We start from the raw sequence: 57,671 nt of genomic DNA, 5'->3' as shown, positions 1-57,671 counted from the left end.
GCGGCTCCTTCTTGGCCAGCGAGCCGAGATCGAGGATCGGCGAGTCCACCTGCCACGCAGTGCCCTGGCGATTGCTGCCGCCCGCGTAATAGGGACTGTTCTGGGTAATGACGGACTTCTCCGCGTCCCAGTTCGACATGTTGCAGAAAATCACGATCGTCTCCTTCTCCGGGTCGATGCCCGCGGCGCGCAAGGTCGTAAGGCACTCATTGCGGATCGGACCGCCCGATTGCACGTCGTACTTCGCATACGGCTGGCGGCCCTTCACCACGTGGACCTTCATCTTCCCGTCGTCAGCGTAGTCGAGGCGAACGGTCAGCGGCCCGAAACCGAGGCGCTTCATCTCCTTCGCATAGAAATCGCGGATGTCCTCCATGATCGCCCCGAGCCGCTCCTGATATTGCGGGGCCGGCTCGCGGTCCGAGGGCGTCCAGTAAACGATGTGAACCTTCTTCTCCGCTCTGGCCGGTTCCTTCGCCTGCCACGCGTCGAGGATGGCCTTGGCCGCCGGAACCTTGGCGGAGATTTCGTCTTGGGGGCTCGCGTGAAGCGGGAAAGCCAGAAGCAGGGCAGCGAAGGTCAATTTCACGGCATTAAAACGGCTTCAATAACCGAAGTTGTTCAACCAACTCGCCACGCGTGAATTCTTGGTGAAGGAAAAGCGAGGAGTTGCTCCACCCCTCGGGATCATGCGAGACTCCCTCTTCGTCGTCGAAGATGGGAAAACTCCTCAGCCATCGGCATCCCCTGCTCTACCGCCTCGCGGTGGGCTACCACCGGCTGAGACGGAGTATTGCGTGGCATCAGAACCGGGACCTGATGGCTCGCCAGCATCCCGAGATGCTCTCCTGCCTCGTGAAACGCCACTCGTCGCGGCTCGTCAAAGTGCTCGGCGATTCGGACCTCCAGCTCCAGTTGAACAAGGTGGTGAACATCGGGATCGTCACGCCGCTCATCGATGGCGTGAGGATCGCGCCCGGGGAGGTCTTTTCCTTCTGCCGGTTGGTCGGCAAACCGACCCGTCAGCGCGGATTCCTGGAAGGAATGGAGCTATCGATGGGCCAAGCCCGCTCCGGAGTCGGCGGCGGGATCTGCCAGATGGCTAATTTGCTCCACTGGCTCGTTCTGCACAGCCCGCTGACCGTCACCGAGAGGAGCGCCCACAGCTTCGATCCCTTTCCCGACCAGAACCGCAGCATGCCCTTCGGCACCGGCTGCGCGGTTTTCTACAACTACGTCGACCTCTGTTTCCGGAACGACACCTCGGAGACCTTCCAGTTCCGGATCTGGATGACCGCCACCGACCTGTGGGGAGAACTCCGGTCCGACCGCGAAATCGCCGAGACCTACAAGATCTATGAGGAGAAGCACAGCTTCCTCCGTCGCGGCGGCGAGTTCTTCCGCACCAACGAGATCTGGCGAAGGGTCATGGAACGAAAAACCGGCCGCCATCTCCGGAACGAGAAGCTAAAGGAGAATTTCGTGCGGGTGATGTATGTACCGGCCGGGTGGGACGAAGAGGAGAAGGTGTGAAAGGCGGGAGGTCTGCCAGATGGGGCTTCGTTGCATCTTCCGCCTCCTGTCTTGATCCTCCCGCCAGCCGGCAGTAGCGTCGAAACAACAGGAGTCCTCCAATGGCAGTCTCAACAAAAGGTCGAAGAAAGGTCACAGTCGGAGGCAGGTCCTATGTTTGGTACGTTTCGGATCACGATGCAGCGGGGCCGACTCTCAGTGTCATTTCCTCTGACAAGAAGTTCATCGCCAAATACGCGCTGCATCAGAACGAGGGAGAAGAATACGTCGTCATTATCGGTCAACACTTTGCGGGTGCGGAGACGGGTGGGACTTGGAAGCGGTTTCTTTGTCCACGCTTCGCCTCGGAGGCGGTCACCCCTGCGGATGTGCGGCGCTTGATAGAATGGTGCCTCAATGACCGACTCTCCCGGGACGAGACCGATGGGAGGGGCGGAAAGGCGATGATTTAAACCGGTCCGATACCCTGAGTCCGGGAGCGCGAAGTGACGCGGCCGCTGAGGAGGCGTTTGCCTTTCATTTCCAGCCCTTTTCCCTTGCCAAGCCCCCTGCCCCTCCCTATTTCGTCCGCCCCTTCGCACGCCGCCACGCAACCAACGGAAAACCACAAGGGACCCAAAAGCGGCGGGTTTTCCAAGAATCGCCCGACCTGAATCAAGGCGGGACCTATCACATCCCATGATCAACGAACTCATCAGCGATATGGTGGACGCCGGCGTCCACTACGGTCACCAGACCAAGAAGTGGAACCCGAAAATGAAGCCCTACCTCATGAAGGACAAGGGCGGCATTTACATCATCAATCTCGAGCAGACCGTGAAGTGCCTGGACAAGGCCTCCGACTTCCTCTCGGGCCTTGCCGGCAAGGGCAAGAAGATCCTTTTCGTCGGCTGCAAGCGCCAGGCTCAGGACGCCGTCCGCGAAGCAGCGGAAGCGACCGGTCAATTCTACGTCAATCACCGTTGGCTCGGCGGCATGCTCACCAACATGACCACCGTCAAGAAGTCGATCGAACGCCTCAAGTGGCTCGAGAACATCGAGAAGCAGCCGGAGTTCAAGTCGATGTCCAAGAAGGAACTCTCCGCCCTCGGCCGCGAGCGCGAAAAGCTGCTCCGCAACCTCCGCGGTATCCGCGGTCTGGAAGGCAAGCCGGACGCGATCGTCATCGTCGACTCCGCCCGTGAGTCGATCGCCGTCGCCGAAGCCCGCCGCCTGGAGATCCCGATCGTCGCCCTCGTTGACACCAACGCCGACCCGTCGATCGTTCACTACCCGATCCCTGGCAACGACGACGCCGTCCGCTCGATCCGCATCGTCCTCCAGAACCTGGTGGACGCGATCGTCGCCGCCAAGAAGGGCTGATCCGTCACTCTTTCCCGGCTGCGGACTAGTGCCGCAGCCGGTTCCCTTCCGCGGATCAGGCCTTCAAACGCCGATCCGCTTTTTCATTCGAATCCCAATACATTTCTTTTTCCCATGATCACCGCATCCCTCGTCAACGAACTCCGCCAGAAGACCAATGTCGGCATGATGGAGTGCAAGAAGGCCCTCACCGAAACCAACGGCGACATCGAAGAAGCCGTTACCCTGCTCCGCAAGCGCGGGATGATGAAGGCTGCCGCCAAGGCCGACCGCGAAGCCTCCGAAGGCATCATCGCCGCCCGCCTCTCGGGCGACGGCAAGACCGGTATCCTGATCGAGGTGAACTGCGAGACCGACTTCGTGTCCCGCAACGACAACTACGTGGCCTTCGTCGGCCAGATTGCCGACGCTCTCGCCGCCTCCAGCGCGAAGACCCTTGAGGAAGCCCTCGCCGTGAAGATCGGCGACCTTTCCATGGAAGACTTCGTGAAGACCAAGACCCTGGAGCTCGGTGAGAACATCCGCCTCCGCAAATTCGAACGCTTCGATCTGCAGGACGGTGGTGCCATCGCCCAGTACATCCACATGGGTGGCAAGGTCGGCGTGCTTCTCGAAGTCTCCGCGGGCAATGGCGAAACCGCGTCCAAGGAAGAGTTCCGCGACCTCGTCAAGGACATCACCCTCCACATCGCCTCAATGGCACCGAAGGGCCTCTCCCGCGACGAGATCACCGACGACATCATCGAAGCCGAAAAGAACGTCTACCGCGCCCAGCTCGCCGCCGAAGGCAAGCCGGAAGCGATGATCGAGAAGATCGTGGAAGGCAAGATCGGCAAGTTCTTCTCCGAAGCTGTGCTCCTCGAGCAGGCCTTCGTGAAGGACGCGGACACCACCATCAAGAAGCTGGTGGAAACCAAGGGCAAGGAAGTCGGCGACACCCTCGTGGTGAAGCGCTTCGTCCGCTTCGGCCTGGGCGAGTAATTTCAGGTTTCCCGCTGACAACCGCGGCACCCGCCCCCCTCTCACCCCGCCCGTCTCCGGTTCCTCCGGAGGCGGGCGTTTTCTTTGCGTGCGCTTTCCTTGGTGGCGCTCTCTTCACGTAGCTGGAGCGTCTCGCTCCAGTCCGTTGCCGGGGCGTCTCGCCCCGTGCATTCTTGAGGAGGCGAGAGGCCGCCTCAACGGACTGGGCCAAGATGGCCCTGCTACTGTTAGATCAGTGACTCACTCGACCTTCCAGCTCACTTCGAGCTTCAACTCATCCGCCCTCGGCGCACTAAAACCAATCAGATAAAAACCCTTGTTCTGCTGTTCCCGCTCAGTCTTCGGCTTGAGCGAATACTCCTCCCACACGCCACCCGCTTTATCGTGGCGTTCCAGCACCAGCCGCTTGCCCGAAACCTCAAGCGTCACGCGAGAACCCTCGATCTTCGGCTTTGCCTTTGTCACCACCGCCCAGCGCACCGGGCCGACCGGCTTGGTCACGATGTCGTACGTGCGCACGGAACCGTCCTTGAGGTCGAAGGTGAACGAGCGGTCCACCACCTGAGCCTGCCCTTGATAGGCAGGCGCGAGCTTCACCACCACTCCGAGCTTGGAGTTACCGGAGAATATCTCGGAAACGGTGCACCCCTCTCGCGGCGTGGCTTGAAGCTTTCCATCGATAACCAGCGTGTTGTGCGAAAGGTTGTTCAGTCGCAGGTAATCCCAGCGTTGGTTCCCAAAGTAACCCGGCATGTTGTAGTCGTCCTTGCCGATGTCGTGGAACCAGCGGACGCCCTTCGCTTCGTAAACAAAAGCTCCCGCGTCGAGATGCCCATGGCTGGCCGCACCGGTGCCGCCCTTGACGGCCAGCCACGCCGCGTCTGGCGTCCATGCCGTGCGAAGGAAGGCAAAGGACTGCTCGCCATTGAAGCGCGCACCCAAGTAGCCGGGCCCGGTTTTGCCAGCACCGGGAGCCTCTGGCAACCACAGCAGATGCAGTGGGAAGAAGCGCAGGTCGCCGGTTGTCCCGTTACCCGTGCCTTCCTTCAGCGACCGCTCTAACAACGACCTTACATGCGCCGCCTGCTCCACGTCCTTGAAATGCGTGGCGATCCAACTCTGTGCCGGCGACGGCACCTCGGCCCCCGGATTGCCGTCGGCGTAGTTGAAGGTCACCCGCGTCGGCCCGGTGACGTGCCGCATGAAATCACCGCTCCTACGCAAAACCTCCGGCACCTTGATTCCTTTCCCGAGCTGAGCGAGCAGCAGCACCTCGTAGTTCGTGCCGTAGTGCCAGTAGGACGGCCCCTCAGGGTAAGCACCGTCGGGCAGATAGAAACTCTCGCAGCTTTCGATCTGCTTCTTCCCATGTTCCACCAGCGGCTCACACAGCGCCGGATCCCGCTCCTTCACCACCTCCGCCGCCAGCGCCATGCCGGTGCCGCAGACCTGCGTCCAATTGTTCGTCGCACCTTTCCACCAGCCGGTCTTCGCATGCTTCTCGCCCACGACACGCAGCGCCTTCTCTAACAACGCGTCCTCATAGCGCCGCTTCTGCTCATCACTCAGCGCGGGAAACAGCCAGTCGTAGCCAACCGCCACCGCGGTCGCCATCTCGGCGGTATCGAGGAAATGCGACGGGTTCCAGTCCTTCAACGCACAAGCCGCATCAAGCTCGCGAATCGTGCGCTCCTTGAAACGCACATCACCCGTGGTCCGCCACACCCAGCCGCAATGCAGTACGTTGTGCAGCGCCAGCCGGGACTCGGAAAGCAGCCGCTTCCCATCAGGGATGCGGTATTCGCAGGTGCGCTCGTCGAGCACCTTCTCCGCTCGCTTCACGATGTGAGCCTGGACGTCCCGCGCCAACGGATCATTGGCGATCCGCTGCTTCACCGCTCCCTCCGCATCCTCGCGAAACCACAGCCGCGGATGCACCTCCGCCATCACCGCGCCGGCACAAGCCAGCCACAAACACATCGATCTCATTATCGACCGATACGCGTCACATCCGCCCCGCCTTGCCCAAAGAAGCGAATCTTCCCCTCAACGAGGCTTTGCCTGACGCAGCGACGGAATCCCGCCGATCCAGGTAGTGATGAACAATCCGATACTGGCCACAGCGACATACAGAACGTCCTGGTCGCCAATCAATTCTTCGCCCGGCAGTCGCCCAAAGGTTCGCCAGCAAAGGATCGCCCCGCAGATGAGCATCATGGTGGTGATGACCCCGAAGACCACACGACCCTTGGTCGACGGATTGTCACAAACCATACTTCCAGGAACCGCGGCTGCCATCATCGCACCGCCGAGCAGAGCCACCCCAATCGGCAAGAAGGTCACGCCGCAAATCAACAGCGCGAGTCCGATGAAGAACAAGCCACCGACCAGCGCGCCATCGAGCTTCTCGCTGCGCGTGAGTGAAAGCCGGGCCAGCGGGTCCTTCAGCAGCAGGAAATGGCCGAGCCCGCTGGCCAGCCAACTCCCAAACACAAACATCATGTAGACGATGATCAGCGGCACCGCCGCCAAGGGATGGATCGCTGTCAGCAGCATCCGGCCAAACCGGAACGCAATGAAGATCCCGATGATGATCAGCCACTGGTTCTTCTCCGAGTGGCGCTGGAGGAAAAAGACCCAGCGCAAGAACAGCCGGTAAAAGAACGAGCGCGCCTTGTAAGCCTCGCGCAGCCCGAGCCGGGCGTGCTCCAGCTCGGTATCCAGCCGCAGCGATTCGCGAAAGAGATTCTCGGCCTTGTCCCGCTGGCCGCGATTCAATGCGGTCCATCCAGCCGTCGCGAAGGTCCAAGCATTCTCCGGGTCGCGGGCGAGATGCCGGTCGATCTCCACCTCCGCCTCACCGAAGCGCTTCTGGAGTCGCAGCACGGTGGAGAGCAGATTGGAAGCGTCGGAGAAATCCGGATCCAGCTCCAGCGCCTTGCGCGCCGCCGCTTCCGCGTCGCCTAACACATGCTTCGCCAGCAAAGCCTTCCCGCGGCACACCCACGCAAAGGCGAACTCGGGATCGATCCCGAGCGCCACATCAGCCGCTGCCAGCGCCTCATTGTCACGATCCAGTGCCAGCAGGATCGCCGAGCGAATCGCGTATGCAGACGGATTCTCCGGAGAAAGGGAGATGGCCCTGTCGATATCCTCAAGCGCCTTGCGATAACTCTCTCCCTCGAGGAAACGCGTCACCGCCAGCTCATAGTGCGCGATGAAGCTGTCGGGATCCGCCGCCAGATGCTGGTGCAGCGCCGCGACGGCTTCAGGGAAGCGCCGGTTGTCCCGCAACAGCCGGGCGCGCATCAGGAGCTCGCTCATTTCTTCAGGCCGAGGTAAATGAGCACGTCATCGTAGAAGCCACTTTGATTTGCATAGAGGGCATAGTTCTTCGCGCTCTCGAACCACTTGCGGGTGGAGGGCTTCACCTCCTTGCTGGCATTCATCAGCATCTTCCCCGAGACCGGCACCACCGCGCCCTTGCGCATGGCTTCGGTAAGCGCCGCCTCGGTGGCCAGATCGAAAACCGCCCTTAGATCGGCACCGGAGAAGCCCTCCGTCTTCTTCGCGATGGCCGAGGGATCGAAGTCCACCAGCGGCTTGCCGCGGCCATGGATGCCCGCAATCTCCCGCCGCGCAACCTCGTCCGGCGGCGGCACGAAGACCAGCCGGTCAAAGCGCCCGGGACGCATGAAGGCGCCATCGACATGCCACGGGGCGTTGGTCGCACCGAGGATGAGCACGCCATCATTCGAGGAGCGCGAGCCATCGAGTTCTTCCAGGAATTGGTTGATGATCCCCCGCCCCGCCGACTGGCGCATGTCACGACGATCGGCCGCGAGCGCGTCGATCTCATCGAAGAACAGCACCGCCGGCGCAGCCTTGCGGGCGAGTTCGAAGATCTTGTGCAGCTTCTGCTCGCTCTCGCCGATATACATGTCGAGCACGTGGTGGAGGCCGATCGAGAAGAAGGAGGCATTGATCTCCCCCGCCGTGGCGCGGGCCAGCAGCGTCTTCCCGCAGCCGGGCGGGCCGTAGAGCAGAACCCCGCCACCGGGCTTCTTGCCATAGGCGGCGAAGAGCTCGGGATTCTTCAGCGGGTGGATGATCTTCATCCGGATGTCCTCCTTCACCTTCTCCATCCCGCCGACATCGCCGAACTTGATGTCCGCCCTCACGCGAAACTCAAGGTCGAGCTCGCGGGCGGTCACCGCATCCATGCCGGTGAAGGGCGAGTCATCGTCATCGTCGATCTCCACCGGTCCGGCGGAGGTCATCGCGGTGCGCTTTTGTCCACCGCCCGCCTTGAGGATGGCGGCGAGCAACTCGTCATCCGCCACCGAGCGATCGAGATCGACGGCGACGTCGTAGAAACCACGGGCCGCCACCGCGTCCTTTTCATCCAGCGCGATGCGGGCACGCAGCAGCCACGCCGGGGCGAATTTCGGCTTCAGCGCACAGAGCGATTCGAGACGCACCATCGCCTGCGAACTCTCGCCCGAGAGATCGAGCAAACGCGCGATCCCGAGCAAAGCGTCTGCATGATCGGACTGCAGCTTCACCACCCGCTCGAAAAGCGCGAGCGCATCGGCCAGCTCGAAATGATCCTCGTGGGCCTTCGCCACCAGCATCAGCAGCGGGATATTGTCGGGTGACGCAGCGAGCGCGGCTTTCAGGGCATCCAAATCCATGCAGGGAGGAAAGCGGAGCGGGCGGATCAATCAAGCCCCACTGCTCGCTGCGTGATTTACCAACGATTTACCAAAGAATCCGCGGTCAGCGGGGTCTTATCTCATGGACACGGGGCTTTCCGCCCCGGTCGTCAACCTTGAGACGCCATGAAACTCCGAATCTTACCCCTGGCGGCCAGCCTGATGTGGGCCGCCCAATTCCTCTGCGCGGAGCCTGCGCCCGTCGCTGAAGTCACCAAGGAAGCCCCTCCCGCACAACCTGCAACGCCCGCAGAAAAACCGGCCGAAGCCGCAAAACGCGCCGAGGAGACGACCAAGCCCGCCGACCTGCCGCCGCCCAAGCCGCTCGGCGATCCGGTGAAAAACGGCCTCGCCTGGCTGGCCAAGGTCCAGAATTCCGACGGCGGCTGGGGCCAGGGCGGCGGTTGGCGCACCAATCTCCAGACCGATGGCGGTGGTGGCGGCCGCGTCGAGGGCGCGAACGTCCCCGACCCGTCCGACCTCGGCAATACCGCCATTGCCTTGCAGGCCTTCCTGCGCGCCGGCATCAAGCTCGACACCGGCGAGCACTCACAAGCTGCCGCCAAGGCCGCCGCTTTCGTCCTGACCCAGCTTGAGGCGGACAATGACGACAGCCTGTTCGTCACCAAGGTCCGCGACACCCAGCTCCAGTCGAAGATCGGCCGCTACGTCGATACCTTCCTCGCCGCGCAGATCCTGTCCGATCTCAAGGGCCGCTTCCCGAATACCACCGACGAAGAACGGCGGAGCAAACTCCTCGATAAGGTCGTGGCGAAGATCCAGAAGCATCAGGCCGAGGACGGCGCCTTCGCCGGCAACAGCGGCTGGGCAGCCACATTATCGCAGGGCATCTGCAGCCGCGCGCTGAATACGGCCTTCGCCGCGGGCGCAAAGGTCGATCTCGCGGCGTTGGAAAAGGACCACCTTCAAAATGCCACCGGCCTGGACCGCGCAACCGGAGCCGTTGCGGCGAGTGGCGTTGGTGTAGGAGCAGGATCCGGAGTCGGCGACGCGGGCGTGGAGATCTACCGCTACGCCTCGAAGCTCGGCGGCATGACCTCGTTCTACCAAAACAACACCGGACGCCGCGTGGAGCTGGAAAAAACCGCGCAAGCGCCCGCCTCCACACCGGAACAAAAGGAACAGGCCAAGGATGAAATCTCCAAGATCGACAAGGCCGATGCCGACCAAAAGGTGCTCTTGAAGCAGGTCGCCGAGCGGGCCGGTGAGAAAGGTTTCGTCGCCGGTTTCGGCAACAACGGCGGCGAGGAATTCATCAGCTACATGAATATCGGCGAAGCGCTCCGCAGCAAGGGCGGCGACGAATGGACGAAGTGGGACAAGTCGATGACCACGACCCTCCAAGGTGCCCAGAACGCCGACGGCTCGTGGGCCGGCCTCCACTGCATCACCGGGAGAACTTTCTGCACTGCCAGCGCGTTGATGGTGCTCATGACCGACCGCGCTCCAGCGCCGGTGGTGGTGAAGAATGAGGCGGAGAACACTCCGGCCGCGAAATGAAGCGGTCGGACTTCCTGCGTCTCGTCGTGGTCGCCCCATGGGCACTGCGGCACGCCGTCGCGGGCGGCGGGACGGGCACGCTGCCCGACCCGCGGTCCGCGGCGATCGCGTGGCTGCTGAAGCAGCAGTCTCACGATGGAGCATGGCGGTCCGACACCTACGGAGCCTTCCGCGACGGCCGCGCGCTGACGCCGGTCGTGCTACGATCACTGGCCCGCGAAAAATCTGCGGAAGCCGCTTGTCGGAAAGCCTGTGGCTGGCTGTTAGAGAATCGGAATGCCCTCCTTGAAGAGTATCCGGTGCACCTCGCTTCGGCCATCTTGGAAAGCACAGTGCGGCTCCCCGATCTGAAACCCTTGGCCAGCGTGGCAAAGGATCGCCTTCTGGAACTCCAGTGCCCCGGCAGCGGCGGCTGGTCCTACTCCACCGTCCCGCCGCCAGCCTCCGGGGAGCTTTCCCCGATGCAACAGCCAAACCTGGCCGCCACGGTGATGGCCCTCGACGGACTGCGCGCTGCCGAATTGCCAGCCGATGATCCGGTATTCCGCAAGGCCCTCGCTTTCGTGCTCACCTGCCAGAACCATGGCCGCGGCGAATTCGACGACGGCGGCTTCTTACAAATGGCCGATGACCCCGCACGCAACAAGGCCGGCATCGCCGGTACCGATCCCTCGGGAAAGACCCGCTACAAGTCCTACGCCAGCGCCACCGCCGACGGTCTGCGAGCCCTACTGCTCTGTGGCGAAAACCCGGCATCGCCCCGGGCAAAGGCTGCCAAAGAATGGCTCAACCAGTTTCCGGGCAAAGGCCCCGCCGATTTGAAATACTACACTGCCCGTAGTTTGGCCAAATCGGGCTGCATTTCCCCTACCCTGCTAAAGGAACTCATCGCCGATCAGGCCGCCGACGGCTCGTTCCAGAATCCAGCCGGCGAAATGCGCGAAAATTGCCCGCTCGTCGCCACCGCCCTGATGCTCGAAGCGCTTGCGACATGACACCCGGCCTGAAGCCCGCTGGGAATGCGGGATTCATCCCGCCTGGATAGTAGTGCGCCGAACGGTGAATGTCTCCATTTCTGCGCTGCAGGTCGGTCCAGCACCCATCTCAAAAACCCCATCCATCTAGCTCCCCATCGCAGCCAATCTTCTTAATCTGCGTCCATCTGCGTAATCTGCGGTTGATGATTTTTTGGGAACGGGCTCACCTCAAATCGACTGGTGAGCTTCAACCACAGATGGACACTGATGAACGCAGATAAGAGGGATAGCGACGGCAATTGCGATCGAGTCAGCCTCCATGGACCTGATGCCCATCCATCCTATCATCGGTCCAAAACTCCCCGCGCTTTTTCCGCGTTTCGGCAGCCCCCGGCTGTGTTAGACCGGTGGCACCATGAACGACCGCATCGCCCTGCTCGCCGACGGCCGCCTCATCGTGGCCGCCACCGACGGCACGTCGAAGCGCCATGACTGCGAATTCGCCGCCGAAATCGAGCGCCGCGAACAACGCTCCGCCGAAAAGAACTCATGGCTGCGCGGCGATCAGGAGGCTGCCGGCGGCATGTTCAACCGTTCCTCGCTATGGGGCGGTCGCGGCGTCCCGCGCGGCACCTCGATCCGCCCGCGGGTGGTCGCAGTGACCGGCGGCGACCGTCCGGAGTCAATGGTCTATGCCCTGTGGACCGGCGTTGTCGGCGCGGTGCTGGATTTCGATTTCACCGAGAATCACGAGCGACGGGTCTTCCACCGCGAGCGCTTCCAGGTTTCCGAGTTCGACCGCCACCCCGGCGACGGCCGCATCGCCTGCCGCTTCGGAGATGAAGAGGTCTCGCACCTCGCAGTGCTGGAACCGGACGGCCGGCATGCCAAGCCGGTGACCGAGGGCGATTCCATCGATGCCGCCCCATCGTGGGTGCCGGACCGGGAAGCAATCCTCTATCATTCCGCCGGCCTCTCCCGCGACCCGCAAGGCCACGTCCGCGGCTTCGGTCCCTTCGGCATCCACCGGATCGACCTCGCCAATGGAGAGCTGGAAACAGTGCTGGAAGATCCTGCCCGTGACTACCTCGCACCGCAGGCCGATACGGCGGGCAATCTCTACTACATCCGTCGTAGTTACGAAGGCCCCGGCGGCCCGAAGCCCTCGTTGTGGGTCACGTTGAAGGATACGCTGCTATTCCCCTTCCGCGTGTTCCGCGCGCTCATCGATTTCTTCCAGATCTTCTCCCACCTCGTCAGCAAGAAGCCCCTGACCACCTCCGGCGGGCCGAAGCAACAAGGCCCGGAACCCGTGCGGATGTGGATCCACGGCCGCATGATCGATGTCCAGAAAGCCAGCCGGACGAACTCGCCCGATGGCGCGCTCGCTCCCGCCGATTGGGAACTCGTGAAGCGCGCGGCGGATGGCTCGGAAACCGTACTCGCCCGCCACGTCCTCGCCTATGATCTAGCCGCCGATGGCCGTATCGCGTGGAGCGATGGAAAGAACCTGCACTTGATCGGCACCGACGGCAGCAAGCGCAAGCTGCTCAGCGAACCGCTGATCGACTCGGTGAAGTGGCTGGAGCCCTTCGAAGGTGCCGTGGAATAGGATGATCGTCGCCAAATCGGGCGGTGATCCTGAAGGTCGCGGCACTCGCGATTTTCCAATGACCAAGTTTCCGATGACGCCTCCCCGGATCGTGCCTATCCTTGCGGCTTTCATCATGAAAAAGCAGATTCCGAAAAACACGATCTGCCTGTGGTTCGACAAGGACGCGCTCGACGCGGCACGCTTCTATGCCGCCACGTTTCCAGACAGCGAAGTGATCACCGTCCACCACGCGCCCGGCGACTATCCGTCAGGGCAGGAAGGCGACGTGCTGACCGTCGATTTCACCGTGCTCGGCATTCCCTGCATGGGCCTGAATGGCGGCCCGGATTTCAAACACAGCGAGGCGTTTTCCTTTCAGGTCTCAACCGACACGCAGGAGGAAACAGACCGCTATTGGAATGCGATCGTGGGGAACGGTGGCGAGGAAAGCGCCTGTGGCTGGTGCAGGGACCGCTGGGGGCTTTCCTGGCAGATCACGCCGCGCGTCCTCATCGAGGCGCTGGCCACTGGCGGAGCGGAGGCCAAGCGCGCCTTCGCGGCGATGATGGAGATGGGCAAGATTGATATCGCCAAAATCGAGGCCGCCCGCCGGGGCTGAGGCTGCCGAAAAGGCCCGTTACCGGGAAGCGACCAAGAAGGAATCGATATTCTCACTTCCATCTTGGCATCCGCCTCCGAGCCGCCACCCTGCGCCCGCCGCGGGATAGCCGCGGCTCCATTCAGGACGCCCGTGGCACGGGCAGGAAATTGATGGGGAATCCGGTGCAATTCCGGAGCGGTACCGCCACTGTAATCCCTCGCCGTCCAACGAACGACGCGGGAAAGCCAGATCGCCAGCCTGAAGGATTCATCTGACCGAACCCGCGGATCTCGGGTTCACGGATTTCCAAAGACATGCACTACCCAAAGACGGCGTCCCTCATGCGGACGCTCACGACGGTCCCCCGCTCATTGTTTGCGGCGGGAATCACACTGGCAGCGGCCCTTCCCACTCAAGCTGCCGTCATCACCTTCGACGAGCTGGATCCCGGCTCGCAAGGCTACTGGAGCGGAGACTACCCCGCTGAGGAGGGCACCGTGAACTCCACGTTCAGTTCCGGCACCGCCACGTTCCAGAATAGCGCCACGACCGGCCCCGGATACACCTATTGGTCCGGTTTCGGCTACTCGAACCACGGCGACACCACGACTTCCGGCTTCGGAAACCAATACAGCTCCTTTGCCGGCGGCGGCGCGGGTGGCTCCGGAAACTTCGTGATGGCGTCCGGCAGTTCCGCTGTTGGAGAGGAAGGCCCGACGATCACCTTCCCTTCCCCGACCGACCTCACCGGTCTCGGCGCGTGGTTCACGAACGCAACCTACGCCGCGCTTTCCATCCGCGATGGAGACGGCTTCTCCGATCCCTTTGGCGGAGACGATGGCACCGATCCGGACTACCTGCGCCTGACCATCCACGGCTACAACGGAGCCACCGCGATGGGCACCGTGGACTTCTACCTGGCGGACTACCGGGGCGATTCGTCTTCCGACTACATCGTCGATCAGTGGAGGTGGGTGAACCTCTCCTCCCTCGGAACGGTGGACAAGCTGACCTTCTCCTTCGATTCGTCCGACCAGAGCTTCGGCTTCATCAACAAGCCCGCCTACTTCGCCATGGACAATCTCCTGTCCGTGCCGGAGCCATCCACGGCGCTTGCCGCTCTCGCCGGGCTGGCCTTGCTGGCCCGCCGTCGTCGCCGCTGACCCTTCCGCGCCATGCGCCGTGCCTTCCTCTCCGCCATCCCGGCGGTGATGCTTCCGCTTTTCCCGGCCACCGCGCCGGGAGAAGAGGAGGAGGAATTGCCGGCGCTTGTCGTGGAGGCCGATCGTGACTCGGTGCTGCCGGAGCACTTCGCCGGCAGCGCCACGGTCATTGAGAAGGAAACGATCGCGAAATCCGGCGTCCGCTCGGTGGCCGACCTGCTGGCGACACAGGGCGGCATTCGCCTCAGCAGCACCTCGGGCAATTCCTCGGGCAGTTCGGTGCACCTTCGCGGCTTCGGCGAGAACTCTTCTTCCCGCGTGCTGGTGCTGGTGGATGGCCGCCCGGTGAATCGCCCTGACATGGCCAGCGTCTCGTGGCTGGAAGTCCCCATCGCTCGGCTGGAGCGCGTGGAAATCCTGCGCGGCAGCCAGAGCGCACGCTTCGGCGACAACGCGGTCGGCGGCGTGATCAATCTGATCACACGCGGCGGAAGTACGGAATCCACCGTAGTTGAGGCCGCAGCCGGTAGCGACGGCTACACGCTGGCGCGGCTGAGCCATCGAGGGCTGATCGATGGGAACGGGATCACCTTCGATGCCGAGCGGAATTTCACCGACGGCTGGCGGGACAATGCCTTCAGCGAACTGGAAACGGCAGCCTTACGCTGGGACAAGCAACTTGCCCCGTGGATCGGCGCGGAGTTCGGCGTCTCGTGGGCAGAGGAAAGCGGTGGCTTTCCCGGTCCGCTGACGAAGCAGCGCTACCTGCTCGACCCGCGCCAGTCGATCTACGCGCAGTCCGGCCAAGCGGACCAATACTTCAGCGACCAGACCCGCTGGACCGCCGACGGGTCTCTGATCTTCGGAAAGAGCGACGGCCCGTCGTTCGAAATCCCGCTCTCCATCTATCAGCGCGATCTCGAATGGAACTTCGGGCCTGGCTACCACTCGGACAATCTCCTCAACACCTACACGCTTGCCCCGCGGTTTGAAATCTCGGGCGAGTCGTGGTCCGCGGAAGCCGGTCTGTCTTTCCGTCGGGACACCCTGGAGCTTTCGCAGTTCGCCGAGATCCAGCGGGTGAACCGCACCACCGACGCCTCGTTGGAGCGCGATATCGCGGGCGTTTTCGCCGGTGCGGAGTGGGAGCCATGGAAATCCTGGCACTTCAGCGCTTCCGCACGTTGGGAACATTCGCAGGTCGATGCCCGTTCTAACAGCTTCGTCTTCCCCACCGACCCCGCCTTGAATTTCGCCCGCGGCAGCGACGAATCGAACACCGCCTTCCAAGCCGGCATCCGCTGGGAGCCCTCGGACAACATCTCCGCCTGGCTTCGCTACGACCGGCTCTATCGCCTGCCCTCGACCGACGAGATCGCCTCCTATCAAGGCTTTCCCCTCTCCGTCCCCTTCAACGATCAACTGCACGCCGAGACCGGTCACAACGTTGAGCTCGGCGCGGAATGGACACCCGACGCATGGACCCTTCGCGTGAACGGCTTCGCCCAATGGCTGGAGGGCGAGATCGCCTACGACTACCTTCAGAACATCAATGTGAATCTGGCCGACACACGGCGGATGGGACTTGAGACCACGGTCGGCTACCAGTCGGGCATGTGGGATGCCGCGCTTCATTTCACGGCGCTACAGGCCGAGTTTCGCAACGGCCCGTATCAAGGGAAGGAAGTCTATCTGGTCCCGAATCAAGAGTTCACCGCCACCCTCGCCTGCCGCCCGACCGACTGCCTGACGGTGCAGGCTGAATACCAGCACGTCGGCGATGCCTTCGAAGGAAACGACTTCCAAAACACCCGCGAGAAGCTGCCATCGTATGGCGTCGCGAACCTGCTCCTCCGCTACGAGCCCAAGCCCGGCCTCTCCCTTTACTGCCGCATCAACAATCTCTTCGACGAGCGCTACGCCACGGTGAAATACAGCGGGCTCTGGTATCCCGCCGCCGGACGACAGCTCCTCCTCGGCATCCGCCGCGAATTATGAAACTCCGCCTGCTCGCCTTCCTCATCCCCACCGTCCTCCATGCCGGTCCCTACTCAGGGGCGGCAAATACGTCCGGCACCGAGGCGATTTCGAAGGATGACGCGCGCTTCGTCGCATGGGCGAGCGGTCACTCGGAGCTCGTTTATGGGACCGATGTCGATGCCACTTGGAAGACGCCTGCCAAGGCCACGGGGGCCGCTACCGATGACGTTTATGATATCGTCACCCTCGGCAACGGCGGGAGGATCACCATGTATTTTCCCCATCCGCTGCGCGATGGGACAGGTGCGGATTTCGCGATCTTCGAGAACTCTATCAGTCACGGCTTCCTGGAACTTGCCTTCGTGGAGGTCTCAAGCGATGGCGTGAACTTTTTCCGCTTCCCGAATGCCTCATTGACCCCCGGCGTTGTAGGCCCCCTTGCCAGCAACATGGAGGCAACAAACATCAATGGCCTCGCCAGCAAATACAAGGCAGGCTTCGGGACCCCCTTCGATCTCGCCGCACTCCCCGACTCGCCCCAGTTCGACAAGCAGCGCGTGGCCTTCGTGAAGATCATCGACATCATCGGAAGCGGCACGACGAAGGATAGCAACAACCGCCCGATCTACGATCCTTACCCGGTGGTCGGCAGCGGCGGCTTCGACCTCGACGCGATCGGCGCGATCCACGTGAACAATGGCGATTTCGAGTTGGTGGGCTTTTCCCTTGCCGCGACGACCGCCGAGCTTGAGTGGCAAAGCAATCCCGGCAGCACCTACCGCGTCGAATCCGGCACCAAACTCGACGATTGGCTACCGGTGGGTACAAACCTGACAGGACGGGTGAATCGCGGCACCACGGTCCGCACAATTTCCTTTTCCGCCGGGCCAAAACGGTTCTGGCGCGTAGTCCGCGTCGGAGGTTGATCCACGGCAGGGACGATTCGGCATTGCCGCACGGCGCTCGCCTTTTCATCGTCACGCCATGGCCGCCACCGAACGCTGGCACGAACGGACTCTGCAGGACGGCGAGTGGTTGTGCGCGAATTTCGGCAACCTCACGCTGGTGGTGCTGAGCATCTTGGAAGAATGGCGGGTCGCCCCTCTCTACGGCTCGCAATGCGACTGCCTGATCGACGCCAAAATGCCGCCGGACGACCTGCCCTGGCAGCGCTGGGATCGCGGCGAGAAAGACGTGAAGCTGCGCTTCCGTCCGGTTTTCCCGGATCGCCCGGTGATCATCCGCCCGCGTTCGCCGCTGAACCTTTCGCCGCGCGCCCGGGCCACGTTCTACGTGGGCATTCCCGCCTTCATCGAACTGAACGCCCACAGCGAGGGCCAGTATGAACGGCTCAACGCGTGGCCCAGCGATCCGCCTTCCAACACGTGGCACGGCACGCCGATCTCCGGCACCCTCTGCTACTCGGTCAAGACGCGGGCCCGCCGCCAATTCGTGCCGGAAGACTGGCAGGAGATGTCGATCATCTCGACCATCGAGATCGCCAATTCCGGCTCGCACTCACGGCCCTTCGAGAGGCTGTTTTACGAAACCGGTCACCTGTCGGTCTTCGAGCACTACGGCCGGCTGTGGTCAAATCACGCCCGCATCCGCACCGGCGAGAAGGACGATTCGCTGAGCGGCGTCACCTTTGCCAGCAAGCCGTTCGGCGAAGCGACCGGTGGCGTGGAGCTCACCGCACCGCGGCTCGGCCGGGTGCGGCGCAGCATGCTGAAGGAGGCGTTTTCCACCTTCCTCGGAGTCACTCACCCGCACGACTGATGTTGGCCGACCTGATTGGGGAGTTCTGGGACAATCCGTCTTACCAGCGGATGGCCAAGGCGCTGATCATTGCGGTGACCGGCATCCCGCTGGTCCTGCTGGTCTCGGGGGTCCTGTCGCGGTTGCTGCGCCACCGGCTGGGCCAGCAAGGCGGCGACTTGCTGGCGCGGATCGTCCGCTACGGCGGCTACCTGATGGTGCTGGTAGCAGTGCTACAGGAGTTCGGCTTCAATCTGGCCGCCGTGCTCGGCGCCGCGGGCATCGCCGGCGTGGCGATTGGTTTCGCCTCTCAGACCTCGCTGTCGAACCTCATCTCCGGCCTGTTCATCGTCGGCGAGCGCCCCTTTGAAAAGGGCGACATCATCGAGGTCGGAAACATCACCGGCACCGTCGAGGAGATCGGCCTGATGGCGCTCACGCTGCGAACCTTCGACAACCGCTCGGTGCGGGTCCCGAACGAGATGCTGGTAAAGAACACGGTGGTGACGGTGACCCGCTACCCGATCCGGCGCATCGACCTGACCATCGGCGTGGCCTACACCGAGTCGATCGACCGGGTGATGCGGGTGCTGCGCGGGGTGGCCGACGACCATCCCGCGGTGCTCGATGAACCGGAGACGATCATCGTGTTCAACGGCTTCGGCGAGTCGTCGCTCAACTTCATGATCGGCGCGTGGACGATCAAGGAGGACGTGTTGAAGGTGAAAAACGAGCTGCCGCTGCGGCTCAAGGAAGCCTTCGACCGTGAAGGAATTGAAATCCCCTTCCCGCACCGCGTGCTCGCCGGCGGCAAGTCGATGGACCCGATCCCGGTCGTCCTCCGGGAGCCCAAGCCGGACTAACAAACTCGGCTTGGCATTTGTGCCCGGTTAAGGTTGATAGGCCGCATCATGGACAATCCCTATCAGACCGGCGCCTACGGCAGCACCTACCCCACCGCCACCGGCCAAGTCTCGCCTGGCGTCATCCAGGCTCTCAATGGCACCAAGCCATGGGTCCGGCTGTGTTCCGTGATGGGATTCGTCTTCGCGGGCTTCATGATCCTCGCCGGCCTGATGATGATTGCCGGCGGTGCCATCGGCGGCATGAGCCGCTCCGCCGCTGCCGGACTCGGCTGGATCCAGACCGTCGTCGGGCTGTTCTACATCGCGATGTCCCTGATGTATCTTTTCCCTGCGGTGAAGCTCTGGAAATACGGCACCTCGATCCTGCGCCTCATGTCCACCCGGTCTGCCGCGGATCTCGAACAGGCGCTCGAAGAACAGCGCGGCTTCTGGAAATTCGTCGGCATCGTGCTCCTGATTTCCTTGGGACTGATGTTGGTCGGTTTTGTCCTCGTGATCATCGCGGGCGTCGCCTCCGCAGCAGCATTGAGCAAGTAACCGGCACTTGCGGCGGCCGGTTCCCCGTGCTGATTCCCAGGGCACCGCATCCCGGATGGATGGGTGCCCTTTTTGACGCCCACCAATGCCCACCGATCCCCTCCAGCCCTTCTTCAAGCAGCGCGGCTGGAGGTCGTTTCCTTTTCAGAAGGAAACGTGGAAAGCCTACGCCGCCGGCAAATCCGGCCTGCTCCACGCCCCCACCGGCCAAGGGAAAACCCTCGCAGTGTGGCTCGGGCCGGTCGCCGAGGCCCTCAAGGAGAAGCCGGACGGTTGCTCGGTCGTCTGGCTGACCCCCCTCCGGGCCCTCGCCCAAGACACCCTCCGCTCCCTCCGCGAACCTCTGGAAATCCTCGCGCCGCAGCTTCCGGTGGAAGCCCGCACCGGCGACACCTCGTCCGCCATCCGCGCCCGGCTCAGAAAGCGCTTGCCCTTCGGCCTCGTCACCACGCCGGAAAGCCTGTCGCTGATGCTCACGCACGACGACACTCGCCAAAAGCTCGCCGGGCTCCGCGCCGTGATCGTGGACGAATGGCACGAGCTGCTCGGCACCAAGCGCGGCGTCCAGACCGAGCTGTGCCTCGCCCGCCTGCGAGCTTGGTTTCCCGAACTCCGGATCTGGGGCCTCTCCGCCACCCTCGGAAACCTCGATGAGGCCCGCGAGGTCCTGCTTGGCACCGCCGCCGAAGGCGCAGTCACCGTCTCCGCGGACCTGAAAAAGGAGATCCGCATCGACACCCTCATTCCGAAGGAAATCGACCGCTTCCCGTGGTCCGGCCACCTCGGCACCCGCCTCGCAAAGCAAGTGGTGCGGGAGTTGGAAAAGGCCAGGTCCACCCTGCTCTTCACCAACACCCGCTCCCAGACCGAGCTGTGGTTCCAAGAGCTGCTGTCGCTCAAGCCGGATTGGGCCGAGGTGATGGCCATGCACCACGGCTCGCTGGATCGCGCCGAGCGGGAAAAGGTCGAGCAAGGCCTCCGCGAGGGCCGGCTGCGCTGCGTCGTCTGCACCTCGTCGCTTGATCTGGGGGTGGACTTCTCGCCGGTCGATCAAGTCATCCAGGTCGGCTCGCCGAAGGGGATCGCCCGCCTGCTCCAGCGCGCCGGTCGCTCGGGCCACCAGCCGGGAAAGGTCTCCCGGGTGCTCGGAGTGCCCACCCACGCAATGGAGCTGGTGGAATTCGCAGCCGCTCGCGACGCCGCCCGCGCCCGCCACATCGAGGCCCGCCGCCCCCTGCTCAAGCCGCTCGACGTGCTCGTCCAGCACCTCGTCACCTGCGCCATTGGCGAGCCCTTCGAGCCGGACGCGATGCGGAGCGAAATCCAGTCCACTCACGCCTATCGCGACCTGACTGACACCGAATGGGACTGGTGCCTCGGCTTCATCTCTAGCGGAGGTCGCGCCCTCGCCGCCTACCCGCGGTACCGCAAGGCACGGGTCGAAAACGGTCGTTTCACCGTTGACGACAAGCGCCTGATCCAGCAGCACCGCATGTCCATCGGCACGATCTCGGCCGATGCCCATGTCAGCGTCCGCTTCGCCAGCGGCCAGACCCTCGGCACCGTGGAAGAGGGATTCATCAGCCGTTTGAAACCCGGCAACCTGCTCATCTTCGCCGGCCGCAAGCTGGAGCTGGTTCGCTTCCACCAGCGCATCGCCACCGTCCGGGCCGCCAAGCGCGACGCCAAGGGAAACGTCGCCATCTGGGGCGGAAACAAGATGCCGCTCTCCACCGAACTCGCCCATGCCATGGCTGCCCGCCTCCGCGGCGAGGGCCCGGCATCGCCCGAAATGAAAGCGGTCGCTCCCATCCTGGAAATCCAGCGCCGCTGGTCGGCGCTCCCCGACGACCGGACCCTGCTGGTTGAACACACCCGGTCAAAAGGAAGTGAACACCTGTTTGTTTACCCCTTGGCCGGGCGCTTGGTTCACGAAGGACTTGGTGCCCTGATGGCCTATCGCCTCCGTTTGAATCAGAGCGTCGCCGTTACCCAGAACGACTACGGCTTCTGCCTCACCGCCACCCGCGGCCTCCACCTCAGCGAGGAAATCATTCGTTTGAATCTATCGATTGAGAACCTTTTGGAGGACGTGATCGCCTGCCTCAACACGGCGGAGCTGGCTCGTCGGCAATTTCATCAGGTCGCGCGCGTCGCTGGCCTCATCCTCCAGCAACTCCCCGGCCGTCAACAGCAAGGCCAACGAGAGCTTCAATCGAGTTCGCGCCTGCTTTTCGAAGTGCTGGAGCGCTACGATCCGAACAACCTCCTCCTTCTCCAGTCCCAGCGGGAAATCTTGGAGAAGCAGCTCGAATTCAGCAGGCTCCGTGAGTCGCTCCTCGATCTCCAGCAACGCCCCATACGATTGATCGAAACGCCGCATCTAACTCCGATGGCATTCCCTCTCTGGGCTGAGCAATTCTTCGCCACCATGCCGGCCGGTGATCCCGCCCATCAATTTGAACAAATGCTCCAAGAGCTAGAACAAGCCGCCAACAAGTGACCCTGGACCACTTCAATCAAACGCTCCAACTCCTCCCCGGCAAGGCCCTCCTACTCCAGGATCGAACCCTGGTGGTAGCCGACCTCCACCTCGGCAAAGCGACCGCGTTTCAAGCAAAAGGACTCGCCGTTCCAGAGGGCGACAGCAATGCAGATCTGAATCGATTGGGAACACTTTGTGAACAAGTCCAGGCCACGCGTATCGTGATCAATGGCGACCTTTTCCATTCTCCCGCCGGGCTTTCAATCGAGATCGAACGTTTGCTGGAAACGTGGTTATTCACAGTCGGCCTGCCCGTGGAGCTGGTGCTGGGCAATCACGATCGCAAGATCGCCCGCCTCCCCCACTGGCTGACCGCCGTCGACTCGGTGGAGCACGCCGGGGTCCATCTCGTTCACGATCCGGCCGACGCCCCGGACGACCGGCCGGTAGTCGCCGCCCACTGGCACCCGGTCGCCAAGATTGCCGATGGCAAGCGCACCTCGCTCCGCCTGCCCTGCTTCCTGCAGCGCCGGAACGTCCTCGTCCTCCCCTCCTTTGGCACCTTCACCGGCGGAGCCATCGTGGACCGCGAACAGGACGACCGGTTCTTCGTCGCCCCCGGCGACCGCGTGATCGAGGTGCCGGAGAAATTGCTCCGCGGGTAAGATGACCATGTGACTACCAAGGATTTGCACGACTACGTAAACCCTCTAACGGCCCCGATTTCCCCCTTGCTGAAAGGAACCGGCTTTTCTAGCGTGCGCGCCCTATGACTCGGAGCCGCTTCCGTTTTCCCAACCGCGCCGGACTGTTGGCCTGTGCCTTGGGCATGGCCGGACTCTCCGCCACGTCCCAGGAACTGCCCGGTCCGCTGACCCCGAGCAAGGACGCCCCGGCGAATTTCGATCCGTCCGACGTCTACTTCCAAGGCTGGTTGCTGTCCCGCGATGCCGAGAAGCTGCAGGCCGAGAAGAAACACGCGGAGGCCCTCGAAAAATTGATGCGGGCCCGCGAGCTCTTTGGAAGCGTTTCCTCCTACTACCCCCTCTGGAAGCCGGACATGGTGAAGGGTCGCAAGGCCAAGACCCAGGAGATCATCGACCTGGTCGGGCCGCTGGCGCTGGAAGAAAACAAGCGCAAGAACGACAAGATCGCCGAGCTGGAAGGGGGTGCCAAAACCGGCTTCATCGAAGGTGCCGCGCCGATGCCGCTCAACAACGGCATCCCGGCAGCCCCCGTGCAGCCCGCTCGCGAAGTCGAGACCTTGGAGACCCGCCGGATCGCCGAGCTGGAGAACCGGGTGAAGGAGCTGCAGTCGGACTTGGCCGCCGCGAACAAGCCTCAGAACCAAAGTCAGAACCCGAACCCGAATCCAAGCTCCGCCGACCGTGAGGCGTCTCGTTCCCGCGACATGGCGAAGCAGCGCGACTTGGCCCAAGCGGAACTCAAGCGCGCCCACGATGAGCTCGCGAAGCTGCGCGCCCGCTTCGCCGAGCAGCCGATGCAGGAGGAGATGCGCAACCTTGCCAATCGCCTGCAAGACACCGAGCGCCAGAGGGCCGCTCTCGGCCAGGCCCTTTCCCAAAGCCAGCAGGAGACCCGCCAGGCCCGCGAGCAGGCCGAAGCCCTCAATGTCGAACGCGGCCGACTCGCCCAGAAGGCCTCCGACCTTGAGCGCAATCTGGACCAGGAACGCAAGGTCCAGAACGACGTCATCGCCGGCCAGCAGAAGCAGCTCCGCGCCATGCAGGATGAACTGCGCGGCAAGAACGACGAACTCGATCGCGCCAACCAGCGGATCCTCGGCCTCGAGAGCGACCTCGCGTCCTTGAAGAAGGACCATGAGGTGCTGCGCGACGAGCGCGACAACCTGCTGCGCGAACGCGACCACATGAAGGCCCTGCTCGCCAGCGAGGACGGCGACCGGATTCAGAAGGTCATCGACCAGAATATGGATCTCGCCCGCCAGTTGCGGGAGGCCAATGAAACGGTGACCCGCCTGAACAAGGATCACAACGCCACCCAGGACGAGTTGATCGAGGCCATGCGCGACCTCGCCTTGGCCAAGGACAACATCAATGCCTTCAAGCGCGAGAAGACGGCACAGGACCAGCGCATCGCCGATCTGGAACGCCGCCTCCGCTCCGAAACGGCCGCCCTTGCCGCGAAGGACGCCGATCCCGCCGAGGCGGAGATGCTGCGTGCCATCATCCAGAAGCAGATCCGCATCCAGGAGCGCCGCCGCCAATCGGCCGAGCTGTTGGTCGATGCCGTCGGTGCCAAGGCCGAGAAGGACGACAAGATCAAGGAAGCGTTCGAACTCTTCAAAGGCACCGAGATGGTGCTCAGCCCGCAAGAGGCGGAGCTAGTCAAGGACCGCAGCGTTGATGACGAGTTCACCTACCCGGGGGCGCGCTCACAGCCCGAGGTGGATGCCAGCATCGCCGAACTTGAAGGCGGCAATCGCCCCTTCATCGACGCCTCGACCCGCGCCTTCGTGGCCGGTCGTTACCAATCGAGCCGCGAGCTGTTCGAGATGGTGCTCGACCAGAATCCCGGCGACACCGGCACCATGTGCAAGCTGGGCGTGGTCCACCTGCACCTGAAAGAGCCGCAGGACGCCGCCAAGGTCTTCCGCAACGCCACCGTCATCGACAGCAACAATCCGTATGCACACCGCATGCTCGGCCTCTCGCTGATGCGGACCGGTGACTACGGCGAGGCTCAGGAAGCTCTCAAGCGCAGCGTGACCCTCGCCCCGACCCACGCCGAAGGTCGCGTGGTCCTCGGCAAGCTGTGCTTCGACCTCGGTCAGGAAGAAGAGGCCGAGAAGGAATTCAAGGCGGCGATCAACTTCGACGACGCGATGTCGGATTCCTACTTCAATCTCGCCTACCTCTACGCGAAGCAGGGCAAGAAGAAGCAGGGACGCGAGTACTACCAGATGGCCATGGAGCGCGGTGCCCAGCCGGATCCCGAGCTCGACAAGCGCTTGGCCAACAAGCCGTAAAACCCACACGGCGGCAGCCGTGCGTTAGGCGAAGGTAAAAGTCGCCGCCCGGGTGTGAAGGAAAGGTAAAGTTCCTCGCCGTGTCGGTGGATCCGGGGCTTCGCTGACACCGTGAAGAAGCTCCTCCTTTTCGCAGTCACCGCCCTCCCTGCCGCCGCCCAGGTGCCCTTGCAAGTCGCCGCCGAGTCGGCCGCGGTGGAAGCACGCCACGAGGGCAACCAATTCGTCCTCGAAGTCCAGGATCCCGGCAACCACGCCTGGCGCGTCCAGACCTCCGATCACCTTGGCGGCTGGACCAATGGAGCCACCCACCGGGTCTTCAATGGCTTCCTGCGCATCCCCATGCCGATTGAAGGATCGCAGCGCTTTTTCCGCCTGAACTCCGACGAAGCCGAGGCAGTGACGTCCGACGCGGATTCCGCCCTGCTACTGCCCGCGACGTTAGCCAACTACGCCAATCCGGCGCTGCCGCCGCACCTGCTCACCCAGCTCATCCGCGGCCAGGACAACACCCCGGCCGCCAACCCGACCACCAATGCCGGAGCGACGCTCGGCCGGGCGCTCTTCTACGACAAGCGGCTGTCGGCAAACCAGACCGTCTCCTGCTCCTCGTGCCACCAGGCCGCACACGGCTACTCGGACCCACGGCAATTCAGCGTCGGCTTCGAGGGGGGATTGACCGGCCGCAACTCGATGGGACTGACCAACGCGAAGTACTACCTGCGGGAGAACTTCTTCTGGGATGAGCGCGCCGCCACCTTGGAAGACCAGGTCCTCCAGCCGATCCAGAACAGCGTGGAGATGGGCATGACGCTCGACCTGTTAGTCACCCGGCTTTCCGCCGAGCCCTTCTACGCCGAGCTGTTCACGGACGCCTTCGGCACTGCCACGGTGACCAGCAACCGGATCTCAAGGGCACTCGCACAATTCGTAAGATCGATCGCTTCGGGCCAGTCGAAGTATGACCAGGGAGTACCTCTCAACTTCACGAACTTCACCGCACAGGAGCAGCAAGGCCGGCAAATCTTCAATGGCCAGGGCAACTGCGTCGCATGCCACGGCAGCGACAACTTCGTACCCGGCAATGCCATCAACAACAACGGCCTGGAGAACCCCTACATCGACAAGGGAGTCGGAGCGCTCACCGGCCTGCCGCAGGATGAAGGACTCTTCAAGGTGCCATCCCTGCGCAATATCGAGCTGACCGCGCCCTACATGCATGACGGCCGTTTCGCCACGCTCGAGCAAGTCGTCGACTTCTACAGCACCGGCGTGGTGAACCACCCGAACCTCTCCCCACCGCTCCGCAATCCCCCCGGTGCCCCCGGCGCGGGCCAGCCCCGCCGGCTGAACCTGACCAATGCCCAAAAGGCAGCACTGGTTGCGTTCCTGAAAACCCTCACCGACACCTCGGTAACGACGGACGAGAAGTTCCAGGATCCTTTCCGCTACGAAGTGGAGTGACGTGGAACATCTGAGAATCACCAATCATCAATCTTCCAATCACCAATCGAAGTGCTTGGAAGAATGAGGATGCTCGCTCCTCAATTCACGCGCATCGAAGACAGGCAGGTCTTCCCTGGGGACTCCGCACCTGGCGTCAGCTGTCCTCTCTCTTCAGGCAGTTCGATTGGTAATTGGAAGATGATGATTGGCGATTCCTCCCCTCTCAAAAAAAGGCGCGGAGGCTTTCACCTCCGCGCCTTTGCTTTGATTGTTAGAAACGATCAGCCGCCGTAGGACGACTCGACGCGTTGGGCCACGTCGCGGTAGCCGTAGTCGACTTCGTAGATCTGCTTGAAGGAATCGAGCGCTCCTTGCTGGTCGCCCATCTGCTCGTGAATGAGGCCCTTCTCGTAGAGGACTTCCTTCTTGACGTTGTCCATGCCGATGAGGTCGGCCAGCGCGTCGGTGAGCTGCTTGGCAGCCATGTCGAGCATGCCCTTGGCCTTGAAGGTCCGGCCGAGGAGAAGCAACACCTTCGACTGGATGTGCGGGTTGCGCTTGGCCTGCTGGAGGTGAGGGATGGCGTTGCTGTAGTCGCCGGAGTTGTAGTACGCCATGCCCAGTTGGTAGCGCAGCAGCGGGTCGGTCGGGTTGGAATCGACGCGTGCCTTGGCTTCCTCGACCGCTTCGGCGGTACGGGTCGCCTTACGCTCGGCGAGCAGGGCTTGGACTTCCGGATCGTCAGGATTGGAGGCGGCACGCGCCTCGAGATCCTTGAGCTGCTGCTCTTCCGTCTTGTCCTTCATCTGCCCGGCCTTCGTCTGGAGCGCCACGTCGCCATTGCTCAGGCTGAAACCCCACGAGTAGAAGGTGTGGGCGTTGGCCCAGTCTTCGAGCTGCTCGAAGATGCCGGCAAGATCCTTGACCACGGGAAGCAGGTTCGGATCCTCGTTGTACTTCAGGATGAGACGATCACGGCGGTCCTCGAGCTGATCGCGGGTCAGACCACTCTTGCTGGCAGCATCGAGTTCGGCGGCCTCACCCTTGTTGCGTTGGAGGTCGGCCATGCTGGCGGTTTCACTCCAGCCGCCCTTTTGCATCGAGGCACGGGCGGTGCAATCCTTCTCGCCCTTGATCGCGGTGGAGTCGGTCGGGTGATGCTTGATGATGTCGCGATAGACGTCGGCGGCCTTGCCCGGATCGTCGCGATGGAGATAGAACTCGGCCAGCTTGTGGAGCGGCTTGGCTTCCTCGGGATGTCCCTTGCGGACCGTTTCCAGCGCGAAAGCCGCGTGGTCCGGCAGGCCCATCGCATTGAAGGCCTCAAACAGCAGGTCGTTGGCTTCGGGATTGTAAGGATCCTTCTCCAGCACCTCCTCGATCATGACGAGCGCGGCTGCCGGGTCCTTCTTCACCTGCCCGGCGACTCTTCCGAGCCCCATGCCGCCGGTCTTGATCCCGAAGATCTTGGAGCCCTTCTGCGGGCCGCCGACAACGATGGACTCGCAGTTCCGAAGAATCTGGCGGCCGCCGAGGAAGGTCGGCGCGTCCTTCAGCACGCTCTGGAGCAGCTTGACGGCATAGCCGTGGTTATTGGTCTGAACGGCGCTGATGGCCTTCAGGTACAGGGCCTTCACATTCGGTGCGAGGTCCGCTTCGGTGATTTCAGGCATGGAGCGAAATTGCGAGGTTTTTGTAAGTTTCCGGGCGTCTCCGGAGGTCTGCGCCACAAACTGAGACCCGTTCCCGGGCTTTGGCAAGTACCGGAACGCAAGGGGCCGCAGAATGCATGTCTGCGGCCCCCGGGAATCGATTTTGCGCCGGATTTCAGCGATTCTTGATGAAGCCCGTCGGACGGCTGGAAACGCGCCGCGGAGCGGGTTCCTCTTCGATGATCTCGACCGGGGCCGCGTTCGGAGCCTTGCCGGAACCCGCAGGCTTGTCGAGCGCGCCCTTGGTCGGCAGCACGCCGGGGCCGTCGATGATATCGCGGTTCTCGTCGTCGAACTTGTAGCGGGAATCAACGTCGGCCTGGCCGTCGTAGAGTGAGCCCTTGTCGTTGATGATCTTCGGCTGGATGAAGACCAGCAGCTCCTCGCGGTCGGTTTTGTTGTCGGTGCTACCAAAGAGCCCGCCGATGTAGGGGATCTGGCTGAGCAGCGGGATCCCGGAGCGGCTCTGGTTGTTGCGCGTGGTGATCAAGCCGCCGAGCACGATCGTCTCGTTATTCGGCACGGTGACCGTCGTGTCCAACAGGCGGGTCGAAATGGTGGGCACTTCGCCGACCCCCTCGATCACCTGGCTGCCGACGACTTCATCATTCTGCACCGTGATGTGGAGCGTGATTTCATCCGGCGAGTTGACCAGCGGGGTGACTTCCAGATCGAGCACCACGTCGCGATAGTCGATGTTGGTGCTTTGGCCCGTGGAGCCGCTGTTGAAGCTATTGGTCGGCACCGCGATCTGCTGGCCGCTGCGGATCAAGCCGGTCTGGTTGTTCGCCATGAACACGGTTGGCCGGGCGACGATATTGAACTTGGTGGTCGCTTGGAGGGCTTCGAGGTAAACGTTCAGGTAAGGGCCGATTTTCCCGTAGATGCCTAGACCGGCGGTGGCCGCGAGGCTGCCGGGATTGAACGCGCTGCCATCGAGGGGAAGCGACGGGGCAATGCCGCTGCCGCCACGACCACCGATCGAATTGTCGCCGCGGTTTTCCACCTCGCGGAGGAAGTCGAGGCCGTAGTTCAGGTCGTCGGTCAGCGTGAGTTGGCCGAAGACGCAGGAAATCATCACCTGCTCCGCCTTCACGTCGATCTCGTCGAGGAGCTGGTTGACCACTTCGAGGCTGGCCGGCGGGCCTTGGACCACGAGCGAGTTGGTGATGTTGTCGGCGACCAGCAAGGTGCGTCCCACGAGTTGGGCAGTCGGCGCGTTGTTGACGAGGGTCTCGCCGCCCCCTCCGCCGCCGCCAGTGCTGCCACCGCCGAAGCCACCGCCGCTACCACCGCCACCAAAGGAGCTGCCGCCCCCTTGATTGCTGCCGAAGTTGCTGCCGCCGGAGCGATTGCTACTGCTGTTGCCGCCGCGCGAGGTTTGGTTGGTGCGGGAGGTGTTGCCGCCGCCGGAACCGAAGTTCGCGCCCGAGCGACCGCCGCCGCCCGCCGCTCCGCCGCCGCCGGTAGCGCCACCTTGCGTGGACGAGCCGCCGAAGGCGCGCTGCAGCGCTTGCTCGGCCACCGGCAGGAAATCCGCCACGGCCAGGAACTTCAGCTTGCGGCGAAGATAGTTGCGCGTGTCGGTCGGCGTGTCGAAGCCCGCGATCAGGCTTTCCACGAAGACGATGTCCACCGGCCGGCCCATCGCGAAGATCTGGTTGGTGCGGGTACTCGGCACGATCTGGATCGGCACGTCTTCCCCTGCCCCGCCGCCTTCGGCTCCGCTCGCACCACCCTGGGTGGCGACTGGTGCAGCCCCACCCGGCTGGGGCGCCGCCGGTGTCGCGGGAGCCCCGCCCACGCGCTGGACGCCCGCCGTGCTCTGCTGCTGCTGCTGGGTATTGAGGATTTCGTTGAGGATCTCGGAAAGCTCCTGCACGTCGGCGTACTGGACCTTGATGAACTTCGTGCCGACGTCGCTCTTGGGCACGTCGATGACGTCCTGGAGTTCGATCAAGCGGCGGATCAGCGAGGTGTTCTCGGTGATGATCACGCTCGCGGCATTCGGCACCGCGGCGATCGAACCGTAACTGCCAAATTGCTTCACCACGGCGGTGAAGGCGCGCACGACCTCATCCGGCTTGATGTGCTTGAGCGGCATCACATAGGTGACGACCTGCTCGCCTTCCGGCAAGTCGGCGGCATCGGTGATGAACGGCAAATCTTCATCCGGTGCCTGGGCGACGCTCTGCGAATACAGCAGCTTGTCGTGGTTCTCGCCAGATGGAATGAAAACAAACCCCTCGAGGACGGCAGCGATCTTGAGTAGTTCGGCCGCTTCCCCGTAGGTGATCGGACCCTGCTGCACGAAGCGGAACTCGGCGGCAATGGCGGCATTGCTCACGGTCACGCGTCGGCCGGTCAGCTCGGAGTAGAGCTCGGCTAGGCGTTCGCCGTTGATCTTCGGCTCCAGGAAGCCGTCCTGCTTCACCTTCTGGGCCAGCGCCGCAGGGTTGTTCGGCGGCACCACGCCGGGCTGGATAGGAGCTCCAGCCGGTGGCGGTTGCGGCACTTGGGCAAGCGCGGTCCCGGACGCGATCAGGCCGGCGAGGAGGAAATGCGATTTGGGCAACATTGGGAAAAACTTAGCGATTGGGGCGGCCTTGGCCTTGCGGCTGTTGACCATTTGGAGCGGGAGGCAGCACCCGCTGGCGTGGCGGGCGATTGCTTGGCTGCTGGCCGGGTTGGCCGGCCGCGGGAGCAGGAACGGCCTGACCAGGCTGCGGCGGTTGGCCGGGTTGTCCCTGCTGGCGGTTTTGGGCTGGGGCCGCGGCGGCTGCAGGTGCGAGCTGCTTGTCGTCGAATTTCACGGTCCCGGTCTTGCCGCCGGTGGAGATCGTCACGGTGGTGTCTTTCCAAGACGTCTTGCCATACTTCACGCTATCCACCTTGAAGGCCTTGGGATCGCCGGGATTGAGCCACGTCATCTCCTCCTTGGCATTGTGGACGGTTCCGCGCGGCTTGATGATCTGGGTCTCGCCTTGGTTCTTCTTGTGAACCAAGGTCACCATGTAACCGCCTTCGACCTCGGAGACGCCACCGAGCGCCCAGTCTTCGAAGTTGTCCACTGCCTGGGGACCGGCGGGCGGAGGCGGCTTGGCGGTGAATGGCGAGTTCTGGGAGAGATGCAGATAGCTCGTCACTGGCTTCTTCACCGGTGGGGCGGCAAAAGCACTGGTGCCTGCGAGAAGGAGTGTAAGGAATGCGATCGTTTTCATTCGGTTCCTGGCGGGTTGATGGCTTCGGGTGCCGGGGCCGGCGTGGCCTCGGGCGTCGGGGCAACCCCGGGTGCCGGAGCCGGTGCGGCTTCGGGGCCGGGGGCCGGCGTTTCCTCCGGCATGGACGTGTCGGTACCTTCGACCAAGGGAATGTACCACTGTTCCACCTCGATGGTGGCATCGATCTTGGTGTCGTCCTTGGCGTCCGGCGAAAGTCGCATGGAAGTGACTGCCTTGAACTGGTCCGGCATCTGGAGCCGATCCAGCCAGCGGTAGAGCGAGTCTTCGCGACCGGTCACGTTGAACTCCACCTTGGCGCGGTTGAAATAAACCCCGGTTTCGTCGTTCGGCTTGATCGCCCGCCGCTTGATCTCGAGCTGGTGGGTCGTGGCCTGGTTCGAGGCGTACGTCTCGAGTTCGGTGGCGACCAGCTGTCCGGTCTTCGGCGCGGGACTCTTGTCGCCGAGCCAATTCATTTCATCGACCACCGTGTCGTAGTTGTCCGCGGTGGCTTGAGCCACGGCCACCTTGCCCTTCGCATCGGTCAGCTGCCGGGCAATCTTCTCCTTCTGGGATTGGAACCAGGAGATCGCGAAGAAGTTGACCAGCACGAACGCCGCGAGGCCGAAAAACATCACCAATTTCTTTTCGCGGTCGCTCATGAATCGTAGGAACGGGAGGGAAATGCCGCCGGGCGGGAATCTTGTCGGTAAATCACGGCGTGAGATTGCTATCCGGGCGGGTGCCGTTGAATCGGAAGGTCCAGCCCTTCGAGCCGCTGCTCGGTGGCGGGGTCTCCCACTTGAACTCCGGCAGGCTACGGGTGAGCGTCACACCGAATTGGCTGGCCGGCCCAGCCTGCAGGGCTTCGCCGTCAAGTTTGATCTCGTTGGCGTTGATCTCCGCGAGCTTGAGGCGCACCACCTGGTTGAGCGGTATCGCCTTGGCCACCCGTGACATCAGTTCCACCGGGGCCTTGTTGCCATCGACCACCAGATCGAGCTCGGACCACATCGCGAGGTGCTTCTCGTAAGCCATGCGGTCGTCCTCGGGCGCGATCGACTCGGCCTCCGCGGTGAGCTTCTTGATCTGGCTATGATCCTTCCACAAGCCGTAGCCAAACCAGCCGCCCACGCCGAGGTAGGCGAGCGCGACCGCCGCGATCGCCGCCACCTTTTGCTGTTGGGACTTGGCGGCACGGCGGGCCGCACGCACGTCGGCTGGCAGCAGCTTGCTGCGCGGTTCCGGCAGCACCGGATCCGGGCGCGGCGTGACCTTGACCGGGACGTGGAATGCATCGGTCAGGCTGCCAGCGCTTCCCGCATCACCCTCCGGCGACCAAACATGGACCGCCTCGGGCTTGATCTGCAGTCCCTGGATCGCCATCTGGCCCAGCGCGAGCTGGATTTCCTTCAGGCAGGCCCCATCGGGTGCCGCCCCACCGCTCGAGGTGGCTTGGGAGTAGAGTAGCTTGCCGTTCCGGAAGATGGCGAAGACCCAGCGGCCGAACTCCATCCATACCGCAATCGCCTCGCCACGCACCGGATAGGCGCGGGCGGAAAGATCGAATTCCTTAGGACTGCGCGGCGGCAGATCGCCATCGCCGGGAGACTTCAGCACCACCCCGAGCAAGGTGGCGGATTCCTCCTCCTTGGTGATCAGGAAGGTATCGGAAAGCTGGCCAGCCATCGGATCGGCACGCACCCCGAGCCGCTCGGCGTGCATCGCCGCCAGATCGTCGAAAAGCGAGTCATCCGCGCTCGATGCCTTGAAGGGCAAGGCGTGAAAGCCCCTCACCGGGAATAGCATGGCGAGGTTCCCGCCCGGCAAATTCGTTAGCTCCGAGGCACGCGCAGGTCCGTCGGCCGATTGCAATACGAAGCCTCCGGTCGTAGCTTGCTTCCAGATTTCCCAGCCCCGCACTCCCGGGACCAGCAGCGACATTTCCTGTTGTTTGCTCAAGGCATCACCTCCTCGGTTCGTTCCAAAACCGCCGGTCTCCCGGTTCGGTTGCGCACGATGACCGTGATTTTCCGCTTCGCCCCGGCGACAGTGCCGATGCTTTCCAAGCGGGTCGTTGTATCGTTCACGGTCATACGGGCGGAAATCTCGGGGCGCACGTTGCCGTCCACGCCCAGAAGCGCAAGCGCTTGTTCGACGGATTGAAACGGCGCGTCGTCGTCGGTATCGCGGATCCCATCGATCCCGCGGACCGTCTCGGGAATCACGTTCGCGTCCTCAGGAGTGATCTCGGCAGCGGCGGCAATCAGTTCGGCCGATGCCTCGTTCAAATCGAGCGCGCCGGAACTCCAGATCGTGAACCAATTCCGCCAGTCCGGCTTCATCGCCTCCACGTAATCCATGCCACGCACCAACCGCACTTCATCGAGGTTGTAGAAGGGCCGGTTGAAGGGCTGGTTAAGCCTGCCTTGTTCCAGATACCAGTCCGACTCCGCGCCATTGAGGCCGACCTCGTCGTTCTGGTCCACCCAGTCCATCAGGCCGTCCACTAGCATCTGGCACTCGTCCAGCGTCAGGCCCCAGTCGCTGAACATCGACTTGAGAAGCTGCTCGTCGCCCCGCAGCAGGATGGCGTTGATATTGAACTTTTCCCCTTCGGAAATGATACGGGCCTCGAAGCCCTCCCCGCTCTCTCCGGAAAATTGCTTGAGCAAGGGATCGGTGCGCTTCACCGCCGGATTCGACGCCACGGCGATGCCCATCTCGGCCAGTTGCCGGGCGCGGAAGCCGTGGATCTGCGATGTCCCGAGATCGACGTCAAACGAGACCACCCGCAAGGTCGCCACCGTCGCCATCGCCAGGATGGCGATAAGCCAGATGACGGCGACGAGGGCTGAGCCGCGTTGTTTGGGAAAAGTAGATTTCATCGATTACCTCCTGGAGGACCCATTCCTCCACCCCCTCCGCCATTCCCACGACCGCCACCGCCCCCTCCGCCATTTCCGCGGCCACCACCATTTCCTCGTCCGCCACCGCCTCCTTCACCTCCATCCGGAACATCAATTTGAATGTCACCGCCTTGGCCGGGTCCTTGTCCTTGCCCTCCGCCCGCTCCTTGCTGCTGGAGTTGGCGCATCATCACCTCGGGATCCTGTTTCGGAGTGATCCAGAAAATCTGCCGCATCGGCGTGCCTTGGTTGCCGAAGGCGATGGTCAGCTCCATCTGCAGCGGCAAGCGCCCGACAAGATCCCAATCATACTGCCACTCCATGGTGCGGCCGTCGAGCACGCGCCATTCAAAGGTGCGGACGCCTTGCAGCAGCACCACCTCCGCGAAGGGTTCCACCTTCACATTGCTCTGGGTGTTGTCGCTGTCCTCGATGATCTCTTCCTCGTAGTAGCGGAGCACGATGTCGAGATAGCCGTCGCGCTTGAGCACCGTGGAAATTTGGACCGCCTTGGCGACCTTCTCGGTCCCGCCCCACGTGAATGCGAGCGGGACGTTCTGCAGCGTGAGATCCGATGTGTAGTGGGAGCCGATGTCCTTCGAGACCAGCTCCATGCGGGTATTCCCCGGCAACGAGCCGAAGCGCCGCGATAGCAGGTCGAAGAACGCGTTCTTCTCGCTCTCCTCGGCTTGGGTTTGGACCACCGCATTGCCGAGCTGGATGTTGGCATTGGCGGACCCGAAGATCATGCCGACCAGCAGCGCCAGCAGCCCCATCGCGATCACCACTTCCAGCAATGTGAAACCTCGGCGACGGGCCGGATATCGGGAGTTGGTATTCATGGCTGGTACAGGCGCGAGTAGCGCCAGGTTTCGGCCAACTGCTCCTGCGGAGCGCCGTTCTCGAACCACCGGGCCGCCACTTCGATGCGATACATTTCCTGAAGCATCTGCCCGTCCTCGTTCTCCATCTCCGGCAGCAGTTCGACGGTCGTCTCGATCTCCATCCCATGCTCCGCCATCTCCTCGACAGCGACGGACGTGGTGCCCTCTTCCAGCACCGGGTAGGACATCGCCTCCGCCAGCGCGCTCTGGAGCAGGCGCGTCGTCGTCAGCTCACGCTGGGTCAGCGTCGCGAGATCGGCGGTCTTCTGCAAGGCGACCGCAAAGGCCGTGGCCGCGATGCCGAAAATCCCGAGCGCCAGGATCACTTCCATCAGGAGGAAACCGCGGGCGGCACGCCGGCGAATCCGCCGGTCTGGCAGGGCACTCTTCATTAGTTAGTAAATCTCTTGGGATTGGTCGCGGATGCCCCCGGTCAGTGGATGAAACTCCGCTTCCAGCCAGCTCCGTTCCATTTGAAACTTCACCCCCACCGGCTCGCAAAAGCCTTCGGGGTCGAATCGCCAGATGTGGCGGTTTTTCGCATCCACCGGCAGCCAAACATCGCTGGCCCAGCGGCGGACGAACATCCGGAGATCTTCGTCCATGGTCCAACTCGCGTGCACCGGATTGAAGGCCGGTGCCGCCGTCGTGCCCTCGGCGATCATCATCTCCTGATGCTCGATCATCCTTTCCCGGTCGCGCGGGTCCATCATTGCCTCGGCCAGCGGCATCAGATTCACCGTCTGTTCGTGGAATTCCAGCGCGTAGGGCCGTTGCTGGAGGGCGGCCAAGGCGCGAGCGCGCTTGGCCATCACCTCGACTTCCACCGAGGACTCGCGCAGCACGCGCTCGTCATCCGACGCGATCATGTATCCCAAGGCCCCGCCGATCATCAGCGCGATCAACACCAGCACGAGAACGATCTCGATGAGCGTGAATCCTTGCGATGGTCGTTGGAGCCCGGCGCGCATCGGAGCTTATTTCGGATCCTGGCTGGAGTAGTCGGTATCGCCGCCTTCGGCACCGTCAGCACCTTTGGAAATGATCTCGAACTCGCTCGGATCCTTGCTGCCCGGGAACTTGTAGCCATACTCGTTGTTCCACGGGTCAAGCGGCACCTTGTCCATGATCCTGGACCAGCGGCGCGGGGCCGGCGTGCCGGATGGCTTGTCCACCAGCGCCTTGAGGCCCTGCTGGGTGGAGGGGTAGCTGCCATTGTTGACCTTGTACATTTTCAGGCCGCTGGAAATCGTGCTGAAGTCGCCGTCCACGCGGCTCACCTTGGCCGACTCGCTGATCTTGCCCATGAACGTGATCGAACCGCCCAGAATCAGGGCGATGATCCCGAGGACGATGACCATTTCAAGCAGGGTGAAACCCGCGCTGGAGCGACGACGGATAACGGATTGGTATTTCATGAGTGATTGGCTTGGGTTGCTGCGAAAACCCTTACGTCCGGGAAAACACCGCGCGATGCAAAAGTTGTCGGAGAATTCTGCCTTTCGCGAAGATGTCGCCGGGAGATCCGTAGGAATCCTCACTTTACCTAGCCCAGTAGCCGCCTAGGGTGCGGAATATCGCCGCAGCATGCGGCTCCCAATGCCATGAAACGCCGCCGTTTGCTCGCGCTCCTGCTTTTCCTGCCCGCCATTGCCTCCTGCGAACCCAAAGAAGCCATGCCTGCCGAAGCCAAACAACCCGCCCCCGCCCCCAAAGTCCCCGAAGGCTCCGAAGTCATCACCCTCGGCGCCGGCTGTTTCTGGTGCGTCGAGGCCGTTTACAAGCAGATCCCGGGCGTGCAAGCCGTCGTCTCCGGCTATATGGGCGGCACCGTGGCAAACCCCACCTACGAGCAGGTTTGCACCGAATCCACCGGCCACGCCGAAGTGGTACAAGTCGTTTACGATCCGAAGAAACTTTCCACGGAGAAGCTCCTCGAGTGGTTCTGGAACCTCCACGACCCCACCACCCTGAACAAGCAGGGCGCGGACGTTGGCACCCAGTATCGCTCCGCCATCTATTACCACACGGACGCCCAGAAGGCGGTGGCGGAGAAATCGAAAAAGGAGGCTCAGCCGGAATTCAAGAACCCGATCGTGACCGAGATCACCAAGGCCAGCGTGTTCTATCCCGCCGAGAACTACCACCAGGACTATTATTTCCAGAACAAGAACAAGAACGGCTACTGCCGCATGGTGATCACGCCGAAGCTTGAGAAGCTGAAACTCGATCACTGAGAACGATGGATGGCGGCGGATTCACCGGGCGCACAAAAAATCCGTGCCTGCCCCGGCCGATACGCTTCAATACGCCGCAAGCGATCCCGCCACGTCTTTCCAGCACTCATGTCCATCCAGATTCTCCACGCCGACCGGATTCCCCCGACCGGATGCCTCGTTATCCCCGGTCGCGTCGGCACGCATGAGCTGCCGCAGCTTGAGAAGCTCTTTTCCGGCCGCCGCATCACCTGGCTGATCGAGGAGAAATCGAAGCTGGATCCGACCACGCAGGCGACCTTGGAGCGGTCAGGTGCCGCCGCGGCCTTCGCCGATGAGGACGATGCCCCCGCCATGGGCGAGCAACTCCGCCCGGCGCTCGAGAACGGCGGCGTGATCGTTTACATCCCCGGACGCGCGGTGTCCCGCAAGGCCATCCCCTGCGTCATCCCGGGCAAGACGCTGCGCACCCTCTGCTCCTTCGGCCTGCCAGTGCTGCCGGTGCTGGTCGACTACCCCCGCGACGCCTGCCTGTCGGTGGAGCGCACCGGGTCGATGCCACAGGTGGTGATCGGCGTTGGCACCCTGCTCACCCCGAAGGAAGCCAGCCCGGCAACCTACCGCGAGCGGCTGCTGGAGCTGGTGGAGGAGTCCTTCTCCCGCCGCCCGCTGCTCAAGTCCTCGCTCGGCATGGCCCTGCTCCACGGCCTCAAGAAGCACTCGCGGAACAAGGTCCACGACGGCTCCGATGACTCCTCGATCGGCTTCGACCGCATCCTCGGTGCCGCCCTCGTTTTCTCGAAGTATCTCAGGGAATCCACCGACAATCCCCGCATCGGCATCATTCTGCCGCCCGGAAAAGCCGGACTCATCGCCAATCTCGCCGCCGTCTTCGCGGGTAAGACCCCGGTGAACTTCAACTTCACCGCCGGCCACGAAGCCGTTCGCTCGGCGATGCGCCAGGCGAAGCTCGACCGCTACATCACCGCCGACCCCTTCGTCAGGAAGCTGGCCTCGTTCCCGTGGCCGCCGAACCGCGACCTGATCTTCATCGAGCGAGCCCTGCCGGGCCTGAAGAAGAAGATCGTGACCTGGACGATCCTCTCGAAGCTCCTGCCCTCGTCGGTCATCGCGCCGCTGTTTGGCATCGGCAAAAAGCGCAACAACGACGAGGCGATCCTGCTGTTCACCTCCGGCTCGTCCGGCGAACCGAAGGGCGTTCCCCTCAGCCATCGCAACGTGCTTGGCAATGTCTGCCAGTTCGGCACCCGCCTCAATCTCGCTCCGGGTGCCGCCATCCTTGGCTGCCTGCCACTTTTCCACTCCTTCGGCTGCACGGTCACGCTGTGGTATCCCATCATCGAGGGCATCGACCTGGTGACCTACCCGAATCCGATGGAAACCAAGCGCCTCGCCGAACTCATCGCGCAGAAGGGCGTCAATGTCCTGCTGGCCACGCCGACCTTCCTGCGCGGCTACATGAAGCGCGTCGAGCCCGAGCAACTCCGCTCCCTGCAGCTCGTGGTCACCGGCGCGGAGAAGCTGCCGGACAATCTGGCACAGTCCTTCGAGGAGCGCTTCGGCATCCCCCCGCAGGAAGGCTATGGCCTTACCGAGACGTCCCCGGCGACCAACGTCAACCTGCCCGATCCGGCTCCCGCCGGCGAAGCGATCGTGATCCCTTCGTCCCGCCGCGGTTCGGTGGGCCAGTTGCTACCCGGCATCGCCCTGCGCCTGACCGACCCTGCAACTGAAAAGCCGCAGCCGGCCGACAAGCAGGGGGTGATCTGGCTCAAGGGCGCCAATATCTTCCCGGGCTATCTCAACAACACCAAGAAGTCGGAGGAAGTCCTCACCAAGGACGGCTGGTTCCGCACCGGCGATGTCGGCCGCATCGATGACGACGGCTTCCTCTACATCGAGGGACGCATCTCCCGCTTCTCCAAGATCGCCGGTGAAATGGTGCCGCACGAAACCGTGGAAGCCGCCATCAACAAGGCGCTCGGCCTGGATGCCGAGGCGGAACGCAAGATCGCCATCGTCGGCATCCCCGATGAGGCAAAGGGCGAAGCCATCGTGCTCCTCTCCACCATCGCCGGCCCGGCCTTGGAACAAGAGTGCATCGACCTCCGTTACAAGCTGATGGACGCCGGCTTCCCCTCCCTGTGGTGCCCCAGGATCATCGTGCCGGTGGAGGAGATTCCCGTGCTCGCCTCCGGCAAGCTCGACCTCAAGGGCTGCGAAGAACTGGCCCGGGGCTGATCATCCAACGTAGGCGCGCTGGTGACAGCGCGGAACGGTCCCTCGAGCCCGGACCACCCCGTGCTTCCGCATTGTCACCAATGCGCCTTCGATGCGAATGCCGAAAGCATCCAACGTAGGCGCGCTGGTAACAGCGCGGAACGGTCCCTCGAGCGCGGACCACCTCGTGCTTCCGCATTGTCACCAATGCGCCTTCGATGCGAATGCCGAAGCCGAAAGCTATTTCTTCGCCGGCTCCATCTTGAACGGCACCACCTCTTCCTTGAGGTCGGTCCAGTAGCGCACCGTCACAGCCAGCTTCTCGCCCTTCGCCTTGTCGAAGTTATAGGTCTTCGCGTCGTTAGACCATGAGCTGCCGTTGCCATCAAGCTTGGCACCGCCGTCGATCACGCTGACCTCCACCACCGCCTGATGATTGCCGGTGATCGTGATGGCCGTGCCATCGCCACCACCGCCAAACAATCCCCCGCCCCCACCCGCGGAAATCTCGAATGGCCCGAGCGGGTGCTTGGTCTTATCCCCGGCCGTCAGCTCGATCTTCTTCTCCTCCGACTTCGATGCCGTGATGGCGGTGACCGTGGCATCCAGCGACGCCCCTTCGATGACGCCGAACAGGTCACCGGGGAACTTCACGCTGAAGCGCCCGACCTTTCCGTCGTCGCTCACCTTGGCAAAGCTCTCCTGTTCCCAGTTGGCCTTCCCACTGCGGGTGCGCGACCATTCCCGGCCGTCGCCGAGCTTGAACGACTTGACCTCCACGGAGTCGTCCTTGAACGCCACCAGATTCTCCCCGCGAACGAGGAACGCCAGCCGCACGCCGGGCTCGTAGCCCATCGGCTTCACGTCGAATGGCACCTCCTCGCCGAGCGGCTTGCCGGTCTGCACCTGCACAAGTGAAACTTCAAGCGGTCCGGCGGTCAGAACGAGCGGCACCAGGGAGAGGGCAATCACGGCTTTCATCAGGGCCAAGCTGCCGATGAAAGCCGGGACTGCCAAGACCAAGCGTCAAGGGATCTGCAGTCGGAAAAAGCCGCTCCTGGATCCTTCGGGGACCACCACTTCCAACTCGATGGAGCCTGTCCCGGGGATGTCGACGGACTGGAGTTCCGCCCACCCGGTCAGGCTCTCCGAATGTTCGAGCGTGTAGCGTTGGCCCGGCACACCCGTCACCCTGAGGATCATCTCCCCTGCGGGTGAGCGGCTCATTGCCAAGCCGGGCACGATCTCCGGGCCTCCCACTTCGGCGGACTTGTCATGGGCCGCGAGGCTGCGGGGAGCGGCGGCCGAGGACCCGATGGTGAGGGTCACGGTCGCCGGTGCCGAATCGACGCTGCCGTCATTGGCCACATACGTGAAGGTAACGGTGCCGGAGAAGGTGGCCGCCGGCTTGAACTTGAGGTTCGCCCCCTTGCCGGTGAGCTTGCCGCTGGCAGGCTTGGATACGACGCGAAAGGTCAGCGCATCGCTGTCGGGATCGGTTCCCCGCAGCGTCACCGCCACCAATTTCTTGGCGGCACCGCTGACACTCTGGGCGATGGCGACCGGTGCCTTGTTGTTGGGATTCACCACCGTGATCGCCACGGTCGCAGGCTTGGACTTCGCTGCTCCATCGGAGGCGGCGAAGGTGAAGCTGTCCTTGCCCTTGAACCCGCTCTTCGGGACATAGACGAAATTCGGGCCGGTGCCGGAGACCGATCCGTTGGCGGGTTGCTTGACCACCACGAAGGACAGCGGGTCGCCATCGGGATCGCTACCGGCCACCACCACGGTTGCCGCGGTATTCTGGGTCGCCGTCGCCGTGCGTGCGGTCGCCACCGGCTTCAGATTCTTCCCCTTCACCTTGAGGTTCACCGTCGCGGCCGGCGAATCGGCCTTCCCGTCATTCACCACATAGGTGAACTGGTCATTGCCGGTCCACTTCGCCTTCGGCGTGTACTTCACGTTCGGCGGCGTGCCGCTCAAGGAGCCGCCGGTGGGTTGGCTGACGATGCGATAAGAGATCGCATCGGCGTCGGCATCGCTGCCTGTGAGGATGACGCTGACGGCTTTGTTCATCATCGTCGCCATCGATTTCCCGTGCGCTTGGGGAGTGCGATTCGAGGTGCCGACGCTGATCGAGACGGTGGCGGCAGGCGAATTCAGCGAGCCGTCGTTCACGCGATAGGTAAAGCTGTCATTGCCAGTGTATCCGGCGGTGGCTGTGTAGGTCAGGTTCGGTGCCGTGCCGCTCAGCGAGCCATTCGCCGGTGGGGCTACGATGGCGTAGGAAAGAGCGCTCCCTTCGATATCATTTCCGGACAGGGCGACCGCCGCTGGCGAGCCCGGAGCTGTCGATACGGTGAGCGGGGTGGCCGTCGGCGCATCGTTGACTGGCGTGATGACGATCACGATCAACGCGTTGCCCGAATTGGCAGTGCCATCATTGACACGGAAGGGAAAGTTGACCGTTCCGCTGAAATTCGCGGCCGGGGTGAAGGTAAGATTGGGAGGTGTGCCGGAAAGCGTTCCGTTTCCTGGCGGGCTCACCACCGCATAGGTCAGCGTGCTGCCTTCCACATCGGAGCCGGTGAAATTGACAGAAATGGGCGTGTCCTCCGCCGTTGTCAGGCTTTGCGGGTTCGCTACGGGGATGTCATTGACGGCAGAGATCGTGATGTTGGCAGTCACGGTCGCCGACGTCGACGCCCCGTCGCTGACCCGGTAGGTGAAGCTGTCGCTTCCGTTGAGATTCGCCGCCGGGCGATAGGTGAAATTCGGGGCACTACCGGTTAGCGTGCCTTTGGTCGGGGCGGTGACGATCGAGTAGATCAGCGTGTCGCCATCCGGATCGCTGCCGGTCAGGGTCGCTGCCACCTGGCCATCCTCCTGGACGGTGAAGGTTTTCGCATCCGCTGACGGCTGATCATTCATCGGGAGGATCGTGATGCTCACCGTCGCGGTCGCGGAATTCACCGCGCCATCATTCGCCCGGTAGGTAAAGCTGTCGCTGCCGCTCACGTTTGCGGCCGGGCGGTAGATCAGGTTTGGCGCGGTGCCGGACAGCGTGCCTTTGGCCGGTGCCGAGACGATGCTGTAAGTCAGGAGGTCACCCTCCCCGTCGGTGCCGCCGAGCGTCGCGAAGTTCTGGCTATCCTCCGCCACGGTGACGGAAAAAGACGTGGCAGACGGTGCGGTATTCGGCGCGCCCGGAACGGTGTAAGTGACCTCTGAGGAGGCCGGGCTGAACTGCCCCGCGGAATTGTAGGCGACCACCGTGAAATAGTAGGTCGTTCCTTGGTTCAGACCATTGGCCGTGGCTGAAGTCGCCGCTCCAGCATCGACCACACTCGGGTAATTCCCCGGGGTCAGGCCATACTGCAGGCGATAACCGGCAATATTCGTCTCGGGATTCGGATCCCAGGCCAAGGACACGGAATTGGTTCCGGCGGCAAAGGCGCTTCCAGCGAGACTGACGACCGCTGCGCAGACAGCGGCGATGGATTTCAGAAGGTTCTGGGCGAGGGGGTGATGGGTTTGGCTATTGGTGGCGACCAAATGGTTCATCGTTCTGGCGGTAGGTGTGCGGTTTCACGAGGCGCGTCCCTTGGCGGGATCGCGGGGGGCAGGCGAAACACAACCTGCGACGGGCTCCTGCCGGGCAGGTGACCCGCCACTCCGGGGGAATCGGAGCGCTTTGGTTGCGATCTCTGAAAGCTGCGGGGATCGGCTTTTGCCCGCTTGATCGCCACCCCATGGGTCCTCACAAAACCGACACACGCGGGGGCGCTGAACGGCTTTGCTCCGGAGGAAATCATGGAGGCTGGGGCGATGATGCCGGGGCTTTTCATGGAACCGATCCATCGGGTCAAATCCCGTTAGAAGCTTTGACCTTTGCGGCATCCTAAAAGATCCACAAACCTTAACAAGCAAATCTGTGAATAAGATTTGAACGCGGTTGATTTACAACTGTCGCCGCAGAAATCCTTTTGTGAATAAGGATTCCAAAATCACACTAAGCTCCCAAAAATAAAAATATTTACCTTAATAAGGTAAATTATCTGGAAGACTTAACTAATTTCGCCGCCGTTGCCGCGTCCACCACGAAGCTTCCCGTGCCAAAACCCTTCACCGGCTCACCTTCGTTCACCTGATACTCGAAGGCCTTGATCGGCTTCGTTCCGTCGATCTCGGACATCAGATAAACCCGGATCGCCAGCGCCTCCTTCCCCGTCCCCCCTTCCAGGCCTTTGATCGTGTAGGTCACCGAGTTGGTGCCATCATTCGCCCCGCCAAGCACGATCTCGGCTTGCTTGTCGTTCACAAAACGATGGCGGCTCGGTTGGTTCACCTGCACCTGCACTTCGCGCCCCGGGCAAAAGACGTAAACCTTGGCGATGTATTTCGCCGGACCCACGGCGGGAGGAGTCGGCGGCACCGTCCCGCTCGCTTGAAAGTCAGGTGTCTCGGCGACGTACTTGAGATTGCCCGCCGCGAGTTCCGCCCGGACTTCCGGCAAAGCCACCAGATTGACGAAATCGGCGCGGTCATAGCGCCAACCGCCCGCGTTCACAAAGGAGACGACGAAGACATTGTCAGTAGGCTCGCCACCCACGCCGAAATTGACCTTCCCGAAGAAGGCGGCCTTGGCGGTCGAGCCCTTCTGCGACAAGTGGATCATTTTCAGGCCGTCCAGCGGCGGCGGCGGGGCTGGAACGTCGAAGATCGAAGCGGGAAAAGCCCGCTTCTCCGAGACGATGCGATTGCGCGTATCGACCTGCCGGTGGGGTGCCGTGACCCGTTGCCATGCCGGGTAGTCCTTGCGCAGCATTGCGTTGCGCCAGGTGCCGTAGGTGGTCACGAGCGCCTTGCCGGTATCGGCAGCGGCGGGAGCTTGGGCCAGCGCTGTGGCGGGCATCAGCAGCGCGGCGAAAAGGGCGAGGATGCGTGTCATCGGTGAAATGGATTGGACAAGCCGTCCGCGGACATAACAAATCTTTTCGCACGCCGATCCCCTCCCTTTCCGCCCCTCGATGAGTCTGCTCCAAAAAACCCCGCTGATCGGCCAAGCACGGCAGCGGGAGATGCTGAAGTCGGCCACCACCTTCACTTACTCCGAGACTCCGGAAGGTCCGCTGCAGGCCCACTTCTTCACGCCCGAGGGCTTCGAGCCCGGCGACAAGCGACCGCTGATCATCTTCCTCCATGGCGGCTTCTGGGAGACGCCGATGGCTACCCAGTTCGTCCCGCACTGCCTGCACTTCGCCCAACGCGGCGCGGTGACCGTGACGGTGGAAACCCGCGTCGGCTCGGTCCACCGCACCGGCCCGGTCGAAACGCTGGAGGACCTGAAAACTTTCCTCAATTGGGTAAAGGGCTACGAGCCGCACTTCGGCGTGGATTCCTCGAAGGTCATCCTCGCGGGAGCTGCGGGCGGTGCCTTCACCGTCCTGGCGATGACGCTGCCGAAGCCCGCCAAGAACGAGGCTCCGCCCGTTTACGAGCCCGCGGCCCTGCTGCTGTTCAGCACCCTGCTCGATCCGATCGTGCGGCCGTTGCTCGACCGTTTCCCGGACCACGCCACCGCCAAGCGGCTGAGCCCGATCAAGTCGGTGCGCCGCAAGGCCCCGCCGATGATCCTTTTCCACGGCAAGAAGGACCGCCTCACGCCCTTCGCCACGGTGGAAAAGTTCTACAAGTCGATGCGCTGGCGGCGGAACAAGATCGAGCTCGTGGAATACGAGAACGCTGATCACGCATTCTTCAATTTCAACGTCTCCGACCAGCACTACGAGTGGAGCGTGATGGCCGCCGACCGGTTCTTGGTGGACATGAAGATCCTCCCGCCGCCTCCGATCATCGAGGAAGGCATCGTCGAGCCCGAGTGAATCATCCGCACACTCCGTGTGCGGCGAACGCCCCTTGACGAAACCCGTCGTTTCGCGCGCTCGATTCGGTCAATGGGGCACAATTCCTGCTTGGCACTCACCGGAAGCTGCCTTTTATTCCCCGCCCCGCGGGCAACCCCGCACTGACACCGGCGCGGATCCGCGGGACTAGGCTCTTTTGCCATTCCCTGCGATGAATCCCTATTACCATCCGAGCACGCCGCTGGTTGCTGGTTCCCTCCACAACCTCTCTGCCGAACGCGACAATTGCGGCATGGGCGCCATCGCCCACATCCATGGGAAACGGTCGTTCGAGATCATCGACATGGCCCTCACGTCGGTCTGCAACATGACCCACCGCGGCGCGGTCGATGCCGACATGAAGACCGGCGACGGCTCCGGCATCCTTTCCCAGATCCCCTACCCGATCTTCCTCAAGGCCGCCGAGAAGCTCGGCACCAAGCTGGAGAACGAAGGCGACCTCGCGGTGGCGGTGTTCTTCCTGCCGCTCAACGACGCCGCCGGCCAGAAGCAGCTGAAGTCACTGGCCGAGGAGGTGGTGGCAAAGCGCGGCATCACCGTGATCGGATGGCGCGAGGCACCGGTGAATCCGGACGCGCTCGGCAAGATCGCCTTGGTGAGTCGCCCGCACATCGAGCACCTGCTCATGAAGAAGCCCGCAGGTTGGGATGGCGATCATTTCGAACGCCAACTCTTCCTTTGCCGCCGTGCGATCGAACGGCAGACCAAGGGCATCAACGGCTTCTACATGCCGACCTTCTCGAGCCGCCTGATCTCCTACAAGGGCCTCGCCATGCCGGCCGCGCTGCGGGCCTTCTACGGCGACTTGCAGGACTCGGATTTCCAGACCGCGATCTCGCTGTATCACCAGCGCTTCTCGACCAACACCTTCCCGGCGTGGCCGCTCGGCCAACCGTTCCGAATGATGTGCCACAACGGCGAGATCAACACCGTGGAAGGCAACCGCAACTGGATGGCCTCCCGCGAGGAGTTCTTCTCGAACCCGATCTGGGGTGACGACATCGCGCTCCTGCACGACCTGATGAACGAGCACGAGTCGGACTCCGCCTCGCTCGACCACGCGCTGGAGGTGCTGGTGCTGTCGGGTCGCTCGCTCGAGCACGCGATGTGCATGCTGGTGCCGCCCGCTTATCGGAATGACGAAGACATCTCCGACGACCTGCGCGCCTTCTACCAATACATCCGCTCCTTCTCCGAGCCGTGGGACGGCCCGGCGGGCTTGGTCTACACCGATGGCACCAAGCTCTGCGCATCGCTCGACCGCAATGGCCTGCGCCCGTCGCGCTACAAGATCACGGAAGACGGCCTGCTCTACATCGGCTCCGAAGCCGGTGCGGTCGTCATCGACGACGCCAAGGTGATCCGCAAGGGCCGTCTCGGTCCCGGCCAGATGTTCTCCGTCGACACCTCGAATGGCACGGTCCGCAATGATCGCGAGGTCAAGGAAGCGCTCGCCAAGCAGAAGCCGTATCGCCAGTGGATCGACGAGAACCGCCTCGAGCTGCGCAAGTTCTGCTCGCCGGATGCGCTCGCGCCGACCGAGGACTTCGCGCCCCTGGAACTTTCCCGCCAACAGGTGACCCACGGCATCTCGCTGGAGGAACTCGACATGGTCTTCCCGCCGATGCTCAAGGGCGCGCAGGAAGCCGTGTTCTCGATGGGCGATGACATCCCGCTCGCCGTGCTTTCGACCTACCCGCGCCTGCTCTTCACCTACTTCAAGCAGCGCTTCGCGCAGGTGACCAATCCGCCGATCGACCCGATCCGCGAGTGGGCCGTCATGAGCGCCTCTGCCGGCCTCGGTCCGGAGCGCAACCTGCTGGAGGAAACTCCGGAGCACTGCCGCATCATCAATCTCGAGTCCGCGATCCTGTTCGAGCATCAGCTCGATCGCCTGAAGCACCTCGACGAGCACGGTTTCCCGTCCGCAGTCCTCGACATCACTTGGCCCGCCTCTGCTGGCAATGACGGCCTCAAGGTCCGCCTCGACGAGCTTTGCCAGGAAGTCGAAGCCGCCGTTGATCGTGGCGTCAGCATCGTCATCCTCTCGGACCGCGGTGCTTCCGCGACTCGCGTGCCGATCCCGTCGATCCTTGCGACGGGTACCGTCCATCATCACCTCAATCGCGTCCGCAAGCGGATGCGTTGCTCGCTGGTGCTGGAGTCGGGCGAAATCCGCGACACCCACCAGGTCTCGTGCGCGTTCGGATTCGGCGCCACCGCTCTTTGCCCCTACCTTGGTTTTGCTACCGTGCGCCAGCTCGTCGCCGCCGATGCCGGCATGGGCAAGCTCGAGGGAATCAGCCTTGAGAAGGCCATGGCCAACTACGCCAAGGCGCTCGAAAAGGGCGTGCTCAAGATCATGTCGAAGATGGGCATCTCGGTGCTCAACTCCTACCAAGGCGCGCAGATCTTCGAAGCCATCGGCGTCGGCAAGGAAGTCGTCGAGTTCTCCTTCACCGGCGTCCAGTCGAAGATCGGCGGCATCGGCTTCACGGAGATCGCCGAGGAGTCGCTGATCCGCCACAAGGCCGCCTTTGAAACCCTCGTCCCGAAGGGCGAGACGCTCAACCTCGGCGACCCGGGCTACAACCGCTTCCGCAAGTCCGGCGAACGCCACGCGTGGACCACCGACGTCATCAAGAACTTCCACACCTTCGTGAAGAGCGGCAAGGCCGAGGACTACGAAGACTACGTGAAGGTCCAGCTCGAGACCACGCCGGTCGCCATCAAGGACCTTTTCGAGTTCGTCCCCGCTGCCTCGGGAGCGATCTCCGTGGACGAGGTGGAGTCGGTCGAAAGCATCCGCCGCCGTTTCACTACCGCCGCGATGTCGCTCGGCGCGCTTTCTCCGGAAGCCCACGAGACGCTGGCGATCGCGATGAACCGCATTGGCGGCAAGTCCGACTCCGGCGAAGGCGGCGAAGACCCGGTGCGTTACAAGCCCTACGCGAATGGCGACTTCGCCCGCTCGTGGATCAAGCAGGTTGCGTCCGGCCGCTTCGGCGTCTCGGCCTACTATCTGGTCAATGCCGACGAGCTCGAAATCAAGATGGCCCAGGGAGCCAAGCCCGGCGAGGGCGGCCAGCTTCCCGGCCAGAAGGTCAATGCGCTCATCGCCCGCCTGCGCCACACGCAGCCCGGCGTGCAGCTCATCTCGCCGCCGCCTCACCACGATATCTACAGTATCGAGGACCTCGCGCAGCTCATTCACGACCTCAAGGAAGTGAACCCGCGCGCCCGTGTTACCGTCAAGCTTGTCGCCGAAACCGGCGTCGGCACGGTCGCCGCCGGCGTCGCCAAGGCCAGCGCGGACACCATCCTGATCTCCGGTCACGACGGTGGCACCGGTGCCTCGCCGCTGTCCTCGACCAAGCACGCCGGTTCACCATGGGAACTCGGCCTGTCCGAGGCCCAGCAAACGCTGCTCATCAATAATCTCCGCAGCCGCGTCATCCTCCGCACCGACGGGGGCATGCGCAACGGCAAGGACATCGTCATGGCCGCCATCCTCGGTGCCGAGGAATACAACTTCGGCACCATCGCGATGATCGCGATGGGTTGCGTCTATGTCCGCAAGTGCCACTTGAACAACTGCCCGGTCGGCATTGCCACCACCGATCCGAAGTTCCGCGCCAAGTTCAAGGGCACCCCGGAAATGGTCATCAACTTCTTCAACGGTGTCGCCCACGAAGCCCGCGAGATCATGGCCAAGCTCGGCGTCCGCACGCTCGATGAACTCATCGGCCGCCCCGAATACCTCAAGCAGCGCCAGGTTCCCGGCCACCCGAAGGCAAACCTCATCGACCTCGGTGCCGTGCTCAAAGACGTGATCCCCGATCTCGCCAAGCACAACAACGTTCCGCCCGAGTCGATCTCGCGCGTCTGCGCCCAGGATCGCAACGACGGCATTTCCAAGCCACCGCTCGACCTCGAGATCCTGCGCGATCTCGCCAAGGCGCTCGGCACCGGTGAGATCCCCGCCGACGCACCGGAATACGGCAGGGATTCCACGCCGGACGCCATCGCCGCCGCGATCAAAGTCCTGCCCGATCGCGCGCCGGTCGAGCTGAGCTACAACATCGTCAACACCGACCGCAACATCGGCACCCGCCTCTCCGGCCGCATCGCCGAGATCCACGGCGACCGCGGTTTCAACGGCCACACCGCCGTCACGCTCAAGCTGAATGGCTCGGCCGGTCAATCGCTCGGCACCTTCCTCGTCTCCGGCGTGAAGATCGAGCTGACCGGTGAAGCCAACGACTACACCGGCAAGGGCATGGCCGCCGGCGAGATCGTCGTGAAGGTGTCACCCGACGCGAAGTTCAACCCCGCCACCAACACCATCCTCGGAAACACCTCGCTCTATGGTGCCACCGGCGGTGCCCTCTATGGCAATGGCCGCGCCGGCGAACGCTTCGCCGTCCGCAACTCCGGTGCCACCGCGGTCGTCGAAGGCGTGGGAGACCACGGCTGCGAATACATGACCAATGGCAACGTCGTGATTCTCGGCAAGACCGGGAAGAACTTCGGCGCCGGCATGTCCGGCGGCACCGCCTACGTCTATGACGTCGACGGCCGGTTCTACTCCCGCATCAATCCGGAAATGGTCGTGCCGCTCCCGGTCCGCCGTGCGGAAGACATCGCCGATCTGAAGAAGCTGATCACCGATCACGCCGAGAAGACCGGCAGCCCGCACGCCAAGGCCCTGATCGCCGATTGGGATAACAGCCTGAAAAAGTTCGTCCGCGTGATCGCCAAGGAACGCGCCGCCCTCGAAGCCGCCGAAGAAGCCCACGAGGCCGCCTCCACACGCTGACCATGGCGGCGGCATCCTGCCGCAAGCCTTCCTTCGAAAAGCTCCGGATGTCTGCCAAGGCATCCGGAGTTTCTGTTTGCATGTCCCCCTTTCCGGAAGCTGCCGCTACTCGATCTCGATCACGCGCATCCCGTCCTGGCCGAAGACCTCAGGCAGATACATGCACTCCGCCCGCGCCGGGAGCGCCACCGCCTTCCCCGGCGTGACCGCGCGCAGGTAATAGCTCTGCTCCTCAACCCAGCCGGTGAGGCGGGAAATGAAGAAGTGGCTCTCGCCGGTGCGATTCTCCCGATAGGCACCCCGCTCATATCCGCTCAAGGGCACCAGTGGCTCCAGCCCCGCCGGCAGCGGGTCACGCAGGTGGACATGGTTCATCGCACCGTCCCCATGGACCTTCAGCGTCACTTCAACCAGCTCTCCCACCCGCAGCTTTCCGCCTTCCTCCAGGCGGCTCTTCTTCCCGCTCGCATCCACACGGAAGTACTCCCGCTCCACCCGCAGCCCGCGGTCCATCGCCGCCATCCGCGAGGGCAATGCCGAATCGTAGGTGACCACTGACGACAGCATCAACGGCTTGTTCCCCGGGCGACTCGCCACCACCGGAAGCGAACTTCCGGCCTCAATCTCCTTTCCCACCGGAATCTCGAGCGTCGCTCTCCACAGGTTCTCAGCTTGCAAGGCGACCACCCGCTCCTGGCCTGCGGCGCTCACTTTCACCTCGATATCCTCGCCCGTCATAAAGCCTGCCTCACGGGAGGCAACCGCAGCTTCGATGATCGCCTCCACGCACAGCGCCGAGTTCTTGGTGCTGCTCCAGCGAATGCAATCCACGCGTGCATCTAACAATTTCCGGATCTCCCGCCCGATCTCGGCTTCTCCGCCCCCGGCTTTCACCAGCAGCTTCAGATACCACGCCCGCTGCTCCACCGATTCCTCCCACCACCCGAGGCCTCCTTTCTTCTCCTCCGTCATCCGGGGCCGGATGGTTTCTAACAGCCCGTCGAAATCCTCCTTCGAGGTGGACGGATCCAAGGCCAGGGCAAGATGGATCAAGCCGGTGAGAGGCAGTTCCTTTTCGGCCGCCAGCAGGGCCTTCATCAAATCGGCATGCCCCTTCTCGCCCGCCTCGCTCAATGCGTAGGCCACCCACGCGTCCAGCGCTTCGGCCCTGCGCGGATCCGCGGCGAGAACATTCGCCCGGCGCATCGACCAACCTCTTAGCCACGAAACACCCTGCTCCACCGGGTCGCGTTCCCGCTTGAATCCCAGCTTCCTCGCCTTCGCAAGTCCACGCACCGCAAGCGCCGTCATGTAGGGCGAACTCTCGGCATCGTCCGGAGAGAACCATCCCCACGCGCCATGGTCTCCTTGCAAATCGGCAAGTCGCGCCAAGCCGACATGGATCATGTCCCTGACCTTTTCTTCACTGAGATCCACGGGCTTCACCTCCAAGCCCACCCGTCCGCTCGCCCAGCCAAGCGCCGAATCGTGGTCCACCAGAATCTGCCGCATCGACTTCCAATCGAGCCCCAGCTTGCCCGCGGATTGCCAGGCGATCAGCGTCGGCAGAAAACGGTTCATCGTCTGCTCGGTGCATCCATAGGGATATGCCACCAGATCCGGCAGCACCGCCAAGGCACTGGCCGCCGGGTTCGCCTCCACCCGGACTTGAATCGAAGCACCCGCCGCCACCGCCTCGTCGAATGCCAAGACCGCCCGCGCCTCCGGCTCATCAGTTCCCATCTCGTCTTGAGCCGAGACCGTCACCTCAGCCAACCGCGGCCCTACCGGCAGCGGCACCTCCGCACCATCGGAAAGCGTTCCATCGGCACTCCGCGCACGAAACCGGAATGGCATCGGCCCCGCCCGGTCCAAGGTCACGTCCCACGTCACGTGCGCCTCTTCTCTCGCCGCCAGCGTCACCTTGCGTGCCGGGCTGGCCGTCTCACCCGCCTCCATGGTGACGTGGATCTCCTGCTCCCTGTCCGTCGAGTTCGTCACCATCGCGCCCACCTCCAGCGCATCACCCACCACAGCCGCCTGCGGCAAAAGCGGACGCAGCAAGAGCGGCTTGGAAACCGCGATCTCCAGGTCGGCATCTCCATACTGCCGCCCCTTACCGAAGGCCCATGTCTGGACCCGCCAGCTCGTTGGATTGTCGGGAAGATCGAAGGCGATCTTCGCCTTGCCGCTACCATCGGTCTTCAGTGCCGCCCCCCAGTAAGCCCGGTCCGTGAAGTTCTTCCGCAGCTTGACACCGCTTGCGCCCGCCTTTTCCTCATCGCTCAAAGCCACCTCCTGCCCTCGGATCCGCGCATACAATCCCGGAGTGCCCGGCGTCATCGGGAATGACGAGAAAGTATCCGAACTCCCGATGCTGTTTGGCAGCTCCGGCGGCTCGTAGCCGACCCAGAGGTCGAGCCCGACCCGCTCGAACCTGCTCGTCGCTTGCCTCCGCGCATCACCAATCAGGTCGCCCCGCTCGAAGAAGCAGCCCGGCTGATAGAGTTCCACGAATGCGGACTCGCCCCGCCAGTCGTCGTCTTGGGTCGAGTAGGGGCCGTCCGCTTCGTAGAATTCATCGCGCATCGTCGACCCTGCCTTCCGCAAGCGACCGCCGAGATCTTCCAGAGCCCGGTCGTAGGCGGTGACGGCCAATGAAGCTCCGGCGGATTTCCCCGATGCATCCGTCACCCCGATCTCCACTTCCGCCCGCTCTGCCGGCTCCCGCTTTCCGGGTTCGAGCTCCATGGCCACCGTCAATTTCGTCTCCACGGGCGGCATCACGATCCGGCAGGTCGTGGTCTTCATGCGACCCTTGGTCACGGTTCCCCCTGTTAGGAAAAAGTTCGGCACGCCGGCAGCACTGAGAGGGATCTTGACCACCGCCATGTGTTCCCGGCTCTCAACCAGCCGCGGCGTCCTTCTCCGTCCGTCCGGCATCTGCTCGAAGAACCAGACCAGCGCCTCGGCATTCTCGGTCAGCACCAGGACTTCCAGCTCCTCTCCCGGCGCGCCCACCGACTTCGCGGGGATGATTTCAATGCCATCGATGGGCCCCGCGCCATTGCCAACCACTTGCAGGACGAAGCCCCGCTGTCCTCCACCCGACCGGAACAAGCATCGATATCTTCCCGCACCCGGCGGCGTGAAATTGACCTTTGCCATTCCGTCGGCACCCGTCGCCACCTCGAAGGTGGCCACCTGCTTGAAGCCGCTCTTTCCCTCGATGGCCTCCACCACGAATGACCCCTTGGCCGCCACCGGCTTAGACTCGGTCGAGCAAGTCCACAGGGTCACATCAACCCGCTCGCCCGGGCGATAGAATCCCTTCTCTGGCTGCGCGAATACCTCATTCGTCCGCTTCGTGTGATAGAACGCCGATTCGCCACCGACACTCCGGCCCGTGAATTCCTGCACGCCCACGCGAACGGAACAGTCGTAGTCGATCCGGTCGAGATGAGGGAGGTCCTTGGCAAAGACCAGCTTCACCTTCCCATCGCTGTCAGTCACCCCGGTGGCCTCCAGCAGGGTTTCATGATTCCACGGGAAGTCGTCATCGTCCTCACCATGGAGGTTCCTGCGAATCCCCCACTTCTTCCACCCGTCGCACCATTTCGCATCGGCCGGACTCCAGTGGTATCCCCCTCCATACAGGTCATCCCACTCCGCGGGCGGCGTGACCTCGATGATCCCGGGAGACGCGGTGAGACGGGCTTTCACCGCCGCACCCTTCACCGGTTCGCCCGAGAGGTACGTCGCCTTCACCGTTGCCGACAGTTCGTCCCCTCCCCGCCCGGCATCCGTGTCCACCTCCACCTGGAAATCCGGCTTGCGAAACTCACCGACACGGATCCCCCACCTCTGGTCATCCAGGTTTTCCCACGTGACCTCACTCGCTTTGCCCGTGCCAAAGGGATCGTTTAAGTAAGAGAGATCCACTTTGCAATCTCCCAGCACCATCTCAGCGGGCAGATGGAAGCCTCCTTGAAACCCGCCGAACTCGTCCAAAGGCACCTCGACTTCATGGATCACCTGCCCGGCCGGATCGATGACCTTCACTTTCACCCGGGTGCCTTCATCCAGGTTCCCGGAAGATGCCCCACGCCAATTCGGTCGCCTCAGCCACCCCGCGTAGTCCACTTTCTGGCCCGGCCGGTAGAGCGGTTGGTTGGTGACCAGCAGGGATCGCACTTCCTCTTCATCCCTCTTCCCTAGGGTTGCGCCGGAGACCCATAGAAGTTCGACCGGTTCACCCGCCCGATGCACCAGCACGCCCTCGGTTGCATCCAGTCCCAGCAGATAGCCGGTGTGATCTGAAATCGCATCCTCCCAGCCCCGCACCGAGGTCGCCATCGCGCCCTCCACCGGCTTGCCTGTTATCGCATCTATCAAAAACAAGTTCGGCTCTCTACCGGTCCCCTCGAATGGATCGCGCTCGTGTTCTCGTTCCAATCCGACGCTCAGGATGAGAGTCCGCGACACCCGCAGCTCCACCCCCTTCCAGGACTCTCCGATCTTCGCCGTGACCATGTAGTAGCCTGTTTCTGAAGTGGGCACCTTGAGGGTGCTGACCGACTGCATGTGATTGCCTCTCTTCTGGATCGGAGACGTCCACCCCGCGACCTTCGTGAAGAAAGGACGATACTCGCCGAACCGTTTCGCATCCATCTCCCAGGTACCCGAGCTCTCGAGCCGAACGGTTTGTCCTCCGTCTTCCTTAGCGAATTTCTCCGCATCCAGCTTCCACAGTTCGAACTGCTGCTCGCCGATCTCGCGCGAGAGGAATTCCACCGTCACTTCCTCGCCGGTCACTAAAGGACCAGCCTCGAGAAAGCGCCCTTCCGGGCCGATCCCTGCGATCAGCCCTTGAGCCACCTCATTCTCCGGCTCCCGTTTGAGCGCCTGTCTCGCCACTTCCTCCGCTTGATCGAACTGCCATCGGTCCGTGAGAGCCTCCACCAAATCGCTCACCGCCTCCTGCCAGACTTCTTCCGGAGTCGTCGCGTCTCCGGCCAATTCCCGCAGCGTCGCGAGGTAGCGGCTTCCGTCGGGAATAGTCCGCCGTTCCACGCCCTTGGGCCCGATCACGAAGGTCTCCTCGTCCTTCAGGGTGTGCAGCTCGAATTCTCCTTTCGCCTGGAGATCTCCCGCGGTCTCCGTGCCGTCGATGTAGGCAAATCCGGCATACGCCAGGTTCGCCACGCCGAGCAATTCATGCCACATCCGCGCCAGCTTCAATTTCGCCTCGGGAGCCTGCTTCGGTGACAGCCGCTTCGCCTCGCTCGATAACCAGAAGACGCGCTCATAGTCGGTTAGAGCGTCTTCAAATCGCGCCCTCAGAACCGGCAATCGCCACCCGCCGTCTTCACCGATCACGGGCGATCGACCGTCCACCAGGTATTTTCCGGCTTCCCAGCCCCAGCGGCCGGCATCCCACTTGTCGGTAATCTCCGGCACGAGGCGCAGATCCGTCAACTGCGCCACCTCGGCCCCCGCCCCAAGATCGAAGGTATCCGCGAATTTCACGTAAATGGCCGCCAGTTCCTCCGGCTTCGAGGTCATCTCCATGGCCTTCAGAAAGGCTTGTCTGGCCCTCGAGGTGTCCGATGCGCGGGGATTGTAGCGCCCACCACTGCCACGAACGAATGAGCCATCCACCATGTCCCCGTATCCCCTCAAGCTGGAAAGCAGGTCGCCCGTCTCCATCCATGCCCACCATTGGTCGCCGGACTCCTTCTCCAGTCGCGCCAGAAACCGGTCGGCCCATTTTTCCAGCTCCCGCTCGTAGGTCCTTCCCGATTCCGTCAGCACCCACACCGCTTCCCGCGCGCGGATCTCCCTCTGCTCGTTGCCGAGGTCCTTCTCAAAGACCCACGCTTCCATTTGGAGATAGTCCGGCTCGCAATTGAGCTTCCCCAGCCTGTCATGGAAATCCCGGGCCCGATCCGACACTTCTTGGGCGAAAGCTCCGCCGCCTCCCCAGGCGCTCACCAGGCACAGCACGAGCAACAGCAGTTTCCTCATCATCTTCATCCAATCCCGACTGGACGCAGGAGCGAGGGAATTCATTCACCCGAATCTTGCAAATCTCCAAGCTCCCGCCTCCGGATGCGCCCGTCCGTCGCGGGCCATCGCCACCGCCAGTTCCCCCAGCAGCGCGGAGAACTTGAATCCGTGGCCGCTACAGCCGGAGCAAACAATCTGCCGTTGCGAGCCGGGCACAAAGTCCAGGATGAAGCGCTCGTCCGGAGTGACGGTATAGAGACAGGCCTTCGCGGAAATGATTTCGCCCGAAAGTCCCGCAATGTGGTTTCGCGCGTGAGCTCGAACCGAGTCCGCGAGTTCGTCCATCACCGGGCGATCGGGCGCAGCGGGATCGAATTCCGGTCCGCCATGATGACAGGCGACCTTGATTCCCGGAAGCACGCCATCCGACGGAAATCCGTAGTGGTCCGTGGGATGATGAATCCACACCGGGAACTGGCCGGGAGCGAAGCGCTCTTCGCTCTCCACTCCCGAGTAAGTCGTCTGCCTCAGCATCACCTGCAACGGCAATTGCAATCCCGGCAACAGCTTCCCCATCCACGGCCCCGCCGTCACCACCACCGCATCGAAACGCTCGATCCCATGATCCGTGATGACGCTCACTCCCCCGCCCGTCTCAGTAATTTCGATCACCTTGCGTCCCTCATGAACCACCGCCCCGAGCTTCTGCGCGGCATCCACTTGCGATCGTAGGCAACGGTCCGCCCGCAGAAATCCAGAGTCCGCCTGATAGATCCCCACGACTCCCTTCCCGATATCGAGCGCAGGAAAACGCTCCGCCACCGCCTCTCGCGAAAGGAGATCATGAGCGATCCCGCAGTCCACCAGCGCATCACGAGTCGCCCGAAGCGTCGCATCATTCTCCGGCCCGAAGGTTAGACCGCCACACTTCACAAACAGCTCCTCGCCCGTGAGATCCTCGACCCGCGACCACGCGTCGTAAGCCGCGGCCATCCAGCGGGAGTGAAACACGTCCGGATACGTGCGCCGGATCAAACGGCTTGCGCCATGAGAGGCTGTCTGAAAAATGCTCAGGCCGCGATTCTGGCGAGCATGCGCTTGGTCATGGAGAGATAGATTAGCGCTTCGGAGTGTTCGATCCGGACTTCATGGTCGCGGATCAACCGGCGGGATTGGACCAGCCAGCCAAAGGTCCGTTCCACGA

40 protein-coding genes and 1 riboswitch (1 of these 41 running past the window's edge) are annotated in these 57,671 nt (G+C 63.0%); of the genes, 21 read left to right on the top strand and 19 right to left on the bottom strand.

Annotation, left to right across the window (positions count from 1 at the left end; translation table 11 throughout):
• Positions 1-589, bottom strand: partial view of an NPCBM/NEW2 domain-containing protein gene (locus OKA05_RS00200; protein WP_264485061.1) — the start only. The gene continues 1,220 nt to the left of window position 1, outside the view; 589 of the gene's 1,809 nt are visible here — the first part of the coding sequence; it begins with the start codon at positions 587-589; its stop codon lies beyond the left edge, outside the window.
• A 128-nt stretch (positions 590-717) separates the two neighbouring features.
• Here OKA05_RS00200 and OKA05_RS00195 point away from each other — a divergent pair, with 128 nt between their 5' ends.
• From OKA05_RS00195 to tsf, 3 genes are all read left to right on the top strand, one after another.
• Positions 718-1,533: a VanW family protein gene (locus tag OKA05_RS00195; protein WP_264485060.1), complete on the top strand. Its 816-nt coding sequence runs from the start codon at positions 718-720 to the stop codon at positions 1,531-1,533.
• Positions 1,534-2,211: 678 nt separating this feature from the next.
• Positions 2,212-2,895: a 30S ribosomal protein S2 gene (gene rpsB / locus OKA05_RS00190; protein WP_264485059.1), complete on the top strand. Its 684-nt coding sequence runs from the start codon at positions 2,212-2,214 to the stop codon at positions 2,893-2,895.
• Between the two features lie 114 nt (positions 2,896-3,009).
• Positions 3,010-3,876, top strand: a complete 867-nt coding sequence (tsf, locus tag OKA05_RS00185; protein WP_264485058.1) for a translation elongation factor Ts — start codon at positions 3,010-3,012, stop codon at positions 3,874-3,876.
• A 240-nt stretch (positions 3,877-4,116) separates the two neighbouring features.
• Here tsf and OKA05_RS00180 read toward each other — a convergent pair whose 3' ends face one another.
• The 3 genes from OKA05_RS00180 to OKA05_RS00170 are packed head-to-tail and all read right to left on the bottom strand — an operon-like array spanning position 4,117 to position 8,570.
• Positions 4,117-5,865 (bottom strand): heparinase II/III domain-containing protein, encoded by a 1,749-nt coding sequence (locus tag OKA05_RS00180; protein WP_264485057.1) that lies wholly within the window; start codon positions 5,863-5,865, stop codon positions 4,117-4,119.
• Positions 5,866-5,922: 57 nt separating this feature from the next.
• Complete coding sequence (locus tag OKA05_RS00175) at positions 5,923-7,200, bottom strand: tetratricopeptide repeat protein (protein WP_264485056.1); 1,278 nt, start codon at positions 7,198-7,200, stop codon at positions 5,923-5,925.
• Positions 7,197-8,570 carry an AAA family ATPase gene (locus OKA05_RS00170; protein ID WP_264485055.1) on the bottom strand — a complete coding sequence of 458 codons (1,374 nt, stop codon included), beginning with the start codon at positions 8,568-8,570 and terminating at the stop codon, positions 7,197-7,199. Before OKA05_RS00170 ends, OKA05_RS00175 begins: the two co-directional genes overlap by 4 nt.
• A 147-nt stretch (positions 8,571-8,717) precedes the next feature.
• On the opposite strand from OKA05_RS00170, the gene OKA05_RS00165 reads away from it, so the two are divergent.
• The 14 genes from OKA05_RS00165 to OKA05_RS00100 all read left to right on the top strand — a co-directional run bounded on the left by OKA05_RS00165 (position 8,718) and on the right by OKA05_RS00100 (position 26,547).
• A complete protein-coding gene (locus OKA05_RS00165; protein ID WP_264485054.1) occupies positions 8,718-10,112 on the top strand; it encodes a prenyltransferase/squalene oxidase repeat-containing protein in 1,395 nt (464 codons plus the stop codon).
• Positions 10,109-11,107, top strand: a complete 999-nt coding sequence (locus tag OKA05_RS00160; protein WP_264485053.1) for a prenyltransferase/squalene oxidase repeat-containing protein — start codon at positions 10,109-10,111, stop codon at positions 11,105-11,107. The genes OKA05_RS00165 and OKA05_RS00160 overlap by 4 nt, the downstream gene beginning before the upstream one ends.
• Positions 11,108-11,504: 397 nt before the next feature.
• The gene (locus OKA05_RS00155; RefSeq protein ID WP_264485052.1) at positions 11,505-12,701 is read left to right on the top strand and encodes a TolB-like translocation protein; all 1,197 of its coding nucleotides are present in this window, start codon (positions 11,505-11,507) and stop codon (positions 12,699-12,701) included.
• 115 nt (positions 12,702-12,816) lie between these two features.
• A complete protein-coding gene (locus tag OKA05_RS00150) occupies positions 12,817-13,302 on the top strand; it encodes a VOC family protein (RefSeq protein ID WP_264485051.1) in 486 nt (161 codons plus the stop codon).
• 106 nt (positions 13,303-13,408) lie between these two features.
• Positions 13,409-13,560: riboswitch (cobalamin riboswitch) on the top strand.
• A gap of 38 nt (positions 13,561-13,598) precedes the next feature.
• A complete protein-coding gene (locus OKA05_RS00145; protein ID WP_264485050.1) occupies positions 13,599-14,447 on the top strand; it encodes a DUF4465 domain-containing protein in 849 nt (282 codons plus the stop codon).
• Between the two features lie 12 nt (positions 14,448-14,459).
• Positions 14,460-16,445 (top strand): TonB-dependent receptor, encoded by a 1,986-nt coding sequence (locus OKA05_RS00140; protein WP_264485049.1) that lies wholly within the window; start codon positions 14,460-14,462, stop codon positions 16,443-16,445.
• Positions 16,442-17,353, top strand: coding sequence for a hypothetical protein (locus tag OKA05_RS00135; protein WP_264485048.1), 912 nt, complete (start codon positions 16,442-16,444; stop codon positions 17,351-17,353). Before OKA05_RS00140 ends, OKA05_RS00135 begins: the two co-directional genes overlap by 4 nt.
• A 58-nt stretch (positions 17,354-17,411) precedes the next feature.
• Positions 17,412-18,206 (top strand): DUF432 domain-containing protein, encoded by a 795-nt coding sequence (locus tag OKA05_RS00130; protein WP_264485047.1) that lies wholly within the window; start codon positions 17,412-17,414, stop codon positions 18,204-18,206.
• Positions 18,206-19,048, top strand: a complete 843-nt coding sequence (locus OKA05_RS00125; protein WP_264485046.1) for a mechanosensitive ion channel family protein — start codon at positions 18,206-18,208, stop codon at positions 19,046-19,048. The genes OKA05_RS00130 and OKA05_RS00125 overlap by 1 nt, the downstream gene beginning before the upstream one ends.
• Before the next feature lie 48 nt (positions 19,049-19,096).
• The gene (locus OKA05_RS00120; protein WP_264485045.1) at positions 19,097-19,588 is read left to right on the top strand and encodes a DUF5362 family protein; all 492 of its coding nucleotides are present in this window, start codon (positions 19,097-19,099) and stop codon (positions 19,586-19,588) included.
• Positions 19,589-19,673: 85 nt separating this feature from the next.
• Positions 19,674-22,091 carry a ligase-associated DNA damage response DEXH box helicase gene (locus OKA05_RS00115; RefSeq protein WP_264485044.1) on the top strand — a complete coding sequence of 806 codons (2,418 nt, stop codon included), beginning with the start codon at positions 19,674-19,676 and terminating at the stop codon, positions 22,089-22,091.
• Positions 22,088-22,738 carry a ligase-associated DNA damage response endonuclease PdeM gene (gene pdeM / locus OKA05_RS00110; RefSeq protein WP_264485043.1) on the top strand — a complete coding sequence of 217 codons (651 nt, stop codon included), beginning with the start codon at positions 22,088-22,090 and terminating at the stop codon, positions 22,736-22,738. The genes OKA05_RS00115 and pdeM overlap by 4 nt, the downstream gene beginning before the upstream one ends.
• A 104-nt stretch (positions 22,739-22,842) precedes the next feature.
• Positions 22,843-25,083 carry a tetratricopeptide repeat protein gene (locus OKA05_RS00105; RefSeq protein ID WP_264485042.1) on the top strand — a complete coding sequence of 747 codons (2,241 nt, stop codon included), beginning with the start codon at positions 22,843-22,845 and terminating at the stop codon, positions 25,081-25,083.
• A gap of 111 nt (positions 25,084-25,194) precedes the next feature.
• Entirely contained in the window at positions 25,195-26,547 is a 1,353-nt protein-coding gene (locus OKA05_RS00100) for a cytochrome-c peroxidase (RefSeq protein WP_264485041.1), read from the top strand.
• 263 nt (positions 26,548-26,810) lie between these two features.
• Here the strand turns inward: OKA05_RS00100 and OKA05_RS00095 are convergent, their stop codons facing one another.
• From OKA05_RS00095 to gspG, 10 genes are all read right to left on the bottom strand, one after another.
• Positions 26,811-28,202, bottom strand: coding sequence for a tetratricopeptide repeat protein (locus tag OKA05_RS00095; RefSeq protein ID WP_264485040.1), 1,392 nt, complete (start codon positions 28,200-28,202; stop codon positions 26,811-26,813).
• A gap of 154 nt (positions 28,203-28,356) precedes the next feature.
• Positions 28,357-30,819 (bottom strand): secretin GspD/PilQ domain-containing protein, encoded by a 2,463-nt coding sequence (locus OKA05_RS00090; protein WP_264485039.1) that lies wholly within the window; start codon positions 30,817-30,819, stop codon positions 28,357-28,359.
• A gap of 10 nt (positions 30,820-30,829) precedes the next feature.
• Positions 30,830-31,462, bottom strand: a complete 633-nt coding sequence (locus OKA05_RS00085) for a restriction endonuclease subunit S (RefSeq protein ID WP_264485038.1) — start codon at positions 31,460-31,462, stop codon at positions 30,830-30,832.
• Positions 31,459-32,124, bottom strand: coding sequence for a hypothetical protein (locus OKA05_RS00080; protein WP_264485037.1), 666 nt, complete (start codon positions 32,122-32,124; stop codon positions 31,459-31,461). Before OKA05_RS00080 ends, OKA05_RS00085 begins: the two co-directional genes overlap by 4 nt.
• Before the next feature lie 52 nt (positions 32,125-32,176).
• On the bottom strand, positions 32,177-33,424 hold the full coding sequence (locus OKA05_RS00075; RefSeq protein WP_264485036.1) for a hypothetical protein: 1,248 nt from the start codon (positions 33,422-33,424) through the stop codon (positions 32,177-32,179).
• A complete protein-coding gene (locus OKA05_RS00070) occupies positions 33,421-34,350 on the bottom strand; it encodes a type II secretion system minor pseudopilin (RefSeq protein ID WP_264485035.1) in 930 nt (309 codons plus the stop codon). The genes OKA05_RS00075 and OKA05_RS00070 overlap by 4 nt, the downstream gene beginning before the upstream one ends.
• Entirely contained in the window at positions 34,347-35,213 is an 867-nt protein-coding gene (locus OKA05_RS00065; RefSeq protein ID WP_264485034.1) for a PulJ/GspJ family protein, read from the bottom strand. Before OKA05_RS00065 ends, OKA05_RS00070 begins: the two co-directional genes overlap by 4 nt.
• Complete coding sequence (locus tag OKA05_RS00060) at positions 35,210-35,587, bottom strand: hypothetical protein (protein ID WP_264485033.1); 378 nt, start codon at positions 35,585-35,587, stop codon at positions 35,210-35,212. Before OKA05_RS00060 ends, OKA05_RS00065 begins: the two co-directional genes overlap by 4 nt.
• A 63-nt stretch (positions 35,588-35,650) precedes the next feature.
• Entirely contained in the window at positions 35,651-36,226 is a 576-nt protein-coding gene (locus OKA05_RS00055; RefSeq protein WP_264485032.1) for a type II secretion system protein, read from the bottom strand.
• 6 nt (positions 36,227-36,232) lie between these two features.
• Positions 36,233-36,673, bottom strand: coding sequence for a type II secretion system major pseudopilin GspG (gene gspG, locus OKA05_RS00050; RefSeq protein ID WP_264485031.1), 441 nt, complete (start codon positions 36,671-36,673; stop codon positions 36,233-36,235).
• 186 nt (positions 36,674-36,859) lie between these two features.
• On the opposite strand from gspG, the gene msrA reads away from it, so the two are divergent.
• Positions 36,860-37,492 (top strand): peptide-methionine (S)-S-oxide reductase MsrA, encoded by a 633-nt coding sequence (gene msrA / locus OKA05_RS00045; RefSeq protein ID WP_264485030.1) that lies wholly within the window; start codon positions 36,860-36,862, stop codon positions 37,490-37,492.
• A 108-nt stretch (positions 37,493-37,600) separates the two neighbouring features.
• The gene (locus OKA05_RS00040; RefSeq protein WP_264485029.1) at positions 37,601-39,733 is read left to right on the top strand and encodes an AMP-binding protein; all 2,133 of its coding nucleotides are present in this window, start codon (positions 37,601-37,603) and stop codon (positions 39,731-39,733) included.
• Positions 39,734-39,952: 219 nt separating this feature from the next.
• Here OKA05_RS00040 and OKA05_RS00035 read toward each other — a convergent pair whose 3' ends face one another.
• The 3 genes from OKA05_RS00035 to OKA05_RS00025 form a co-directional block, all read right to left on the bottom strand.
• Positions 39,953-40,684 carry a hypothetical protein gene (locus tag OKA05_RS00035; RefSeq protein WP_264485028.1) on the bottom strand — a complete coding sequence of 244 codons (732 nt, stop codon included), beginning with the start codon at positions 40,682-40,684 and terminating at the stop codon, positions 39,953-39,955.
• A gap of 54 nt (positions 40,685-40,738) precedes the next feature.
• The gene (locus OKA05_RS00030) at positions 40,739-43,276 is read right to left on the bottom strand and encodes an Ig-like domain-containing protein (protein WP_264485027.1); all 2,538 of its coding nucleotides are present in this window, start codon (positions 43,274-43,276) and stop codon (positions 40,739-40,741) included.
• A gap of 490 nt (positions 43,277-43,766) precedes the next feature.
• Positions 43,767-44,663, bottom strand: a complete 897-nt coding sequence (locus OKA05_RS00025; RefSeq protein ID WP_264485026.1) for a hypothetical protein — start codon at positions 44,661-44,663, stop codon at positions 43,767-43,769.
• Between the two features lie 79 nt (positions 44,664-44,742).
• Here OKA05_RS00025 and OKA05_RS00020 point away from each other — a divergent pair, with 79 nt between their 5' ends.
• Both OKA05_RS00020 and gltB read left to right on the top strand, forming a co-directional pair.
• Complete coding sequence (locus OKA05_RS00020) at positions 44,743-45,597, top strand: alpha/beta hydrolase (protein WP_264485025.1); 855 nt, start codon at positions 44,743-44,745, stop codon at positions 45,595-45,597.
• 193 nt (positions 45,598-45,790) lie between these two features.
• The gene (gene gltB / locus OKA05_RS00015; RefSeq protein WP_264485024.1) at positions 45,791-50,458 is read left to right on the top strand and encodes a glutamate synthase large subunit; all 4,668 of its coding nucleotides are present in this window, start codon (positions 45,791-45,793) and stop codon (positions 50,456-50,458) included.
• Between the two features lie 105 nt (positions 50,459-50,563).
• On the opposite strand, the gene OKA05_RS00010 is transcribed toward gltB, so the two are convergent.
• Both OKA05_RS00010 and OKA05_RS00005 read right to left on the bottom strand, forming a co-directional pair.
• Positions 50,564-56,530 carry an alpha-2-macroglobulin family protein gene (locus tag OKA05_RS00010; RefSeq protein ID WP_264485023.1) on the bottom strand — a complete coding sequence of 1,989 codons (5,967 nt, stop codon included), beginning with the start codon at positions 56,528-56,530 and terminating at the stop codon, positions 50,564-50,566.
• The gene (locus tag OKA05_RS00005) at positions 56,531-57,535 is read right to left on the bottom strand and encodes an FAD-dependent oxidoreductase (RefSeq protein ID WP_264485966.1); all 1,005 of its coding nucleotides are present in this window, start codon (positions 57,533-57,535) and stop codon (positions 56,531-56,533) included.
• Between the last annotated feature and the right edge of the window lie 136 nt (positions 57,536-57,671).

Source organism: Luteolibacter arcticus, from assembly GCF_025950235.1.
Classification (GTDB): domain Bacteria; phylum Verrucomicrobiota; class Verrucomicrobiia; order Verrucomicrobiales; family Akkermansiaceae; genus Haloferula; species Haloferula arctica.
Note: the sequence above shows the minus strand (reverse complement) of the source record. Positions and strands in the feature narration are given on the sequence as shown.

What these genes read in the sequence shown, in the direction of transcription:
- OKA05_RS00070 (WP_264485035.1), bottom strand. Translation starts at nt 34,350, where the DNA reads ATGAAATCTACTTTTCCCAAACAACGCGGCTCAGCCCTCGTCGCCGTC.
- OKA05_RS00120 (WP_264485045.1), top strand. Translation starts at nt 19,097, where the DNA reads ATGGACAATCCCTATCAGACCGGCGCCTACGGCAGCACCTACCCCACC.
- OKA05_RS00085 (WP_264485038.1), bottom strand. Translation starts at nt 31,462, where the DNA reads ATGAAAACGATCGCATTCCTTACACTCCTTCTCGCAGGCACCAGTGCT.
- OKA05_RS00090 (WP_264485039.1), bottom strand. Translation starts at nt 30,819, where the DNA reads ATGTTGCCCAAATCGCATTTCCTCCTCGCCGGCCTGATCGCGTCCGGG.
- OKA05_RS00175 (WP_264485056.1), bottom strand. Translation starts at nt 7,200, where the DNA reads ATGAGCGAGCTCCTGATGCGCGCCCGGCTGTTGCGGGACAACCGGCGC.
- OKA05_RS00060 (WP_264485033.1), bottom strand. Translation starts at nt 35,587, where the DNA reads ATGGAAGTGATCCTGGCGCTCGGGATTTTCGGCATCGCGGCCACGGCC.
- OKA05_RS00140 (WP_264485049.1), top strand. Translation starts at nt 14,460, where the DNA reads ATGCGCCGTGCCTTCCTCTCCGCCATCCCGGCGGTGATGCTTCCGCTT.
- OKA05_RS00065 (WP_264485034.1), bottom strand. Translation starts at nt 35,213, where the DNA reads ATGAATACCAACTCCCGATATCCGGCCCGTCGCCGAGGTTTCACATTG.
- OKA05_RS00030 (WP_264485027.1), bottom strand. Translation starts at nt 43,276, where the DNA reads ATGAACCATTTGGTCGCCACCAATAGCCAAACCCATCACCCCCTCGCC.
- OKA05_RS00105 (WP_264485042.1), top strand. Translation starts at nt 22,843, where the DNA reads ATGACTCGGAGCCGCTTCCGTTTTCCCAACCGCGCCGGACTGTTGGCC.
- OKA05_RS00125 (WP_264485046.1), top strand. Translation starts at nt 18,206, where the DNA reads ATGTTGGCCGACCTGATTGGGGAGTTCTGGGACAATCCGTCTTACCAG.
- OKA05_RS00145 (WP_264485050.1), top strand. Translation starts at nt 13,599, where the DNA reads ATGCACTACCCAAAGACGGCGTCCCTCATGCGGACGCTCACGACGGTC.
- OKA05_RS00115 (WP_264485044.1), top strand. Translation starts at nt 19,674, where the DNA reads ATGCCCACCGATCCCCTCCAGCCCTTCTTCAAGCAGCGCGGCTGGAGG.
- OKA05_RS00170 (WP_264485055.1), bottom strand. Translation starts at nt 8,570, where the DNA reads ATGGATTTGGATGCCCTGAAAGCCGCGCTCGCTGCGTCACCCGACAAT.
- OKA05_RS00155 (WP_264485052.1), top strand. Translation starts at nt 11,505, where the DNA reads ATGAACGACCGCATCGCCCTGCTCGCCGACGGCCGCCTCATCGTGGCC.
- msrA (WP_264485030.1), top strand. Translation starts at nt 36,860, where the DNA reads ATGAAACGCCGCCGTTTGCTCGCGCTCCTGCTTTTCCTGCCCGCCATT.
- OKA05_RS00150 (WP_264485051.1), top strand. Translation starts at nt 12,817, where the DNA reads ATGAAAAAGCAGATTCCGAAAAACACGATCTGCCTGTGGTTCGACAAG.
- OKA05_RS00020 (WP_264485025.1), top strand. Translation starts at nt 44,743, where the DNA reads ATGAGTCTGCTCCAAAAAACCCCGCTGATCGGCCAAGCACGGCAGCGG.
- gspG (WP_264485031.1), bottom strand. Translation starts at nt 36,673, where the DNA reads ATGAAATACCAATCCGTTATCCGTCGTCGCTCCAGCGCGGGTTTCACC.
- OKA05_RS00135 (WP_264485048.1), top strand. Translation starts at nt 16,442, where the DNA reads ATGAAACTCCGCCTGCTCGCCTTCCTCATCCCCACCGTCCTCCATGCC.
- OKA05_RS00165 (WP_264485054.1), top strand. Translation starts at nt 8,718, where the DNA reads ATGAAACTCCGAATCTTACCCCTGGCGGCCAGCCTGATGTGGGCCGCC.
- OKA05_RS00195 (WP_264485060.1), top strand. Translation starts at nt 718, where the DNA reads ATGGGAAAACTCCTCAGCCATCGGCATCCCCTGCTCTACCGCCTCGCG.
- OKA05_RS00130 (WP_264485047.1), top strand. Translation starts at nt 17,412, where the DNA reads ATGGCCGCCACCGAACGCTGGCACGAACGGACTCTGCAGGACGGCGAG.
- OKA05_RS00160 (WP_264485053.1), top strand. Translation starts at nt 10,109, where the DNA reads ATGAAGCGGTCGGACTTCCTGCGTCTCGTCGTGGTCGCCCCATGGGCA.
- OKA05_RS00055 (WP_264485032.1), bottom strand. Translation starts at nt 36,226, where the DNA reads ATGCGCGCCGGGCTCCAACGACCATCGCAAGGATTCACGCTCATCGAG.
- OKA05_RS00080 (WP_264485037.1), bottom strand. Translation starts at nt 32,124, where the DNA reads ATGAGCGACCGCGAAAAGAAATTGGTGATGTTTTTCGGCCTCGCGGCG.
- OKA05_RS00095 (WP_264485040.1), bottom strand. Translation starts at nt 28,202, where the DNA reads ATGCCTGAAATCACCGAAGCGGACCTCGCACCGAATGTGAAGGCCCTG.
- OKA05_RS00040 (WP_264485029.1), top strand. Translation starts at nt 37,601, where the DNA reads ATGTCCATCCAGATTCTCCACGCCGACCGGATTCCCCCGACCGGATGC.
- OKA05_RS00010 (WP_264485023.1), bottom strand. Translation starts at nt 56,530, where the DNA reads ATGAATTCCCTCGCTCCTGCGTCCAGTCGGGATTGGATGAAGATGATG.
- OKA05_RS00180 (WP_264485057.1), bottom strand. Translation starts at nt 5,865, where the DNA reads ATGAGATCGATGTGTTTGTGGCTGGCTTGTGCCGGCGCGGTGATGGCG.
- OKA05_RS00025 (WP_264485026.1), bottom strand. Translation starts at nt 44,663, where the DNA reads ATGACACGCATCCTCGCCCTTTTCGCCGCGCTGCTGATGCCCGCCACA.
- tsf (WP_264485058.1), top strand. Translation starts at nt 3,010, where the DNA reads ATGATCACCGCATCCCTCGTCAACGAACTCCGCCAGAAGACCAATGTC.
- gltB (WP_264485024.1), top strand. Translation starts at nt 45,791, where the DNA reads ATGAATCCCTATTACCATCCGAGCACGCCGCTGGTTGCTGGTTCCCTC.
- rpsB (WP_264485059.1), top strand. Translation starts at nt 2,212, where the DNA reads ATGATCAACGAACTCATCAGCGATATGGTGGACGCCGGCGTCCACTAC.